General features: G+C 64.4%; 52 protein-coding genes and 3 pseudogenes (2 of these 55 cut by a window edge). 25 read left to right on the top strand and 30 right to left on the bottom strand.

Annotation, left to right across the window (positions count from 1 at the left end; all coding sequences use genetic code 11):
- Nucleotides 1-100: pseudogene (locus ACVIIV_RS02165) on the top strand (GGDEF domain-containing protein); it begins 633 nt to the left of the window's first position.
- 1 nt (nt 101) lies between these two features.
- On the opposite strand, the gene ACVIIV_RS02160 reads toward ACVIIV_RS02165, so the two are convergent.
- The 3 genes from ACVIIV_RS02160 to ACVIIV_RS02150 form a co-directional block, all read right to left on the bottom strand.
- The gene (locus ACVIIV_RS02160) at nt 102-353 is read right to left on the bottom strand and encodes a hypothetical protein (protein ID WP_456742697.1); all 252 of its coding nucleotides are present in this window, start codon (nt 351-353) and stop codon (nt 102-104) included.
- A gap of 21 nt (nt 354-374) precedes the next feature.
- Entirely contained in the window at nt 375-593 is a 219-nt protein-coding gene (locus ACVIIV_RS02155; RefSeq protein ID WP_456742696.1) for a hypothetical protein, read from the bottom strand.
- A gap of 129 nt (nt 594-722) precedes the next feature.
- Nucleotides 723-929, bottom strand: a complete 207-nt coding sequence (locus ACVIIV_RS02150) for a YdcH family protein (protein ID WP_008546179.1) — start codon at nt 927-929, stop codon at nt 723-725.
- A 329-nt stretch (nt 930-1,258) separates the two neighbouring features.
- On the opposite strand from ACVIIV_RS02150, the gene ACVIIV_RS02145 reads away from it, so the two are divergent.
- On the top strand, nt 1,259-1,438 hold the full coding sequence (locus tag ACVIIV_RS02145; RefSeq protein ID WP_025034152.1) for a YdcH family protein: 180 nt from the start codon (nt 1,259-1,261) through the stop codon (nt 1,436-1,438).
- 165 nt (nt 1,439-1,603) lie between these two features.
- Here the strand turns inward: ACVIIV_RS02145 and ACVIIV_RS02140 are convergent, their stop codons facing one another.
- Nucleotides 1,604-2,707: an NAD(P)/FAD-dependent oxidoreductase gene (locus ACVIIV_RS02140; RefSeq protein ID WP_456742695.1), complete on the bottom strand. Its 1,104-nt coding sequence runs from the start codon at nt 2,705-2,707 to the stop codon at nt 1,604-1,606.
- A 202-nt stretch (nt 2,708-2,909) separates the two neighbouring features.
- Here ACVIIV_RS02140 and ACVIIV_RS02135 point away from each other — a divergent pair, with 202 nt between their 5' ends.
- Both ACVIIV_RS02135 and ACVIIV_RS02130 read left to right on the top strand, forming a co-directional pair.
- Nucleotides 2,910-5,597, top strand: a complete 2,688-nt coding sequence (locus tag ACVIIV_RS02135) for a sensor domain-containing protein (protein WP_456742694.1) — start codon at nt 2,910-2,912, stop codon at nt 5,595-5,597.
- Nucleotides 5,598-5,631: 34 nt separating this feature from the next.
- On the top strand, nt 5,632-7,092 hold the full coding sequence (locus tag ACVIIV_RS02130; RefSeq protein WP_456742693.1) for a glycerol-3-phosphate dehydrogenase: 1,461 nt from the start codon (nt 5,632-5,634) through the stop codon (nt 7,090-7,092).
- Here the strand turns inward: ACVIIV_RS02130 and ACVIIV_RS02125 are convergent.
- On the bottom strand, nt 7,073-7,390 hold the full coding sequence (locus tag ACVIIV_RS02125; RefSeq protein ID WP_456742692.1) for a type II toxin-antitoxin system RelE/ParE family toxin: 318 nt from the start codon (nt 7,388-7,390) through the stop codon (nt 7,073-7,075). The two genes, ACVIIV_RS02130 and ACVIIV_RS02125, sit on opposite strands and share 20 nt — an antisense overlap.
- The gene (locus ACVIIV_RS02120; protein WP_456742691.1) at nt 7,387-7,617 is read right to left on the bottom strand and encodes a hypothetical protein; all 231 of its coding nucleotides are present in this window, start codon (nt 7,615-7,617) and stop codon (nt 7,387-7,389) included. Before ACVIIV_RS02120 ends, ACVIIV_RS02125 begins: the two co-directional genes overlap by 4 nt.
- A gap of 122 nt (nt 7,618-7,739) precedes the next feature.
- Between ACVIIV_RS02120 and ACVIIV_RS02115 the strand changes: the two genes are divergently transcribed.
- The 3 genes from ACVIIV_RS02115 to ACVIIV_RS02105 are packed head-to-tail and all read left to right on the top strand — an operon-like array spanning nt 7,740 to nt 10,640.
- Complete coding sequence (locus ACVIIV_RS02115) at nt 7,740-8,912, top strand: ABC transporter ATP-binding protein (RefSeq protein WP_456742690.1); 1,173 nt, start codon at nt 7,740-7,742, stop codon at nt 8,910-8,912.
- Complete coding sequence (locus ACVIIV_RS02110) at nt 8,909-9,823, top strand: ABC transporter permease (protein WP_456742689.1); 915 nt, start codon at nt 8,909-8,911, stop codon at nt 9,821-9,823. The genes ACVIIV_RS02115 and ACVIIV_RS02110 overlap by 4 nt, the downstream gene beginning before the upstream one ends.
- Before the next feature lie 4 nt (nt 9,824-9,827).
- Entirely contained in the window at nt 9,828-10,640 is an 813-nt protein-coding gene (locus tag ACVIIV_RS02105) for an ABC transporter permease (protein WP_456742688.1), read from the top strand.
- A gap of 101 nt (nt 10,641-10,741) precedes the next feature.
- Here the strand turns inward: ACVIIV_RS02105 and ACVIIV_RS02100 are convergent.
- From ACVIIV_RS02100 to ACVIIV_RS02085, 4 genes and pseudogenes are all read right to left on the bottom strand, one after another.
- Nucleotides 10,742-11,609: pseudogene (locus ACVIIV_RS02100) on the bottom strand (carbohydrate ABC transporter permease).
- A complete protein-coding gene (locus ACVIIV_RS02095) occupies nt 11,606-12,478 on the bottom strand; it encodes a carbohydrate ABC transporter permease (protein WP_456742687.1) in 873 nt (290 codons plus the stop codon). Before ACVIIV_RS02095 ends, ACVIIV_RS02100 begins: the two are co-directional and overlap by 4 nt.
- A 93-nt stretch (nt 12,479-12,571) precedes the next feature.
- Nucleotides 12,572-13,957, bottom strand: coding sequence for an ABC transporter substrate-binding protein (locus tag ACVIIV_RS02090; RefSeq protein ID WP_456742686.1), 1,386 nt, complete (start codon nt 13,955-13,957; stop codon nt 12,572-12,574).
- A gap of 197 nt (nt 13,958-14,154) precedes the next feature.
- Nucleotides 14,155-15,135, bottom strand: coding sequence for a LysR family transcriptional regulator (locus ACVIIV_RS02085; RefSeq protein ID WP_456742685.1), 981 nt, complete (start codon nt 15,133-15,135; stop codon nt 14,155-14,157).
- 112 nt (nt 15,136-15,247) lie between these two features.
- Here ACVIIV_RS02085 and ACVIIV_RS02080 point away from each other — a divergent pair, with 112 nt between their 5' ends.
- Together ACVIIV_RS02080 and dctA are read left to right on the top strand one after the other, a co-directional pair.
- Complete coding sequence (locus ACVIIV_RS02080; protein ID WP_456742684.1) at nt 15,248-16,321, top strand: 4-oxalomesaconate tautomerase; 1,074 nt, start codon at nt 15,248-15,250, stop codon at nt 16,319-16,321.
- 50 nt (nt 16,322-16,371) lie between these two features.
- A complete protein-coding gene (gene dctA / locus ACVIIV_RS02075; protein WP_456748649.1) occupies nt 16,372-17,757 on the top strand; it encodes a C4-dicarboxylate transporter DctA in 1,386 nt (461 codons plus the stop codon).
- A 196-nt stretch (nt 17,758-17,953) separates the two neighbouring features.
- Here dctA and ACVIIV_RS02070 read toward each other — a convergent pair whose 3' ends face one another.
- Nucleotides 17,954-19,882, bottom strand: a complete 1,929-nt coding sequence (locus ACVIIV_RS02070; protein WP_456748648.1) for an AsmA family protein — start codon at nt 19,880-19,882, stop codon at nt 17,954-17,956.
- A 273-nt stretch (nt 19,883-20,155) separates the two neighbouring features.
- Here ACVIIV_RS02070 and ACVIIV_RS02065 point away from each other — a divergent pair, with 273 nt between their 5' ends.
- Nucleotides 20,156-20,863: a CoA transferase subunit A gene (locus tag ACVIIV_RS02065; protein WP_027573157.1), complete on the top strand. Its 708-nt coding sequence runs from the start codon at nt 20,156-20,158 to the stop codon at nt 20,861-20,863.
- Between the two features lie 68 nt (nt 20,864-20,931).
- Nucleotides 20,932-21,582: a 3-oxoacid CoA-transferase subunit B gene (locus ACVIIV_RS02060; RefSeq protein WP_100234459.1), complete on the top strand. Its 651-nt coding sequence runs from the start codon at nt 20,932-20,934 to the stop codon at nt 21,580-21,582.
- Nucleotides 21,583-21,673: 91 nt separating this feature from the next.
- Here ACVIIV_RS02060 and ACVIIV_RS02055 read toward each other — a convergent pair whose 3' ends face one another.
- From ACVIIV_RS02055 to ACVIIV_RS02035, 5 genes and pseudogenes are all read right to left on the bottom strand, one after another.
- Nucleotides 21,674-23,281: an ABC transporter permease gene (locus ACVIIV_RS02055; protein WP_456748647.1), complete on the bottom strand. Its 1,608-nt coding sequence runs from the start codon at nt 23,279-23,281 to the stop codon at nt 21,674-21,676.
- Between the two features lie 94 nt (nt 23,282-23,375).
- Nucleotides 23,376-24,401: a Fe(3+) ABC transporter substrate-binding protein gene (locus ACVIIV_RS02050; RefSeq protein WP_260382158.1), complete on the bottom strand. Its 1,026-nt coding sequence runs from the start codon at nt 24,399-24,401 to the stop codon at nt 23,376-23,378.
- Between the two features lie 164 nt (nt 24,402-24,565).
- Nucleotides 24,566-25,445, bottom strand: a pseudogene (locus tag ACVIIV_RS02045) (SUMF1/EgtB/PvdO family nonheme iron enzyme).
- Between the two features lie 51 nt (nt 25,446-25,496).
- Nucleotides 25,497-26,594: a copper-containing nitrite reductase gene (gene nirK, locus ACVIIV_RS02040; protein ID WP_456742683.1), complete on the bottom strand. Its 1,098-nt coding sequence runs from the start codon at nt 26,592-26,594 to the stop codon at nt 25,497-25,499.
- A 302-nt stretch (nt 26,595-26,896) separates the two neighbouring features.
- Nucleotides 26,897-27,097, bottom strand: coding sequence for a hypothetical protein (locus ACVIIV_RS02035; RefSeq protein WP_456742682.1), 201 nt, complete (start codon nt 27,095-27,097; stop codon nt 26,897-26,899).
- A 165-nt stretch (nt 27,098-27,262) separates the two neighbouring features.
- On the opposite strand from ACVIIV_RS02035, the gene hemN reads away from it, so the two are divergent.
- Both hemN and ACVIIV_RS02025 read left to right on the top strand, forming a co-directional pair.
- Nucleotides 27,263-28,615: an oxygen-independent coproporphyrinogen III oxidase gene (gene hemN / locus ACVIIV_RS02030; RefSeq protein WP_456742681.1), complete on the top strand. Its 1,353-nt coding sequence runs from the start codon at nt 27,263-27,265 to the stop codon at nt 28,613-28,615.
- A 193-nt stretch (nt 28,616-28,808) separates the two neighbouring features.
- On the top strand, nt 28,809-29,006 hold the full coding sequence (locus ACVIIV_RS02025; RefSeq protein ID WP_456742680.1) for a DUF1858 domain-containing protein: 198 nt from the start codon (nt 28,809-28,811) through the stop codon (nt 29,004-29,006).
- Nucleotides 29,007-29,118: 112 nt separating this feature from the next.
- Here ACVIIV_RS02025 and ACVIIV_RS02020 read toward each other — a convergent pair whose 3' ends face one another.
- Nucleotides 29,119-29,829: a Crp/Fnr family transcriptional regulator gene (locus ACVIIV_RS02020; protein WP_456742679.1), complete on the bottom strand. Its 711-nt coding sequence runs from the start codon at nt 29,827-29,829 to the stop codon at nt 29,119-29,121.
- 129 nt (nt 29,830-29,958) lie between these two features.
- Between ACVIIV_RS02020 and ACVIIV_RS02015 the strand changes: the two genes are divergently transcribed.
- The gene (locus tag ACVIIV_RS02015; RefSeq protein WP_456742678.1) at nt 29,959-31,170 is read left to right on the top strand and encodes an NnrS family protein; all 1,212 of its coding nucleotides are present in this window, start codon (nt 29,959-29,961) and stop codon (nt 31,168-31,170) included.
- A 2-nt stretch (nt 31,171-31,172) separates the two neighbouring features.
- On the opposite strand, the gene ACVIIV_RS02010 is transcribed toward ACVIIV_RS02015, so the two are convergent.
- Nucleotides 31,173-32,201, bottom strand: coding sequence for an AraC family transcriptional regulator (locus ACVIIV_RS02010; protein ID WP_456742677.1), 1,029 nt, complete (start codon nt 32,199-32,201; stop codon nt 31,173-31,175).
- Between the two features lie 203 nt (nt 32,202-32,404).
- On the opposite strand from ACVIIV_RS02010, the gene ACVIIV_RS02005 reads away from it, so the two are divergent.
- On the top strand, nt 32,405-33,025 hold the full coding sequence (locus ACVIIV_RS02005) for a response regulator transcription factor (protein WP_456742676.1): 621 nt from the start codon (nt 32,405-32,407) through the stop codon (nt 33,023-33,025).
- A gap of 168 nt (nt 33,026-33,193) precedes the next feature.
- The gene (locus ACVIIV_RS02000; RefSeq protein ID WP_456742675.1) at nt 33,194-34,873 is read left to right on the top strand and encodes a mucoidy inhibitor MuiA family protein; all 1,680 of its coding nucleotides are present in this window, start codon (nt 33,194-33,196) and stop codon (nt 34,871-34,873) included.
- Between the two features lie 136 nt (nt 34,874-35,009).
- On the opposite strand, the gene ACVIIV_RS01995 is transcribed toward ACVIIV_RS02000, so the two are convergent.
- From ACVIIV_RS01995 to ACVIIV_RS01980, 4 genes are read right to left on the bottom strand one after another with little or no spacing between them, the layout of a single operon-like run.
- The gene (locus ACVIIV_RS01995; protein WP_456742674.1) at nt 35,010-35,810 is read right to left on the bottom strand and encodes a heme ABC transporter ATP-binding protein; all 801 of its coding nucleotides are present in this window, start codon (nt 35,808-35,810) and stop codon (nt 35,010-35,012) included.
- Complete coding sequence (locus ACVIIV_RS01990; protein WP_456742673.1) at nt 35,807-36,892, bottom strand: FecCD family ABC transporter permease; 1,086 nt, start codon at nt 36,890-36,892, stop codon at nt 35,807-35,809. Before ACVIIV_RS01990 ends, ACVIIV_RS01995 begins: the two co-directional genes overlap by 4 nt.
- A complete protein-coding gene (locus tag ACVIIV_RS01985) occupies nt 36,889-37,842 on the bottom strand; it encodes a heme/hemin ABC transporter substrate-binding protein (RefSeq protein ID WP_456742672.1) in 954 nt (317 codons plus the stop codon). The genes ACVIIV_RS01990 and ACVIIV_RS01985 overlap by 4 nt, the downstream gene beginning before the upstream one ends.
- 6 nt (nt 37,843-37,848) lie before the next feature.
- Nucleotides 37,849-38,055, bottom strand: coding sequence for a hemin uptake protein HemP (locus ACVIIV_RS01980; protein WP_456742671.1), 207 nt, complete (start codon nt 38,053-38,055; stop codon nt 37,849-37,851).
- On the opposite strand from ACVIIV_RS01980, the gene ACVIIV_RS01975 reads away from it, so the two are divergent.
- The 7 genes from ACVIIV_RS01975 (at nt 37,973) to ACVIIV_RS01945 (ending at nt 43,729) form a co-directional block, all read left to right on the top strand.
- Complete coding sequence (locus ACVIIV_RS01975) at nt 37,973-38,194, top strand: hypothetical protein (RefSeq protein WP_456748925.1); 222 nt, start codon at nt 37,973-37,975, stop codon at nt 38,192-38,194. The two genes, ACVIIV_RS01980 and ACVIIV_RS01975, sit on opposite strands and share 83 nt — an antisense overlap.
- A gap of 124 nt (nt 38,195-38,318) precedes the next feature.
- On the top strand, nt 38,319-40,670 hold the full coding sequence (locus ACVIIV_RS01970; RefSeq protein WP_456742670.1) for a TonB-dependent hemoglobin/transferrin/lactoferrin family receptor: 2,352 nt from the start codon (nt 38,319-38,321) through the stop codon (nt 40,668-40,670).
- Nucleotides 40,671-40,769: 99 nt separating this feature from the next.
- A complete protein-coding gene (locus ACVIIV_RS01965) occupies nt 40,770-41,102 on the top strand; it encodes an antibiotic biosynthesis monooxygenase family protein (RefSeq protein WP_027573166.1) in 333 nt (110 codons plus the stop codon).
- A 27-nt stretch (nt 41,103-41,129) separates the two neighbouring features.
- The gene (gene hutX / locus ACVIIV_RS01960) at nt 41,130-41,645 is read left to right on the top strand and encodes a heme utilization cystosolic carrier protein HutX (RefSeq protein WP_456742669.1); all 516 of its coding nucleotides are present in this window, start codon (nt 41,130-41,132) and stop codon (nt 41,643-41,645) included.
- A gap of 27 nt (nt 41,646-41,672) precedes the next feature.
- Entirely contained in the window at nt 41,673-42,449 is a 777-nt protein-coding gene (exbB, locus tag ACVIIV_RS01955) for a tonB-system energizer ExbB (protein ID WP_456742668.1), read from the top strand.
- A 3-nt stretch (nt 42,450-42,452) separates the two neighbouring features.
- Nucleotides 42,453-42,899, top strand: coding sequence for a TonB system transport protein ExbD (gene exbD, locus ACVIIV_RS01950; protein WP_456742667.1), 447 nt, complete (start codon nt 42,453-42,455; stop codon nt 42,897-42,899).
- Nucleotides 42,899-43,729, top strand: coding sequence for a TonB family protein (locus tag ACVIIV_RS01945; RefSeq protein ID WP_456742666.1), 831 nt, complete (start codon nt 42,899-42,901; stop codon nt 43,727-43,729). Before exbD ends, ACVIIV_RS01945 begins: the two co-directional genes overlap by 1 nt.
- A 241-nt stretch (nt 43,730-43,970) precedes the next feature.
- On the opposite strand, the gene ACVIIV_RS01940 is transcribed toward ACVIIV_RS01945, so the two are convergent.
- Together ACVIIV_RS01940 and ACVIIV_RS01935 are read right to left on the bottom strand one after the other, a co-directional pair.
- Nucleotides 43,971-45,326: an esterase-like activity of phytase family protein gene (locus ACVIIV_RS01940; protein ID WP_456742665.1), complete on the bottom strand. Its 1,356-nt coding sequence runs from the start codon at nt 45,324-45,326 to the stop codon at nt 43,971-43,973.
- A 151-nt stretch (nt 45,327-45,477) separates the two neighbouring features.
- On the bottom strand, nt 45,478-46,473 hold the full coding sequence (locus ACVIIV_RS01935; RefSeq protein WP_456742664.1) for an alpha/beta fold hydrolase: 996 nt from the start codon (nt 46,471-46,473) through the stop codon (nt 45,478-45,480).
- 348 nt (nt 46,474-46,821) lie between these two features.
- Here ACVIIV_RS01935 and ACVIIV_RS01930 point away from each other — a divergent pair, with 348 nt between their 5' ends.
- Nucleotides 46,822-47,715: a LysR family transcriptional regulator gene (locus tag ACVIIV_RS01930; RefSeq protein ID WP_456742663.1), complete on the top strand. Its 894-nt coding sequence runs from the start codon at nt 46,822-46,824 to the stop codon at nt 47,713-47,715.
- Nucleotides 47,716-47,720: 5 nt separating this feature from the next.
- On the opposite strand, the gene ACVIIV_RS01925 is transcribed toward ACVIIV_RS01930, so the two are convergent.
- From ACVIIV_RS01925 to ACVIIV_RS01910, 4 genes are all read right to left on the bottom strand, one after another.
- Nucleotides 47,721-48,620 (bottom strand): carbohydrate ABC transporter permease, encoded by a 900-nt coding sequence (locus ACVIIV_RS01925; RefSeq protein ID WP_456742662.1) that lies wholly within the window; start codon nt 48,618-48,620, stop codon nt 47,721-47,723.
- The gene (locus tag ACVIIV_RS01920) at nt 48,613-49,569 is read right to left on the bottom strand and encodes a carbohydrate ABC transporter permease (protein ID WP_456742661.1); all 957 of its coding nucleotides are present in this window, start codon (nt 49,567-49,569) and stop codon (nt 48,613-48,615) included. Before ACVIIV_RS01920 ends, ACVIIV_RS01925 begins: the two co-directional genes overlap by 8 nt.
- A 140-nt stretch (nt 49,570-49,709) precedes the next feature.
- Entirely contained in the window at nt 49,710-51,053 is a 1,344-nt protein-coding gene (locus ACVIIV_RS01915) for an ABC transporter substrate-binding protein (RefSeq protein WP_456742660.1), read from the bottom strand.
- Between the two features lie 86 nt (nt 51,054-51,139).
- Nucleotides 51,140-52,183, bottom strand: coding sequence for a C-terminal binding protein (locus ACVIIV_RS01910; protein ID WP_456742659.1), 1,044 nt, complete (start codon nt 52,181-52,183; stop codon nt 51,140-51,142).
- 255 nt (nt 52,184-52,438) lie between these two features.
- Between ACVIIV_RS01910 and ACVIIV_RS01905 the strand changes: the two genes are divergently transcribed.
- Nucleotides 52,439-54,124 carry a methyl-accepting chemotaxis protein gene (locus tag ACVIIV_RS01905; protein ID WP_456742658.1) on the top strand — a complete coding sequence of 562 codons (1,686 nt, stop codon included), beginning with the start codon at nt 52,439-52,441 and terminating at the stop codon, nt 54,122-54,124.
- A 184-nt stretch (nt 54,125-54,308) separates the two neighbouring features.
- Here ACVIIV_RS01905 and ACVIIV_RS01900 read toward each other — a convergent pair whose 3' ends face one another.
- On the bottom strand, nt 54,309-55,286 hold the full coding sequence (locus tag ACVIIV_RS01900; RefSeq protein WP_456742657.1) for a Bug family tripartite tricarboxylate transporter substrate binding protein: 978 nt from the start codon (nt 55,284-55,286) through the stop codon (nt 54,309-54,311).
- Nucleotides 55,287-55,520: 234 nt separating this feature from the next.
- Nucleotides 55,521-55,653, bottom strand: the 3' end of a protein-coding gene (locus ACVIIV_RS01895; protein ID WP_456742656.1) for a DMT family transporter. The gene runs 803 nt beyond the window's last position; only the last 133 of its 936 coding nucleotides appear in the window; the start codon falls outside the window, past its right edge — the gene reads right to left on this strand; the stop codon is at nt 55,521-55,523.

The following is a 55,653-nucleotide window of genomic DNA, read 5'->3' as shown; positions in this document are numbered from 1 at the left end:
CGCAGGCCGCGCCCTGGAAGAAGCCGATGCCGCCATGTACGTGCGCAAGGCGCAGCGCCGGCACGAGCTGCGGATCAGGCTGGTCAGCAGCGAGCGCTAATTTAGAGGGTCGCGAGATCTTCGGGCACGTTGCCGAATTTGCGCAGCAGCGTCGCGTCCCCGAATTCGCCAGTCATGGGATCGCCCCTGCGGCTGAACGCGACCGCGCCGATGTGGCCGGCCCCGTGAGCCAATATCTCCGCGCGCCGCAACGCGGCGGCCGAGGTCTGGCATTCCTCGGCAGTTCCCGCGACCGGCGAGCCGTCGGCATCGATCAAGAAGGGCATTGCAACGTAGTAGGTCACATCCGACATGGCGTTGCTCCAATGATGAACTCAGGCGGCGCTGCTCTTGCTCCGTATCTTGCTGCGCGAGGTCTCCGGAATGCAGCCGGCGGAAATCGCCGCCTGCAATTCCTCCAGCTCGGCTTCCAGATATTCGTTGGCCATGATCAGCGCCTTGATGGTGCTGCGCAGATTGCCGTCGCACATCGCGATCGCCTGATCGCAGGCCTGTTCATAATGGCTGTTGTCGAGAAGGGGCGTTGCCGACATCTGCGTTGTCCTTCTGCCTTATCTTGGCGTTTCCTGGGTCGCTGGGATCTCTCGAATGTTCCTATTTTGTTCTTTTCGAGTCAAGCGGATTCAGATCCGGCGAGCGGCCGCGAAAGACCGGCTCAGGGCTCAGGCGATGATGTCGGGGGTAATCTGGTCTTCGATGAACGCGATGCGGTCGCGCAACAACAGCTTGCGCTTCTTGAGCCGCTGTAGCCGCAATAGGTCGGGGGCGGGCGATTGATGCAACGCATCGATCGCCGCATCGAGATCTCGGTGTTCCTGCTGCAACCGGGTGAGCTCGGCTTCGAGCTCACGCTCATCTTCATTGGTCATGTCTGCGGTGGCCGAAAACCGAAAGGCGTGAGATCTGGGCTGTGGATGCCCTGTGGAAATTATCGTCCTTGCGCAGCGTGACCGCAAGCGATCTGCGACCCTCGCTCGCCGATCTCCCGCAACATATTTCTGCGAGGAGCTGCGGCGTTGCGCAGGCGCATTGATATCATGGATTTTTCCCGCGTGGTTCCCTTAGTCACGCTTCGTTACATATGAACTTTCGAAAATGACGCTGCGACGACGGATACCCATCGACAGGACGAATCGGTGATGTAGACTTGCTTGTCCGGATCGAATCCTGAGGTTCAACCCTACCGAGGAGGTTTCGAATGACAATTCAGGCACATCTCGTTGAATTGGAACGGAAGCACAAACTTCTCGAAAACGAATTGCACGAAGCTCTCGTGCACCTTTCAACAGACGACCTGCAAATTGTTGAGTTGAAGCGCCGGAAGTTGATGGTCAAGGACCAGATCGAGCGTCTGAAGCAAGGCGACACGCTCCACTAGTAAACCCCGTAACAGTGTAGAGTTGATCACATCCTTCGCAGGGGTGAGAGCCTTCGTGCCCATCCCTGCTGCAAGGTGCACGCCGCGCAAGATCTTTGCGCGGCGCTAGTTTTGTTTGGACGCGTTGTCTTGACGCGAACCGGTATCCACTTCGCTCGTGAACCTCTAGATGTCGGCGAGCTCGGCGACGTGATCGGCGATCGCGAGCGACGACGTCAATCCCGGCGATTCGATGCCGAACAGATTGATCAGCCCTGCCACGCCGTGATCGCGCGGGCCTTGCATCAAAAAGTCCTGTGTGGCCACAGCTGGTGGCACGATCTTCGGGCGGATACCCGAATAGCTCGGCATCAGCGCGCCATCGGGCAGCGTCGGCCAGTATTTGCGGATCGCCGGGTAGAAGCGCTCGGCGCGTGAGGGGTCGACCTCGTAGTTGATCGTCTCGATCCATTCGACGTCGGGCCCGAAACGCGCCTGCCCTGCCATATCCAGGGTCAGATGGACCCCTAACCCGCCGGGTTCGGGCACCGGATAGATCAGGCGCGAGAACGGCGCCTTGGCGTTGCAGCTGAAGTAGTTTCCCTTGGCGAGATAGGCCGGCGGAATCCGGTCCAGCGGCATGCCGTCGATGTTGCGCGCTACATTCGTCGCCGACAGCCCCGCGGCGTTGACGAGAAGGTCGCATTGCAGCGTCATCGGTGCCTCGCCGCCGGCATCGATCTCGATGAAGCCGCCGGCCGCCTTGGCGCGGATCAGCGGAGTGTGAAACGCGAAGGCGGCGCCGGCGTCCTCGGCTTCGCCGCGCAGCGACAGCATGTAGGCGTGGCTGTCGATGATGCCGGTTGACGGTGACAGCAGCGCAGCATCGCAGGCGAGCGCCGGCTCCAGCGCGCGTGCGGCCTCGCCCGAGAGCAGCTGCATGTCGAGCACGCCGTTGGCTTCGGCATGCGCCTTGATCGATTGAAGCTTCTCGGTCTCCTTCGGGCTGGTCGCGACGATCAGCTTGCCGCAATTTCTGTGCGGGATGCCGCGCTCGGCGCAGTAGCGGTACAGCGCGTGCTTGCCGGCAACGCACATGTGCGCCATCCAGCTCCCGGCGCGGTAGTAAATGCCGGCATGGATCACCTCGCTGTTGCGCGAGGAGGTGATGGTTCCAATGGCCTCGGACTCCTCGAGCACGATCACCTCGCGCCCGGCCTGCGCGAGCTTTCGGGCCACCGCGAGACCGACCACGCCGGCTCCGATGACGACGCAGTCGACCCTATCCATGGTTGTTCAGGATGTCCGCTGGAAGCGCCGGTGGCATCAGGCCCGGGAGCGGCGGCGCAGGGGAATTTTCCGTTAAGAAAGCATTTATCATGTCAGGGCAATTGCCGTATTTCGCGTCACATTTTTCTGTTGTGCGTACAGGCGTTTACCCGATCCAAACCCACGAGGCCAGACAATCCGACGTTGAAATCGCGGGTGGCTGATGGCTGAGAAGAACTGGCACGTGGGCAGCACGCTTCCGATTGCTGTGCAGGCCGTCATATGCCTGGCCGGTGCGGTCGCGCCTGCGCATGCCTTTGCGGCATCGGACAGCCTTATCGTTCCGAGCGATCTCGCCAAGCTCGATCCCGGCGTGATCTGGGAAGCCCTGATCGCCGGCATCGTCGTCTGCTCGTTCCTCGCTGCGATGGCGCTGTGGATCCATTCCTCGCTGCGCCAGACCCGGCGTTTGCAGTTGCGGCGCAATGCCTTCATCTCCTCCGCCATGAACAATCTCAACCAGGGCGTGGTGATGACGGATGCGCAGCACCGTGTCATCTTCTGCAACGACCGCTACCTCGATATCTATGGCCTGACGCGGTCGGATGTCCGACCTGGCATGAACGGCCGCGAACTCCTCGAGTTGCGCCGCAGGCGCGGGGTCCTGGACGGCGTTTCCGACGACGAATTTTACGACAAGGCGGCAAGCGCCAATGGCTTGATCACGGAACTGCCCGACGGACGGGCCATCCTGGTGAAGTTCTTCGTGCTGCCGAACGGTGGCTCGGTCGCCACGCATCTCGACGTCAGCGACCAGCGTAGGCTGTCGCGACAGCTGGCCTCGACCAAGCAGTTCCTGGAGACGGTGCTGGACAACGTGCCGGCCTGCGTCGCCGCCAAGAACATCGAGGACGGCCGCTACATCTTCGCCAATACGGCCTATGAGCGCTTCTGGGGCTTTTCGCGGGACCACGTCGTCGGCAAGAATGCGCGCGAGCTGTTTGCGCCGGTCTCGGCGGCCACGATCGAGGCAACCGACAAGGCCGCGCTTAATTCGCCGGACGGCCAATTCCGCAACGAATTTGAGGTCGAGCGCGGCGCGGAGCGGCGCATGGTCGCCTCGATCCGGATCGCGGTGCGCAATGAAAGCAACCGACCCGGATTCCTGCTGCTGGTGTTCGAGGACATCACCGACCGCCGCTCCCTGTCGCAGGAGCTGGAGAGCACCAAGAAGTTCCTCGAGCTCGTGGTCGACAACATCCCGGTGGCGCTGATCGTGGAGGAGGTCAAGGATGGCCGCTACCTGCTCGCCAACCGCAGCGCCGAGACCATCCTCAACCGCAGGCGCGAGGAAGCCACCGGCCTGACTGCGTCCGACATCTTCAACGCCAAGGAAGCAAAGCTGATCATCGCCCGCGACGAGGCCGCGATCAAGAAGCGCGGGATGATCACCGAGGAGCATCCGATCTCCACCAAGGACGGCCTGCGGCTGTTCCTGACCCGCCGCGCCACCGTGCTCAGCGACGCCGGCGAGCCGCAATATCTGATCAAGACCCATGAAGACGTCACCGACCGCCGGCAGACCGAGTCGCGCATGGCGCACATGGCCTATCATGACGGTCTCACCGATCTGCCGAACCGCGCCGCCTTCCTGCAGGCGCTGACCCAGATGATCGAGGCCTGCGAAGGCACCGGCGAAGAATTCGCCGTGCTCTGCGTCGACCTCGACGGGCTCAAGGAGGTCAACGACGTCTTTGGCCACGCGCTCGGCGACAAGCTCCTGATCGAGGTGGCCCAGCGGCTCCAGGACTCCGCGCGGGGCGGCGTGGTGGCGCGCCTGTCCGGCGACGAGTTCGGGCTGATCATCGACGGCAAGCAGCCGGAAGCGGGCCTTGCGCTAGCGCAGCAGATCGGCGAGGCCGTCGCGCAGGAATTCCAGATCGACGGCCGGCCGGTCCGTGCCGGCGCCACCACCGGCATGTCGATCTTCCCGCACAACGGCACGGATGGCGCTTCGCTGCTCGCCAATGCCGGTGCGGCGCTGTTCCGCGCCAAGCAGAAATCGCGCGGCACGATCAGCCTCTACCAACCGGAGATGGACCAGCAGATCCGCAATCGCCGCGTGCTGCACCAGGACCTTTCGATGGCGATGAAGAACGGCGAACTCTCGCTCGCCTTCCAGCCGCAAGGTGTCGCCCGCCACAGCGTCGCCGAGAGCGAGATCATCGGCTTCGAGGCGCTGGCGCGCTGGCAGCATTCGGTGCGCGGGCAGGTCTCGCCGGCCGAATTCATCCCGATCGCCGAGGAAAGCGGCCTGATCGTCGAGATGGGCGAGTGGATCCTGCGCGAGGCCTGCCGCGAGGCGGCGTCCTGGCCGAAGCCGCTGCAGGTCGCGGTCAACTTGTCGCCGGCGCAATTCATGCACGGTGACGTGGTTGGCCTCGTCCATTCGATCCTGATCGAGACCGGCCTTGCACCCGGCCGGCTCGAGCTTGAGATCACCGAAGGCGTGCTGATCGAAGATTTCGACCGGGGCCTCGCGCTGCTGCGCCGCCTGAAGGCGCTCGGCGTGCGTATCTCCATGGACGATTTCGGCAGCGGTTACTCCTCGCTGAGCTACCTCCAGGCGTTCCCGTTCGACAAGATCAAGATCGACCGCGCCTTCATCATCAATCTCGGCCGCAACCCGCAATCGGCGGCGATCGTGCGCGCCGTGATCGATCTCGGCCACGGCCTCGAAATGTCGATCATCGCCGAGGGCGTCGAGACGGTGGACCAGCTCGCCTTCCTCGCCAAGGAGGGCTGTGATGGCGTGCAGGGCTATCTGCTCGGCAAGCCGCTGCCGATCGGGAAATATGCCGGCCTCATCGGCCGCGCCGAAGCCATGGAGCTTGCGCTCAAGACCGGTTAGTGATGAGAGCGTATCGCTCCCATTCGACGGCCTCATGGCGGATTACGACCTCGCGATCATCGGCGGCGGCCTGAACGGCGTCAGCCTCGCCCGCGATGCGGCCGGCCGCGGCCTGCGGGTTATCCTGTTCGAGCAGGGCGATCTCGGCGGCGCGGCATCGTCGGCAACACCGCGGCTGATCCACGGCGATCTTGCGGTGCTCGAGCGCCGCGGTTTTTGGCGGGTGCGCCGGGCTCTGGCCGAGCGCCGGACCTGGCTCCGGATCGCGCCGCATCTGGTCCGGCCGATGCGTTTCGTGATTCCTGCGCATGCGGACGAGCGTCCACCGTGGCTGCTGCGCGCCGGCCTGTTCCTCTATGACAACCTCGCCGGCCGGAACGGCCTGCCCGGATCGACGACCCTCGACATCACCCATCATCCGGTCGGCAACGCGCTGAAGCGCCCATTCGGCACGGCGTTCGAATATTCGGACTGTGTCGTCGACGATTCCCGCCTTGTCGTGCTCACGGCGCTGGACGCGGCCGAACGTGGCGCGGCGATCCGGACCGGGGCACGCTGCGTGCGTGCCGACAGAACCGACATTTGGCGGCTCGCCGTGGTCGATCGCGGTCATCGCCGCACCGTCACGGCCCGGGCGCTGGCCAACACCACCGGTGGCTGGACGTCGATGGTCGCGGAGACCGTCCTGCGCCAGCCGCAGCCCGCCGTGGCAGCCATCCAGATGAGCCAGATCATCGTGCCCAGGCTGTTCGATTCAGACAACGTCTACGTCTTCCAGAACAGCGATGGCCGACTGATTTTCGCAAGCCCGTTCGAGCGGGAGTTCACGCTGATCGGCACGGTCACGCATGAATTCACCGGCGATCCCGCAATCGCGGCGATGTCCGGATTGGACGTCGGCTATCTCTGCGAAGCGGCCAGCCGCTACTTCCGCGAGCGCGTCACTCCGACCGACGTGGTCCGGACGGTCTCCGGCGTCAATTTGAGGCCGGCGTCCGCGCGGCGAGGTGACGGCACGACTGTGTTCCACGCGCGCCGGCGCAAGGCGCCGCTGATCACGATGTTCGGCGGCGACGTCACCGCCTCGCGCCTGCGCGCGGAGCGAGCGGTGACGAAGCTGACGCCGTTCTATCCGATGTCGTCGCCCTGGACTGCCGGCGCTGCGCTGCCGGGTGGAGATTTCGCCTGGGACCGTTTCGACACCGAGGTCGACCTCGCACGCGACCGCTGGCGCTTTCTGTCGGAGCCGCAGGCCCAGCGCCTCGTCGCCGCCTATGGCACGCGATTGCCGGTGGTGCTGAGCGAGGCAAAGACACGCGACGAACTTGGGCCTGCCTTCGGTCCCGAACTGACCGGCGCGGAGGTGCGCTATCTCATGACCCGCGAATGGGCGCGTTTTCCGGATGACGTTCTGTGGCGCCGCTCCAAGCTCGGCCTGACAATGCCTGCGGCGGACCGCGACGCGCTGGCTGGGTTTATGGCGGATGTGAGCTAGTCGGGATCTCGTGCACCCGGCACCCCCCGGGATCGCGAGCACCATGGCGGATAGCGTGGATGATGATCTCCTCGCTTCCGATCTCGTAAAAGACGAGAAACGGGTAGGGCGTTGTGGTCAGCCTCCTGATGTCCGGATCGTCCGTTCGTAGACCGATCTCGGGATGCGCAAGCAGCAGGCCAATCACGTCCCGAATGCGCTTCTGGACGCGCGCCGCTCCCTGAGGAGACGCTTCTGCGATGTAGGTCAGAATGGAATCGAGATCGGCGAGCGCCGGAAGCGTGTAGCGAATATTCACAGGCCGTGTTTGGCCCAAGTCGCTCGGACTTGAGCCTCGGTTGCGAATTCACCCCGTTTAGCCGCCGCCTTGGATACGGCAATCGCCGACCTTTCATCATCCGACAGGATGACAGGAGGCGCTGCGTCGGCACCGGCGAGCTGGAGTACGATTCGGGCAATGTCGTCCTGCGCGTCCGCGGGCAGACTGCGCGCGATCTCCAGGGCCTGATCCAGCAACTTGGTCATATCGCCATCATACGCCGTTTGACGCCTCGCATGAAGGCCAATTTCCGATGATCCGCTCCGAACCGGTTGAGCTGGGGACGATCGGCCGCTAGCGTGCGGCGGAATCGGGGTTGGCAGGGACCATGGCGGAAGAGTTGCCCGGAACGGACGTTGCGGCTGAAGCGGCTGGCGGAGATGCGTTTCCCGCGGCGGAGCAACCGCTGCTGCGCATCGAAGGCGTCGCCAAGACGTTCGGAACGTTCCGCGCCGTCGACGGCGTCTCGCTCGACATCGGGGCCGGCGAGTTCTTCGCGCTGCTCGGCCCGAGCGGCTGCGGCAAGACCACGCTGCTGCGCATGCTCGCCGGCTTCGAGGCGCCGGACGAGGGGCGCATCCTGCTCGGCGGCAAGGACATCGCGCAAGCGCTCCCGCACGAGCGCCCGATCAACATGATGTTCCAGAACTATGCGCTGTTCCCGCATCTGTCGGTGCGCGACAACATCGCCTTCGGCCTGAAGCGCGCCGGCATGGCGCGCGCAGACGTCGCCACCCGCGTTGCGGAAATGGTCGCGCTGGTGAAGCTCGAAGGATTGGAAAAGCGCAAGCCGGACCAGCTGTCCGGCGGCCAGCGCCAGCGCGTGGCGCTCGCCCGCGCCTTGGCGCGCCGGCCGCAATTGCTGCTGCTCGACGAGCCGCTCGCAGCTCTCGACAAGAAGCTGCGCGAGAGCACGCAAGGCGAGCTGATGGAGCTGCAGCGCCGGCTCGGCATGACCTTCATCATCGTCACCCACGACCAGGAGGAGGCGATGACGATGGCGAGCCGGATCGGCGTGATGAAAGCCGGCAAGCTCGCCCAAGTCGCGAGCCCCCGCGAGCTCTACGAGGCGCCACGCTCGCGCTGGATCGCGGAGTTCGTCGGCGACATCAATCTGTTCGACGGCGAGTCCAAATTGCGCGACGGTCATCGTCTGGTCATTGGCACCCGTGACGCGGGTGCGCTGGTCGTGGCCGAGCCGCGCGAACCCGTTGGCGCGGGAAAATTCGTGGTCGCGATCCGCCCCGAGAAGGTCAAGCTGTCGCGTCGCGCTCCGGTGAGCGAGGCCGGTCGCGAGACGGCGATCAACCGGCTCGACGGCATCATCGCCGACATCTGCTATCTCGGCGGCACCACCACCTACAAGGTGAAGCTCGATACCGGCGGGATGCTGCAGGCCTCCGTCGCCAACAGCGCGCGCCTCGACTTCGATGCCTACAGCCTGAACCAGCATGTCGTTGCCTGGTTTACGCCCGACGATTGCGTGGTATTGCCGTCATGAGCTCCCGCCGCATCTTCGCAAGGCCCGCGCGCTTCGCCGCGATCGCACCCTATGTCTGGATGGTGCTGTTCTTCCTGGTGCCGTTCGCCTTCGTGCTGAAGATCAGCCTGTCGCAGACCGCGATCGCACAGCCGCCTTACGAGCCCCTGTTCGACCTGGCGGCGGGATGGCACGCGCTCAAGACAGCCCTTGCTGCGTTGTCGATCGACAATTTCAGGCTGCTCGGCTCCGACGACATTTACGTGTTTGCTTATGTGCGCAGCCTTACCGTCGCGATCACTGCGACCGCGCTGCTGCTCCTCATCGGCTATCCCATTGCCTATGGCATGGCGCGGCTGCCGAAACGCTGGCAGGCGGTGGCGATGGTGCTGGTGATCGTGCCGTTCTGGACCTCGTTCCTGATCCGCATCTATGCCTGGATCAACATCCTCCAGCATGACGGTCTGCTCAACCAGATCCTGCAGGCGCTGCATCTGGTCAGCCAGCCCGTGGTGTGGCTCTCCACCGACACCGCGATGTATATCGGCATCGTCTATTCCTATTTGCCGTTCATGATCCTGCCGCTCTACGCCACGCTCGCCAAGATGGAGCCGGCGCTGGAGGAGGCGGCCTCCGATCTCGGCGCGCCGCCGTGGCAGGTGTTCTGGCTCGTCACGTTCCCGTTGTCGCTGCCCGGCGTCGGCGCCGGCGTGCTCTTGTGCTTCATACCGATCGTCGGCGAGTTCGTGATCCCGGATCTTCTGGCCGGCTCCAATTCGCTGATGATCGGCCAGACCCTGTGGCTCGAATTCTTCACCAACAAGGACTGGCCGGTCGCCTCCGCCGCGGCCATCGTGCTGCTCGTCGTGCTGCTGGGGCCTCTGCTCTTGTACGAACGGCTGCAGAAGCGGCAGCTGGAACAGGGAAGGTAGGGCGATGCGCAAGACCTCCCGCTTGTCCCGATTCAACATCGCCTCGCTCGCGCTGGGGCTGGCCTTCCTCTATTTGCCGATCCTCATCCTCGTTCTCTATTCCTTCAACGCCTCGCGGCTGGTGACGGTGTGGGGCGGCTGGTCGCTGCGCTGGTATCGTGAGTTCTTCAACGACCGCGCCATGATCGAGGCGGCCTGGATGAGCCTGCGGGTCGCGGTCTCCTCCGCGACCATCGCGACGCTGCTTGGCACGCTCGCAGCCGTCGCATTGTCGCGCGGCGAGCGGTTCCGCGGTCGCACGCTGTTCTCCGGCATGCTCTATGCGCCGCTGGTGATGCCGGAGGTGATCACCGGATTGTCGCTGCTGCTGCTGTTCGTCGCGCTGAATGCCGAGCGCGGCTTCTGGACCGTGACGATCGCCCATACCACGCTGACGATGTGCTTCGTCGCGGTGGTCGTGCAATCCCGCCTCGGCTCACTCGATCGCTCGCTGGAGGAGGCGGCGATGGATCTCGGCTGCAACCCCGTCCGTGCGTTCGTCGCCGTGACGCTGCCGCTGATCGCGCCGGCGATCGTGGCGGGCTGGATGCTGGCTTTCACGCTGTCGCTGGACGACCTCGTGATCGCGAGCTTCGCGACCGGTCCCGGCTCGGCGACCTTGCCGATCCGGATCTATTCCGAGGTGCGGCTCGGGGTGAAGCCCGAGATCAACGCGATCTGCACGCTGGTGATCGCCCTGATCGCGGTCGTCATTGTCATCGCCTCGCTCGCTTCGAAGCTGTCGAGCTCGCAAGGCGAGAGCGCGGCGCCGCTGTGAGTGACTCGTCATTGCGAGAAGCGTAGCGACGAAGCAATCCAGAGTGCTCCCGCGGGGGCATTTCTGGATTGCTTCGCTTCGCTCGCAATGACGAGGGATATTTACGACTTCACCGCACCCGCCGTGAGCCCGCCCACCATGTAGCGGCGGAAGGCGTAATAGACTGCGGCCGGCGGCAGTGCGTAGATGAAGCCGGTCGTCATCAACAGCTCCCACGGCGAATCGTCGGCGGCCAGGAAGTTGCCGAGGGCGACGGGGAGCGTGATCTCGCGGTCGTTCGAGAGCAGCAGGAACGCGTAGAGATATTCGTTCCAGGCCAGCAGCACGGCATAGGTGCCGATCGCGACCAGCGAGGGCATCATCAGCGGCAGGTAGACCAGGCGGAAGATCTGCAGCGTCGTGGCGCCGTCCATCACGGCGGCCTCGTCCAGCTCCACCGGCAGCTTGTCGGAGGCCTGCTTCAGCACCCAGATCGCGTAGGGGCTGGCGATCGTCACCATGGCCAGGATCAGCGACCAGTGATTGTTGAGCAGGCCGTAATTGCCCATGGTGCGGTACATCGGCACGGCGAGGAACGCCGCCGGAATGAAGTAGGTGAAGAGCGCGAGGTTCAACACAATGCGCCCGCCCGGCACCTTCAGCCGCGAGATCGAGAACGCAGCCGCGGTCGCGATGAACAGCGTCAGCGCGCCGACGGCCCGCCGCGATCAGCGTCGAATTCCAGAACTGGACGTAGAAGTCGCGCAGGAAATAATGCTGCTGCTTGAACACGATCTCGAAATTGTGGAGCGTCGGATGGTCCGGCCACAGCTTGCCCGAGAACGCGTCCTCCTTCGGGGAGATCGCGAACAGGAACATGTGATAGATCGGGATCATCGTCCACAGGAAGACGGGAATGCCGATCAGCAGGAGCCGCGCTTCGGTCGCGACTTCGCGCCAAGAAAACTCTCTTACGCCGGGGAGCTTCATCGCGACAACCGTTTCATCATGAAATACACGAGCGGCAGGACGAACGGCATCGCGCAGACGATGGATGCCATCGCCAGCGAGAGCTGGTCGAGCCGGAGATAGCGGATGCCGAGCGTCGACAGCACGTGCGTGAGGTCGGCCGGGCCACCGCCGGTGAGCAGGTAGACGCTGTTGAAATCGCCGAGCGTCCAGATCATCGAGAGCAGCGTGCAGGTCACGTAGAGCGTCTGCATCGACGGCCAGGTGATGTAGCGGAACTTCTGCCACCAGCTCGCGCCGTCCACCTCGGCGGCCTCGAACAGGTCGTGCGAGATCGCGAGGCGGCCGGTGATCAGGATCAGCGTCCAGAACGGCAGCGACTTCCAGATGTGCACGCCGATCGCCATGCTGAGCGCCACGGTCGGGTCGTTCAGCCAGTTCGGGCCGTCATCGCCGGTGAAGGAGAAGATGAGGTGGTTGATGACGCCCCATTCGGGATTGAGCATGAAGCGCACCGACAGGATGGTCGGGATCGACGGCACCGCCCAGGGCAGGATGAAGATCACCGACAGCCATTTGATCCAGGTGCGCTGCTGGGCGAAGAAGCCGGACAGGAACAGCGCGATCAACATCTTGATGTTGATCCCGATGACCAGGAAGATCAGCGTGTTGATCGCGGCGCGCGCGAAGATCGGGTCGTTGTAGAGCGCGACGTAGTTTTCCGGCGCGCGCGCCAGCCACAGCCCATAGCACACCGGATAGACGACGAAAGCGAGGAAAACGAGCAAATAGGGCGCGAGCAGGATGATGCCCCAGACTTGCGCCGGGGTCAGCCGCGACGACAGGGGCGGGCCGGGAATTGCCTGATCGCCAGAGAGCGTGATCGCCATTCTTTTCGGACTCTTCAAAGAGAAGCCGGCCGCGAAACGCGGCCGGTGTTGTTGTTACACCTCTCGCCGCAATGCGGGGAGAGGGGCGGATGACTAACCCGCGACCTGCTTGATGCGGGCAATCAGTTCGTCGACGGCCTTGTCGACCGGAACCTTCTCGCTGACGACGCGGTTCATCGCCTTCGCCCACACGTTCTCGTTGTTGAGGATCGTGAACTTCCAGTTCTTGGTGAAGTCGAACGCGGCGGTGCCGCCCTTGAACTGGGTGTAGACGGCCTTGCGGTGCTTGTCAGCCTGCCAGAATGGGCTCTCCTGGCTTTCCTTCGTCACCGGGAACCAGCGGCCGAGCGCGCCCTCGATGTAGGGACGGACGTTCTCTTCCTGGAGCAGGAAGCTGATGAACTGCTTGGCCTCGGCCTTGTTCTTGGCCGCGGTGAAGACCAGTCCGGTCTTGACGTCGGAGCGGTAACGGATCGTCGAGCCATCAGGGGCCTTTGGAAAGGAGGCCGTGACGATGTCCTGCTCATAGGCCTTCTTGCCAGCGTCGCGCTGCTCCTGGGTGAGGGCCTGGTTCTGCGAATCCTCGAACCACTTCGCCGCGATCGAGATCGTGAAGTTGTGGGTCATCACGATCGTCTTGTTGTGGAACGCGACGTTGTTGTCCGGGTCCTTCCACGTGGTGGAGGACGGCGGCGTGCAGCCCTTGATGTAGGTGTCGGTGTAGTCCTTCATCGCCTTGATCAGATTCTCGCGAACCTTGGGATCGTCGACCGTGAGCTTGCCGTCGTCGTCGACCAGCTTGACGTGGTAGGCGTCCATGAAGGTGTAGAACGACTGGAAGGAGTCGGTGGATTCCACGCCCATCGGCTGGCCGACGGCGTAGAGGCGCTGGCCGGTCGCCTTGCGGATCGCCGGCTGCACCTTGTCGCACCAGAACGTCCAATAGCCCGTCCAGTCGTTCGGGATGTCGCTCAGCTTGAAGCCGGCCTTCTCAAGCATGTCGTTCCAGATCTGGACGTGCATGCTCTGCTGCTTCAGCGGGAAGCCGTAATAGGCCTTCTTCTTGGCGACGTCGTTGTAGAGGATCGACGCATCGAGCGTGTTCTGCACGAACCGGCCCTTGATCGGCTCCATGACATCCGTGAGGTCCTCGAGCTTGCCCTCATAGGCCCACTTGCCCTGCGCCTGCACGTCATAGGAGTCGGAATAGGCGACATCGGGAACGGTGCCGGCATCGAGCGCTGCGACCGTCTTCGGAATCATGTCCTGGATCGCGTATTGCGACAATTCGACCTTGATGCCGGTCTTGGCTTCGAATTTCTTGATCGTCTCGATCAGCGCGTCGTCTTCGGACCGATAGAAGCCCTTGCCCCACCAGACTGTGATCGTCTTCTGCTGTGCAAAGGCGGGTGCAGTGGCGGCAAACAGCCCAACCGCAGCGACCGCCAATGAAACTGCGCCAATAACCTTGGATTTCACGTTTTTCTCCCTCAAACGGCCGGTGTTTTAACCGGTCGTATAAAACACTAGCGCATGGTCGTCATCCGATCTAGCGGCTTCTTGTCAGACCTATGTCGCGGTTGGAGAGAGGCTGTGGAGATGCGAATTTCGCGCATTGATCCAAAGGCCGCATCAATACATGCCAATCAATTCGCCTCGTGGTGTGTCTGGCTTTGTCAACGTTTCCCTTTGAGGCTGGACGAAGGCGGGCTCGTCTCAGCGGATCTGGACCGCGGCTTGCCTTGCCCGCTCGTCGGAGAAGGGGAACGCCATGCCTCGAGGAGCATCTTGAGAAATTGGCTGGCATGAGGCGATAGCATCGCCCCGCGCCTGCGCACGATGCCGATCGTCCGCGACACTTCCGGCTCGGTCAACCGAATGGTGTGAATGATCGGATGGCCGGCCGCTGGCGTCGCGAGCCTCGGTAGCACCGCGATGCCGAGTCCAGCTTCGACCAGGCCAAGCGAGCCGGAGAGGTGAGCGACCTCATAGGACCAGTTCAGCTGCAAGCCGTGCCGCGCCAGCGCATTGTCGATCAGCGCGCGATTGCCGCTGTTGCGGCCGACGGTGATGACCCGGTGCGACACGATTTCCGACCAGCTGACCTGCTTGCGCGATGCCAGCGGATGGTCATGACGGCAGGCCAGGACGAAAGGGTCCTCCACCAGCTTCTCGAATTCGATTTCCGCATGCGAAGCGCCGATGAAATTGATGCCGAAGTCGGCTTCTCCACGCGCGACCGCTTCCAGTCCCTCATTGGCACCGATGTCGAGTATCCGGATGCGAATGCGCGGATACGCTTCGGCAAACCGGCCGATCGCACGCGGCAGGAAATAGAACACCGCTGTCGGCACCGCGGCTACCGAGACGAGGCCTGAACTTCGCGCGCCGATATCGTGGATGGCGAGCACCGAGGTCTCGAACTCGTCGATGAGGCGGCGCACCTTCGGCAGGAAGTCGCGGCCGGTCATGGTGAGATTGACGTGGCGCGTCGAGCGTTCGAGCAACGGCGCACCGAGGCCTTCTTCCAGTTTCTGAATGCGTCGGCTGAGCGCCGGCTGCGACAGGTTCAGTGCCCTGGCGGTCCGGACGAAGCTTCCCGTCTCCGCCACGGTGATGAACGCCTTGAGGTCGAGCAGTTCTGCGTTCATGGGCATGCTCCATTATACCGATATACGAAATAATACCTCAGATATTTGCATTTCACAAAAGAGTTCTGCCGGAGGATGCTCTGGCTCGCGCGAAGATGTCGCCGAACGGAAGAGCTCCATGAACGATCAGATTGCCATTCCCTGTGTGGTCATGCGCGGGGGCACCTCGCGCGGGCCGTTTTTCCTGGCCCGCGATCTTCCGGCCGACCCCAACCTGCGCGATGCGGTCCTGTTGTCGGTTATGGGCGGGGGGCACGACCTTGGAATCGACGGGATCGGCGGCGGCAATGCCGTCATCAACAAGGTTGCGATCGTCGGGCCGGCAACGGTGCCCGGCGCCGATGTTGATTACCTGTTTGCCCAGGTGCGGGTTCGTGAGGGGATCGTCGATACCTCGCCGAATTGCGGAAACATGCTGGCGGCCGTGGGGCCGTTCGCAATTGAAGCCGGCCTGGTCGCCGCTGCCGCAGATCGCACCCATGTGCGCATCCACAATGTCAACACCGGCAAGTTGATTGACGCGACCGTTCCGACACCCGCAGGACGCGTGACTTACGACGGCGAGGCGCGGATCGACGGTGTTCCGGGAACGGCCGCGCCGATCGAACTGTCGTTCCCCAACGCGGCCGGTGCGCGCACCGGTCGCCTCCTACCGACGGGACATCCGGCCGACCGCATCGAAGGGATCGATGTGACCTGCCTCGACGCGGCGATGCCGGTCATGCTGGTCCGCGCGGCGGATCTGGGATGGAGCGGCCGTGAGGCTCCCTCGGATTTCGCCGACAAAGGCTTCCGAGCGCGTCTCGAAGACTTGCGCATCGAGGCTGGACGCCGGATGGGCTTTCGAGATCCCGCGACGATGGTGATCCCGAAACCGGTTCTGATTGCGCCCGCGAGAGAGGCGACGTTGAACGTCAGGTACTTCATGCCACACGACTGCCATAGCGCGCTGGCGGTCACCGGCGCGGTCGCGATCGCGACGGCATGCGTCACGCCCGGGACGATCGCCGCAGAGATGGTCGGACCGCTGGCGACGCCGGTGCCGATCACGCTCGCCCATCCCTCGGGCCAGCTCGTGGTTCGGCTGGAGCCCGGCCCGGTTGCCCGGGTGCTGCGGACGGCCCGGCGAATCTTCGAGGGCCACGTCTTCGCCCGTCGATCGCACGTGCCTCATTCGGTGCTGGCGGCCTGAAGCCCGCCGCCTCCAAAGCCAGCACAAAAACAGCATGGGAGAAACGAGAAATGCATAAGGAAGCGCTGGTTGGGCACCCGAGCACCGAGGCGGGAAAGCCATTCTACCGGATTCTCTATATCCAGGTGCTGATTGGCCTCATGCTGGGCGTCCTCACGGGCCATTTCTGGCCCGAATTCGGCGCCGCGCTGAAGCCCTTTGGCGACGGCTTCGTCAAGCTGGTCAAGATGATGATCGCGCCGATCGTGTTCTGCACCATCGTGAGCGGCATCAACAGCGTCAGCGATTCCCGCGAGGTCGGCCGCACGCTGGTGAAGTCCATGGCGCTGTTCTACCTGCTGACGGTGCTCGCTTTGCTGGCCGGGCTGATCGCCGTGTCGCTGATCCAGCCGGGCGCGGGCATGCATGTTGCGGTCAATACGCTGGATCCGTCGGTGGCCGCGAAATTCACCAAGCAGGCGGGGGTATCCGGCTTCGCGGAATTCATGCTGCACATTATCCCGCATTCGTTCTTTGGAGCGTTCGCCGATGGCGAAGTGCTGCCGGTGTTGCTGGTCTCAATCCTGATCGCCTTCGGCCTGAGCCGTGCCGGTGATGGGGGTGTCGTGGTGACAAAGGCAGTCGCCTCGTTCTCCCAGGTGCTGTTTGTGTGTTTTGGCTTCATCATGAAACTCGCTCCGCTCGGCGCCTTTGGGGCCATGGCGTTCACGGTAGGCCGCTATGGCATCCGATCGATCGGCTCGCTCGGACTGCTGATCCTGACATTCTATCTCGCCTGCTCCGTCTTCGTGGTGGTCGTGCTTGGTACGCTGGCGCGGCTGAACGGCTTCAGCCTGTGGAAGACGATCCGCTACTTCAAGGAAGAATTGCTGATCGTGCTCGGCACGTCGTCGTCGGAGCCGGCGCTGCCTGGCGCGCTGCGCAAGCTGGAGCAGCTCGGATGCCGGAAAGGCGTGTCAGGGCTCGTGTTGCCGATGGGCTATTCCTTCAATCTGGATGGCAGCGCCATTTATCTCACCTTGGCTTCCATCTTCATCGCGCAAGCCTGCGACATTCACCTGTCATGGGGGCAGATTGCAGCGATGCTCGGATTGATGCTGCTGACGTCCAAAGGGGCGGCCGGTGTCACCGGCAGCGGCTTCGTCGCGCTTGTCGCGACCCTCTCGGTCATGCCGGATTTGCCCGTGACCGGCGTGGCGCTGCTTGTCGGCATCGACCGCTTCATGTCGGAGGCACGGGCGCTGACCAGCATGATCAGCAACTGTGTCGCATCCATCACCATTTCGCTGTGGGAGGACGCCTGTGATCGCGAGGTGCTGGCCCGCGAACTGGGACAGGGGGGCACTCTCACGGTCGCGACCGGGACGAAGATGGGGGCGGCACCGGTGGTGCGGGAGGACAAGAGCTGGATTTCGACGACGCAATCGGCCGCGTAACGCCGCATTTGCATGAAATCGGCGCAGTATTCAGCCTGGCAAGTCGAGCTCGTGGCGTGCAGGCTGCCAACCCAAAGGAAGTGACGTTGGTACCTCTAGAGCATGATCCGGAAAAGTGTGCAGCGGTTTTCTGAAGAGATCATGCTCAAACAAGAATCTAAAGCGCGATGACGATCCATCCTAATCTCGTCGCGCTTTAGTTGGACTTGGCGCTGTCCTTCGCGTTCTCCGCCGTCGGCGATTCCGCCGGCGCGGTGCGCTTTCCGCTGCCGGTGATGCGCTCGATTGCGGAGCGCACGGCGTCACCCCCTTTGCGGTCCTTCAGCATGTCGAGCAGCGGCGCGGAGGCCGGCGAGCGGCGGATCAGGCTTTCGGGATCGGGGAAGATCAGCGGATCGTCCCAGGGGCCCTGCACCACGAAGGGCAGTTCGAACCCCGACGCGCTGTTGAGGCTCGCCACGCCCTTCATGTCGTATTCGCGCGTCGGCACCGAGGCGGTGCCGGTGAGCGTGATCTTCGCCGCCGGCCCCTCGACGCGGATGTCCTCGGCGGTGGCGATCCCGTCGGAGAATTTCACGGCGATGGTAAGATTGTTGTAGGGCGTCGAGCCGTTGCGGAAATTGCCGCCGCCCGACAGCGGCCGCCGCTCCAGCCGCTTCAGGAGCTGCTCGGCGTTGAAGCCCGAGATCGCACCGTCGTGCCCGGTCACGGTAGCGCTTCCGTCGAGCGACTGTACGAGGCCGAACGGGCTCGATCCGGAGGCGAGGAGCGAGACGTTGATGTTGCCGCGGCCTGACAGCTTGTTGAGACCGAACAGCTCGGTGGCGCAGGCCTGGAGATCGACGTCGGTGAACTGGAATTGCGCCTTGATGTCGGCGACGGTGTCGGACCGCGCGATGCCGAACGAGCCCTTCGCGATCCCGCCATAGACCTGCGCCTCGCCGACCGAGAGCGCCAGCGTGCCATTGCGTAAATTGGCGCCGATCGCGGTGCGGCCGAGCTTCGTCGGCCCGACCGTCAGCCTTGCAGCCGACAGGCGCATGTCGAGGTCGGTGGTCGACAATCCGTTGAGATCGAACAGCTGCCTGTTCCAGTCGCGCGCGCCGCTCGCGAGCAGGCGGAACGTCGAGATATAGGGTGTAAAGTCGAGCGCGTCGGCGGCGAGCGTCGCCTGCAGCGTCTGCCGGCCGTTATTGGCGTAGGTCATGACGCCCTCGGCGGCATTGCCGTCGAGCTCGACATTGACATTGGTGAGCGCGATCGAGGCGCCGACGACGTTGGCGCGCGCCTTCAGCGCGAAGCGGCCGAAGCCGCCGCTGCCGGGCTGCGGCTGCCCGGTCCAGCGCAGAGCGTTGCGCAAGGACGGGCTGTCGACGGTGAGCGTGCCTTCCATCATCGGGCTGGTGCGATTGGCGACGCTGCCGTCGAAGGCAAGCTTGAGCGGCGAGCTGGCGATTCGCGCCTTCAGGCCGGACCGGTCGCCGGAGAGGGCGGCGACGAAATCGGAAAAGCTGATCGAGCCGTCGACGCGCTCGCCGCGCCAGTCGAACTGTCCGGTCGCGGCAAAGGAGCGCGAGATCGAAGGCCAGGCCAGCGACAGGTCGATGTCCTCGAGCTTCTCGGTGGCATGCGTGGCGGCGTCCTCGTAATCGAGCACGCCGTCCTGGATCCGGATTTCGGAGAACGAGACCTGGTTCTCGGCCCCGGGCTTCATGGTGCGCGCGATGGTCTGGATGAAGGGCGTCCAGTTGCTCTCGCCGTCCGGCTTGAGGCTGACATGGATGCGCGGGCGCAGCAGCGTCAGGTCGGCGATCTCGAATCGTTGCAGCAGCAGCGGCAGCAGCCGCAGATTTGCGGTGAGCACGTCGACCTGGAGCGCTGGCGTGCTGGTGCCGCCGCCCTTGAGGCCGACGTCGCGGAAGGAGATGTAGCTCGCCGGCAGCACCGAGATGTCGATGCTGCCCGCGACATTGAGCTCGAGCCCGGTGACGTCGCGGATCTGCGCTTCGACCGCCTTGCGCAGCGCGTCGCGGTTGATGAGCCAGGAGGTCGCGATCAGGGCGATCAGCGCGACGCCGAGCAGCGCCGCGATCGGCGTCCCGAGGCGCTTCATTCCTTGGGCCATGGTCAATGGCATGTCCTGATCGGGTTGGTCGCTGGAGCCAGAAGGGCGGGCCGGGAAACCTGTGCGCCCACACCCAACCCCCACAACTTGATGGGTTTTCTTGACGCTTTCAAGGCCGCGGCACGGTTATGCCCACGGCATGAGCAGCTTCTATCACCCAGGGGCGGAGCGGAGAACCCCCGTATCATTGACGGCTTCGGACGATTTCGCCTAATAATCGCCGCCAATAAGGCGCGACGCCTGCAAGCCGAAGGTTCAGTCGAGGTTTTTTGCATGAACAAGGTCTATCCCGACGCCAAGTCGGCGCTCGACGGCATTCTAAAAGACAACATGATGATCATGTCGGGCGGCTTCGGCCTCTGCGGCATTGCCGAGGAACTGTCGGACGCGATCCGGGAGTCCGGCGTCAAGGGCCTGACGGTGGTCTCCAACAATGCCGGCGTCGACGGCATCGGGCTCAGCCGTCTTCTCGAAACCCGCCAGATCAAGAAGATGATCTCGTCCTATGTCGGCGAGAACAAGCTGTTTGCCCAGCAATTCCTCGCCGGCGAGCTGGAACTCGAATTCAACCCGCAGGGCACGCTGGCCGAGCGCATTCGCGCTGGCGGCGCCGGCATCCCGGCCTTCTACACCAAGACCGGCGTCGGCACTCTGATCGCCGAAGGCAAGGAAGTGAAGGAGTTCGACGGCGAGAAGTACCTGATGGAGCGCGGCCTGTTCGCCGACCTCGCCATCGTGCACGCCTGGAAGGGCGACACCGCCGGCAACCTCATCTACCGCAAGACCGCGCGCAATTTTAACCCGATGATGGCGACTGCCGCCAAGATCACGGTGGCCGAGGTCGAGCATCTGGTTCCGGCCGGTGAACTCAATCCCGACCACATTCATACGCCCGGCATCTTCGTGAAGCGCATCGTCGAGGTCGGCACGGCCAAGAAGCGCATCGAATTCCGCAACACCCGCCCGCGCACCAGCGCATGATCCGGAAACGTGGAAGCCGGTTTTCCGATCAGATCATGCGCCACTAAAGAATCGACAGGAGCACAACGATGGCCTGGACCCGTGAACAGATGGCCGCGCGCGCCGCGAAGGAGCTGCGTGACGGCTATTACGTCAATCTCGGCATCGGCATCCCGACGCTGGTCTCGAATTACATCCCAGACGGCATGGACGTCAGCCTGCAGAGCGAGAACGGCATGCTCGGCATGGGCCCGTTCCCCTACGAAGACGAGGTGGACGCGGACCTGATCAACGCCGGCAAGCAGACCGTGAGCGAGCTGCCCTCGACCTCGTATTTCTCGAGCGCGGATTCCTTCGGCATGATCCGCGGCGGCCACATGGATCTTTCGATCCTCGGCGCCATGCAGGTGGCCCAGAATGGCGATCTCGCCAACTGGATGATCCCGGGCAAGATGGTCAAGGGCATGGGCGGCGCGATGGATCTCGTCGCCGGCGTCAAGCGCGTCGTCGTGGTGATGGAGCATTCGGCCAAGGACGGCCCGAAGCTGCTGAAGAAGTGCAATTTGCCGCTGACGGGCGAGCGGGTGGTCGACATGGTCGTCACGGATCTCGCCGTCTTCACCATCGACAAGCACGGCGACGGCGGCATGGCGCTGATCGAGCTCGCCGACGGCGTCTCGCTCGACGAGGTCAAGTCCAAGACCGAAGCCGAATTCCGCGTCGCGCTGAAGAACACGTAAGCGAGAAACGGGCGCGCATCACTGTGGTCCGTGCGTCCCATCTCCCGTGAATGCGGGCGATGGCGTGAATGCGCGGACGATGGGCATCCCGTCAAGCGGGGCCGCTCGGCACTTCGGAGAACCGGGTCAGCCAGGCAACCGGGCCGATGCTCGCGGCGATGATCAGGAGGGCCGCGAGCGCGCCGTCCTCGAAATTGCCGCGGCTTGCGTACTGGTAGATCGACGTGGACAGTGTTTCGACGTTGAGGGGCCGCAAGAGCAGCGTTGCCGGGAGCTCCTTGAGACAGTCGACGAACATGATGATGACGGCGCCGAGCATCGCGGGCCGGAGCAACGGCAGATAGATCTGCCTCAACATGACTGCCTGGCCTGCGCCGACCGCGCGCGCGCTCTCGTCATAGTCGCTCGGAATGCTGTCGAACCCGGCCTTGATCATGCCGACCGGCACAGCCAGAAAACGAATCGTGTAGGCGATCACGACGGCCATCCCGGAGCCGACCAGGACCAGCCCGGGAAGGGAACGTCCGGTCCAGGCCGCGACCGCGCTCAGCGCATTGTCGACCGCCAGGACCGGGGTGAGCAGGCCGAGAGCGATGACGAGACCCGGCAGCGCGTATCCGGCCTGCGCGGTGCTCAGCGCCACATATCGCAGAGGATCCGGCCGCAAGCGGTGCGCGATCGTCGTGGCGAGCGCAAGCATCAGCGCCATGAGCGTCGCGAGCGCCGCAAAGGCAAACGAATGGAAGGTGTGGCGCCACAGCAGCGGGTCGAAATTTGCAAGCAGTCCGCGACCGAGAGCCTGATGCGCCAGATAGAGCAGCGGTACCACGAAGCCGATCAGCACCGGCAGCACGCAGACCGCGAACGCGATCGACGCTCTTGCGCCCGACAGCGGGGTTCGCTGCCTCACATGCGGGCTTTCGGCCGAGAACTCGGTGCTGGCGTTGCGACGGCCGTAACGCTCCATCGCGATCAGGCCGGCGACGATCGCAAGCATCAGGCATGCCAGTTGTGCTGCACCGGCAAGGCTGCCGCGGTTGAGCCAGGTGGTGAAGATCGAGACCGTCAGCGTGCGGATGCCGAGATATTCGCTGGCTCCGATGTCGTTGAGCGTTTCCAGCGCGACCAGCGCCACGCCGACCGCGAGCGCCGGCCGCGCCATCGGCAGTGAAACGCGCCAGAAGATGGTCCACCGGCCGGCGCCCAGTGTCCTGGCCGCTTCCGCGAATTCGGCTGACTGAACCTGGAACGTCGCGCGCGCCGAGAGATAGACGTAAGGGTAGAGCACGAGCCCGATCACGAAGATGGCGCCCGGCAGCGAGCGGAGGTTGGGCAGAAGGCTGAGGGCATCGCCCAGCGGCAGCCAGATCGCCAGGCTGCGATGCACCAGGCCGAGCGGTTCGAACAGATCGGCATAGACGTACGCCGCAAGATAGGTCGGAATCGCCAGCGGCAGCGGCATCAGCCACAGGAGCATGCCCCGGCCGGCAAAATCGTGGCGCGATATCACCCATGCAGTGCTGGCGCCGATCAGTAGTGTGACCGCGCCGACCCCGACGAGCAGAAGCGCGGTATCCAGCAGGGCGGCCGGCAGCACATAGTTGATGAGGCCGTGCCACACATCGGGCGCCGGCTGCAGAGCCAGCGAAACGATCGAGATCACGGGCGCCGCGACCAGGATCGCGGTTGCGATCGCGATTGCGGTTGCGGCGCGCCCGGCGTGGGCACGGCCTCTCGAGCGAGGCCGTGCGTCCGAAGTTTCTCCCAGCTTAAGAGACGTGGGCCGCCAGAGATCAGTTGTCAAAGCCGACCTTGTCCACCAGCGAGGCCGCAGCCTTGCGGTTGGCGGCGATCTTTGCGATCGGCAACGGATCCGGGCCGAGCTTGCCATAGCCCGCGATGGTCGCGTTGACGGCGACACCGCTCCGAACCGGATATTCGTAGTTCTGGTCGGCATACATCTGCTGCGCCTGCTCGCTCACGAGCCACTCGATCAGCTTGATACCGTTTGCCTTGTTGGGCGCGTTCTTGGCGAGCAGCACGCCGGAGAGGTTGACGTGGGTGCCGCCGCCCTCGAAGGTCGGCAGGATGACGCGGGTCGCCTCCGCCCACGGCTTCTTCTCGGGATCGTTGTTCATCATCAGCGCCCAGTAATAGGTGTTGCCGATGCCGATGTCGCATTTGCCAGCGGCGACGTCACGCGCGGCTTCGCGATCGCCGCCCGACGGCTTCTGCGCGAGATTGGCCTTCACGCCGCGCAGCCATTCCTCGGCCTTGGCCTCGCCATACTTGGCCGTGTAGGCCGCGAACAGCGCGTTGTTATAGATGTGCTGGCCCGAGCGAATGCAGATCTTGCCCTTCCACTTGGGATCGGCGAGCTCCTCATAGGTGATCTTGTCCTGCTTGACACGATCCTTCGAGGCATAGATCACGCGCGCGCGCATGGAGATGCCGGCCCAGTGTCCGTCCGGATCGCGATACTGCGCCGGCACGACCTTGTCGACTGCCTCCGACTTGATCGGCTGGGTGACACCGGCCTGCACGGCCTCGTCGATGCGGCCGATGTCCACCGTCAGCAGCACGTCGGCCGGACTGTTGGCCCCTTCCGCCTTCATGCGCTGCTCCAGACCGGAGCTTGCGGAGACGACGTTGACCTTGATGCCCGTGTCCTTGGTGAACGCATCGAACAGCGGCTGGATCAGCTTGGTCTCGCGGTAGGTATAGACGTTGACCTCGCCATTGGCGGCTGCCTCCGACACGAAAGACGTGGTCAGGCTCAACACCGCCGCAGACGCGGCGAGGACGCGAAGATAGATCATAAGGGCTGCTCCCAGGCGCGCGATTGAACGCCGATTGAGTAGCGCAGGCGCTGGGACAACGTCAGCGACGCGATGTCGCGAGGGCATGAGCTTAGAGTAATTCCAAAGTATCTTTTAGACTCATTCTAATGCTTGAGCGAAGGTCATGGGAAACGATTGGCGCCCTATGATCTTGCCGGCCTCGTCTTGCTCAGGCGCTGCGAGACGCTGGCCAGCCACGACGTCTCCTCGCGCACCAGGCGGAAGCCGAGATTGGCGGGCGGCACGCCCTGGGCGCAGCCGCCGGCACGGGCGTCGCGGATGAAGTCGGTGACATAGGCGCGGTGCGCACCCTCGGCGACGCGCACGCCGCAATTCACGGTCGCGCGGCCGGGATTGCCGGCGTCATCGGCACGCGAGCGCACGAAGCACGTCGCGGTCCACTCCCAGACGTTGCCGGCGAGGTCTTCGACGCCATGCTCGTTCGGGCCGAACTTGCCGAAGCGATGGGCCGTAGTGTCGGAGAGGTCGCGTTCGGATTCGCGCTCGTAGCGGCTGATCCAGCGCGTCGAGGGGTCGCTTGCATCGACCGGTGCAGCATCATCCCTAAATCGTGAGCCGGCTGCAAAGGCCCATTCCTCGTCGCTCGGCAGGCGGTAATGGTGACCGGTCTTGCGCGACAGCCAGCCTGCATAGGCCTCGGCATCGTGCCAGCTCACCTGCACTGCGGGGCGATCGGGGGCGATCGCCACGTCGCGATCGAGCGCGCGGCAGGCGCCATCCTGCACGCAAAGCTGATAGTCGGATGAGGCGACCTGATTTCGCATGATGTGCAGCGGCCGGTTCATCCGCACGGAGCGCAGCGGCGCTTCCGCCTGCCGCCCGGCCGCGGGTGAAGTCGCCGGCTTCGCGATATGTGAAGCTGCCGGCGGCGACCTCGATCATCGCCGGCTCGCCTCCCGCGTGGCGCGTCGTCATCTCGGAAACCAGAGGCGCAACGGCCAGCGGCCCCGCAAGCCCGGCCGCGCAGGCGAGTGCTAGTTTGAGCTTGAATGCGATCAGCATGGTCATTCCCGAAAGAAGGAGGGGCCGGCGATGACCGGCCCCTTGTCGCGTCTAGTTGGTGCGGGCAGGCGGTATTTCAACAGGCGCCTTCACCTGGGTCATCAGATCGTCGTTCCACTTGCCTTCGACCTTGAAGTGCGCGGTGGCGCCGAGATCGGCGGCCTCGATCAGATTGTGCGTGACATAGGCGTAGATGCCGGGCTGCTGGAATTTGTACAGCGCAGCTCCCGCCGAACCGCCGCGGATGAACCAGGTCTCGAGCCCGACCTCAGGTGCATTGCCGAACTTTCCGGTCTCCCAGACATAATCGCCGTGGCCGCCGATCAGATGCGGACGGCTGTCGCGATTGGCCTGCGAATGCACGATCAGCACGTTCTCGCCGACCTTGGCGGTGAGCGCATTCTTGCCGGTGAGCGCGCCGACCTTGCCGTTGAACACGACATGGGAGGGGATCAGCTTCTTCATCACCTCTTCCGTGTCGGTAAAGGCCTCGCCCGGCGATCCGTAGGACTTGAAGTTGCCCTTCTCGTCACGCGGTACGTACATGTCCTGCTCGCCGATGTAGTAGACCTTGTCGTATTTCAGCGCGCGGCCCTTGCCGTCGTTCAGCCCGTCGCGCGGCAGCACCATCACTGCGCCGTTCATGCCGGAGACGACGTGCCAGGGGATCATCGGGCCGCCCGGTGCGCAGTGATAGACGAACACGCCGGTCTTGGTCGCCTTCCAGCGCAGCACGACCTGCTCGCCGGGATTGATGAGCGTGAGCTCGCCGCCGCCGAGCGCGCCGGTCGCGGAATGGAAGTCGATGTTGTGCGGCATGGTGTTGGTCGCGGGGTTGACCAGCGTCAGCTCGACATAGTCACCCTCGTGCACAACCATGAGAGGTCCCGGCATCGAGCCATTGAACGTCATCGCCTGGAAGGTGGTGCCCTTGTCGTCGATGACGACCTTCTTCTCCTCGACCGTCATCGTGAACTCGATGATCTTGGGCGCCTGCGTCGTGGCTTGCTCGTGCGCATGCACGAAAGGCGGAGCGACCAGCTCTACCTTCTGACGCGGCAGCTTGAGATCGCTGGCGGCAAAAGCCGGGGCCGCCAACATCAGGGCGGTCGCGGCGGCGCTGATCAATGCGGCTCTGCGGGTGAACATCGGAAGCATCCTTCATGTGAAAAGGTTTTGATGACGGATGCAGTGTGCGCCGATCGCGGCAAGCGTGTTTGTGCTGCGACAAGCTTCCGCCGGATTCACCCTCCGCAACAGGACCTAGGTTTCTCGAAAGAGCGGGATCGGCGATACCAACTCACCGTGTCCGCAGGCGCGATGCCGATCGATGCCGAGCGTCAACTCAGCGGCAACTCGTTTGCATGTTCAAGTTGGATGGCGATCTCGATCGCCCCCGCTCATGTGCGTGGATGAGATCGCAAGGCAAGCCTTGGCGAAGGCGCGGCCGGTCAGAGCAGATTCACGGCAAGCCAGACCAATCCCCAGATCGCCAGCGACAGCACGACGAAGACGGCGATTGCTGCGGCCAGGGCGCGCACCACGCCGGCGGCGGCTGGCGTGGCCGGGGCCGGCCGGAAGTCGTCGAAACGCGGGATATGGCCGCGGACGTCGAGCAGGGAGAGAATGAGTTCGAGTGCGAGAAGCCTCATGGCAAACGCTCCGGATGGCCGCGAATTATTTCCGATCATGGCCAGGAACCCGCCGCCGCGCTTTGCGCGAGCGCAAAGTCGCTTCCGCGCATCCGGGTTAATTGAACTCATTCCGTGATTTGCCGTGGCGTCTGTGCGCGGCGGAAATTTACGAATGGGTAAGATATGAGAGCTGATCTTGCGGCGATCTACGGCGAGGAACGTCTCCCACGCTACACCAGCTATCCGACCGCACCGCACTTTACGCCTGCGATCGGTCCGGACACGTATGCCCGGTGGCTGACGGAGCTGCCGCCGGGCGCCAGCGCGTCGCTTTATCTGCACGTGCCGTTCTGCCGCGAGATGTGCTGGTACTGCGGCTGCCATACCCAGATCGTCCGTCGCGACGAGCTCATCGCCGGTTACCAGCGGACGCTGCGCAGCGAGATCGCGCTGGCCGCCGAAACCATCGGCCGCCGCATCAAGGTCGAGCACATCCATTTCGGCGGCGGTACGCCGACGATCATGGCGCCGGAGGCTTTTGCCGAACTGGTGGCGACGATGCGCCAAAAGTTCTTCGTGCTGCCTTCGGCCGAAATCGCGGTCGAGATCGATCCCCGCACATTGACCGTGGACATGGTCGAGGCGATGCGGCTCTCCGGCGTCAACCGCGCGAGCCTCGGCGTGCAGAGCTTCGATCCCGTGGTGCAGCGGGCGATCAACCGCGTGCAGAGTTTCGAGCAGACGGCTTCCGTGGTCGACATGCTCCGCCACGTCGGGATCGAGGGCATCAATTTCGACCTGATCTACGGCTTGCCGCACCAGACTGTCGCGTCGTGCCTGGACACGGTGCGGCGCAGCCTCGCGCTCGCGCCCAATCGCTTCTCGGTGTTCGGCTATGCCCACGTGCCTGATTTCAAGAAGCACCAGCGCATGATCAACGAGGCCGTGCTGCCCGACGGCCCTGCGCGCCACGACCAGGCCAGCGCGATCGCGAATGCGCTGAAGGAGGCCGGCTACGTGCAGATCGGGCTCGATCATTTCGCGCGTCCCGGCGATTCCATGGCCGTGGCGTTCGAGCAGGGCACGCTGCGGCGCAATTTCCAGGGCTACACCACCGATCGGAGTGAAATCCTGCTGGGTTTCGGCGCGAGCGCGATCGGACATCTGCCGCAGGGCTACGTCCAGAACGAGGTGCAGATAGGCGCCTATGCGCAGAGCATCGCCGCCGGCCGCCTCGCCACCGCGAAGGGCTATGGGCTCACTGACGACGATCGGCTGCGTGCCGACATCATCGAACGCATCATGTGCGAGTTCAGCGCCGATCTCGGCGACATCTGCGCGCGCCATGGCGCAGAGGCAGGGGCGATGTTGAAATCGGCGGCGCGTCTGAAGCCGCTGATCTCTGACGGGGTCGTGAGGCTGGACGGCGATCGGCTCGCGGTCGCAAGGGACTCGCGCTTCCTGGTGCGCAGCGTCGCCGCCGCGTTCGACGCGCATCTGGATCCGGGCAAGCAACTGCATAGCAGGGCGGTGTAGCCCCTCGTCATTCCGGGGCGCGCCTCTTGGCGCGAACCCGGAATCCATTTCACTGCACTGGTTGCTGCCCAATGGATTCCGGGTTCGCGCTGCGCGCGCCCGGAATGACGAGTTGAGGAACCGGCAACAGCTTGCGCTCCAACAAAGACTCTCGGTCCCGCGCCGCTATCGTCAGTTCGGAACGGAGTTGTCCATGCCCTTCCGATCCGATGATCTGGTCGATGACATCATGCGCACGGCGCCGCACACGATCCGCGTGTTTCTCGCCTTCAGGATGGCTTGTGTCGGCTGTCCGATCGCGACCTTCCACACCGTGGATGACGCCTGCCGCGAGCATGGGATCGACCGCCAAAAATTCCTCGCTGCATTGAGCGATTGCGTGCCGGCGTGATGAGGTTTGGAATTCGCGCGAGTGCGTGCGAATTCCCGGGTGAGGGCGCTTTCGCCGTAAGCGGAAGCGCCCCTCACCCCTATCTTGTGGAGAGACGTATCGCCGTCGGCTCTCACGTCGCGCCGCTGTCGGCGCTCCGCTCCGCCAATACGACGATCTTGTGCGGCTCGCGCAGGATGATGCGCTGGCGGCCGCTCTCGACGAGACCTTGGCTCTCCCAGCCGCTCAGGATGCGGCTGACGGTGTGCAGGGTGGTGCCGGTCATCTGCGCGATGTCCTGGCGGCTGATCGGGAAGTCGATCTCGATGCCGTGGTCGAGTTTCTTGCCGGACTGCTTGGCGAGACGCAGCAGCGCATGCGCGACGCGTTGCTCGACCTGCTGGGTCGACATTTCCAGGATGCGGGTGTGACTCTCCTGGAGCCGCGTGCCGACGGTCTGGAGCGTGTTGGCGGCAAGCGCCGGAAACCGCTCGACCAACCGCGGCCAGGCCGAGGTCGGCCAGATCAGCACGACGCTGTCATCGACCGCCATCGCCGTCGCCGGATACCGCGCAGCTCCGATCGCCATCGCGAGCCCGAATGTTTCGCCGGGCGCGACATAGCGCACCACAATCTGCTCGCCGGTCGGCGTGGTCTTGGCCGCGCGGACATGGCCGTGCAGCAGCAGGAAGAAGGACTGCGCGTCCGCCCCCTGCTCGAAGATTGCACTGTTCTTGGGATAGCGCGCCGAGCGGGCCTCACGCAGGATCTCGTCCAGAGCTTCCGGCGTCACCCCCGCAAACAACGGCAGATGCGCAACCAGCGATGTGTCGACCTTGGCCATTCTGCCTCCTTGACATCAGGGAGTGTGATGGCACCTGCAATCGTCGGGTAGTTTGCGATAGCGCAAAACGGGCCGGCCGGGTGGCAGTATTTTTCCAAATAACGACCTGAATTCATTGGAGTTGACCCCATGGCTGGCGCCCGATCCCGCAACTTTGCGGGCTGGCCGCTGTTTGCGAACAGCTTTCGTCCCTTCTTTCTGCTTGCCGCGATTCAGGCGGCGCTGTCGATCCTGGCCTGGTTGCCGATGTTCTATGGCGAATTGTCCGTGAGCTCTGCATTCGCGCCGCGCGACTGGCACATCCACGAGATGCTCTATGGCTTCCTGTCGGCGGTGATTACCGGGTTCCTGTTCACGGCAATCCCGAACTGGACGGGGCGGCTGCCGATCCGGGGCACGCCGTTAGGAGCGCTGCTGGCGGTCTGGCTTGCCGGACGTATCGTGGTGACGGTGTCGGCCAATATCGGCTGGGCGTTTGCGCTGGTCGTCGATGCCGCCTTCCTGACGTTGGTCGTCGCCGCCGCGACGCGCGAGATCATCGCAGGCGGCAACTGGCGCAATCTGCCCGTGGTGGGGCTGGTGCTCGTTCTGCTCGCCGGCAACGTCGCCTTTCATGTCGAAACGCATTACGAGGGCGCGGCCGACGTCAGCATCCGCGTCGGCATCGGCGTGGTCATTCTGCTGATCTCGTTGATCGGCGGCCGCATCATTCCGAGCTTCACCCGAAACTGGCTGGTCAAGTTCAATCCCGGCCGTCTGCCCGTGCCGTTCGGACGTTTCGACGGCGCGGTGATCGGATGCAGCGCGCTCGCGCTCGTCTCATGGATCGTGGCGCCGCTCAACATGATCACCGGCATCGTGATGGCGGCGGTTGGCGTGCTGCATCTGGTTCGGCTTGCACGCTGGGCCGGCGATCGCACCACGCGCGAGCGGCTGCTGCTGATCCTGCATGTCGGTTATGTCTTCGTGCCGTTCGGTTTCATTCTGAACGCTCTGGCCGCCTTCGGCGTGCTGCCGCCAAGCGCCGGCATCCACGCCTGGATGGCGGGGGCGGCGGGAACCATGACGCTCGCAGTGATGACCCGCGCGAGTCTCGGCCATACCGGACAGGCGTTGACGGCTTCGCCGGCGATCCAGGGAATCTATGCTGCAATCATTATCACGGCTTTGGCCCGGGTCGCTGCCGTTCTATTGCCAGCCCATGACAATGTGTTGTTGCACATCGCCGCCTGCGGCTGGATCGTCGCCTTCCTCGGATTTGCCGTCGCGTTCGGCCCGCTGCTCGCCGGCAGCCGGTGGCGTGCCCTCGCCACGATGGGCGTTCCCGCTGCGGCACGCTGAGCTCAAGCTGCACTCGCCGAGGGCGGCGCTGTCAGAGGCCGCACGCCCTTGCGCCAATCGGTGATGGTGCAGCCGAACCGGCCGCGGAACCAGCGCGCCATGGCGCTCTGCGCGGAGAAGCCAAGCTGCATCGCGATGTCGGCCAGCGGCCGGCCGGGATCTTCGATCAGCCGGGTCACGAGATCGGCGCGTCGCGCGTCCAAGATGGCCGAGAAGCTGGTGCCCGATGCAGCGAGGCGGCGGTGGATGGTCCGGCGGGTGCAGGCAAGATGCTCGGCGACGCGCTCGACCGTGCAGTCGCCGCCGGCGAGCAGAAGGCGTACGACCTCGTCGACCTTCTGCTCCCAGCTTGCGGGCCGTGTTTCGATCGCCTCGATCCGCTTGCGCAGATAGCTCGCGATCAGTGGATGCGCGCTCGGGATCCGACGTTCCATTTCGTGCGCCGACAACAGGATCGCGTCATCCTTCGCGCTGAAGATCACGCGGCAGCCGAAGAATTCGCGGTAGCGCTTGCGGTCGTACGGCGGTGGATAATGCAGGTGCACTTCCTGCGGCCGCCAGTCGTGACCGAACAGCGACTGGATGATGCGGTGGACGCTGCCGAGCGCCATGTCGATCGACTGCCGCGACGCGCTCGGGTGCCGGCCGCGCAGATGCATCGTGATGGTCACGGTCCGCTTGCTGCGCGCAACGTCCAGCCGCATGCCATCGTGATGGATATGGATGAAGCGCGAGAACGCATCGATGGCCTCACCGACGGTTGCTTGTTCGCGCACGATCAGGCCGACCGCGCCGAAATTGGTCAGGCCGCCGCGCTCGGCGAGACGCAAGCCGAAATCTTCGGCGCCGGACGCCTCCGCCGACAATTCGAGCAGACGGCGCAGGCCTGCGACGGCAATGGGCGTGTCGGGCTTGTCGACGCAGGCTGGCGGCAATCTTGCCTTGCGCATCATCTGCCTGGGGTCGAGCCCGACCGACCGGGCGACCTCCGGATAATAACTCAGGCTTGAGCTGCGAACGAGGTCGGTCATGCGAACCGTTCCTGCCAGCCATCCCTGCAGATGTCTCGAAATGTAAAATTTCTGTCCCGCTCAGTCAAACCCAGGAACCGGACGGAACATACATAGGAGAAACCGAAGCACGGGCGTGAATGCCGTGTTTACGACGGCGTGGCAAGGCGATGGAGCCGGCTACCGTCTCGGAGCATTTGACCAAGACATTGCTGGATCGGGATATGCCGGGAAACATGCTTTCCAAGGGTGAGATATTCGTCATCGACACCGACGCTGCCTCGCGCGAACAACTTTCGACCGCGCTCCAACAGAACGCCTACGAGGTGATCTGTTTCGCTGACGGTGCCTCTCTCTTGTCCGCAGCAAAGGCGCGGATGCCGGCCTGCGTGCTGCTGGAGCTACCGTCCGACCAATCCGGCTTCGAGGTGCTCAAGCGGCTGCGCGGCGAGAACTGCATGGCGCCGGTGCTGGTGACCTCGGCGAACGGCAGCATTGCCATGGCGGTCGACGCCATCAAGAGCGGCGCGGCCGACTTCATCGAAAAGCCGTTCCGCACCCACGACATCGTTGGCCGGATCGATGCCGCCATCGACGAGTTCGCCCGGCCCGCCGAGATCCGGCAACGCTGGCTGCCCGGCTGCGAGCCCCTGACCGAGCGCGAAGGCGACGTGCTCGAGCATCTCGCCGCCGGTCTCACCAACAAGGAGATCGCCCGGCGCATGCATCTGAGCGCGCGGACGGTCGAGGGTTACCGCGCCAGCGTCCTGAAGAAGGCCGGCGCCCGCAACGTGACCGATCTGCTCCGCCGTATCTTCGGCCAGGCTTCGCCGTCCCAGGTTTAAAGGCTGCCGGGACGACAAAGCGTTCCGCGGCCATGGTGCGGCCGTGGCGGCGCCGCACAGAAACCTCAATCGAACCAGTTCCTTCCCTGCCGCGTCCAACCACGATGGCGAGGCATTTCATCGCGCGCGTCCGGCTGGCGGCGCAGCGATACCGGCAGGAGGGACTTTATGCGCATCACCGCAAAATATTTGGCAACCACGAGCCTGGTCCTGGTGACCACGGCCATCGCATCGCCGGCATGGGCCGCCAACGTGGACGCCACGTCGGCGATCGACACGGTCACCGTCTATCCCGACGGCGCCACCGTCACCCGCGTCATCTCGTTGGATCTCGCCTCCGGTGACTCGACGCTGGTCGCCAGGGATTTTCCGCTCTCGCTCGATCCGTCTTCCCTCCGCGTCGAAGGCGAGGCAGGCGCCAAGCTCACCATCGGCACGATCGATGCGCGGCCGCCGAAGGCCGCGCCGCCCGCGAACCTCTCCGAGCTGGACAAGCGCATCGAGGCACTGAGGGATCAACGGGCCGATCTGCAGGGTGCGATCGACTCGGCCAACGCCCGGCGCAAGTTTGCGCAGCATTTTGCTGAAGCCTCGCCGGCCGGCCTCGGCGAAAAGGGCGAGGCGCGCCCCATCGCCGAATGGCGCGCGGCCTTTGCCGCGGTTGCCGAGGAGATAGCGACCGCTGACACCGCAATTCGCGATGCCACGCGAAAACAGCGCGAGTTGGACCGCCAGATCGCGGAATTGGAAGCCGAGCGCTCGGCCAAGCCGCCGAACAAACTGGAAGTGCGGATCGACGTCGCCTCAGCCGCGGCGACCAAGGCGACGCTGCGCGTGACCTATGCCGTGCGCAACGCGCGCTGGGTTCCGCTCTACGACGCCCGGCTCGATACCGGCGCCAAGGATCGCAAGCCGCAGCTCGAACTCGTTCGTCGCGCCGAGGTCACGCAGTCGACCGGCGAGGACTGGTCGAACGTGACGCTCGGCGTCTCCACGGTCCGCATCAGCCGCGGCGGCAGTGCCCCGGAGCTAAGCTCGCTGGTTGCGCAATATCCGCAAGTGCCGAAGCCGCTGGCGCTCGGCACGGCCTCCGATCTGGCGCGCCCGGCCCCGATGACGCGCCAGGCGCAATCGCCGGCCATGGCCAAGATCGCAGAGGCGGCCGAGCCGCGCGAGCGCGCCGACGAGCAACAGGCGGTTGCCGAGATCGGCGACTTCCAGGCCACCTTCAAAATTCCCGGCCGCGTCAGCCTCGGCGCCGCCGAGGGCGCCAAGAGCCTCCGTATCGCTGCGGCGATTGTGCCCGCCGATCTCGCGGTGCGCGCCGCTCCGGTCATGAATCCCACCGCGTTCCTCGAAGCCAGCTTCAAACAGGCGGACGACACGGCCCTGCTGCCCGGCAAGGTCGCGATCTACCGCGACGGCACCTTCGTCGGCCGGGGCAAGATCACGGCGTCCGCCAAGGACGACATCGTGCGGCTCGGCTTCGGCGCCGACGACAAGGTTCGAATCGAGCGCGCGGTGCTCAAGCGCAACGAGGGCTCGGCCGGCCTGCTCGTGACGACGTCGAAGACCGACGAGCGTTCGTTCAAGACCACGATCCGCAACGGCCATGATTTCCCGATTCGCGTCGCGATCGAGGATCAGCTGCCGGTCAGCGAGAACGAGGACATCGTCGTCGAGATGCTGCCCTCGAGCACTCCGCCGACCGCGAACAACATCCGCGACAAGCGCGGCGTGCTGGAATGGTCGTTCGACGCCAAGCCCGGCGAGGCCCGCGACATCAACTTCGCCTGGCGCGTCCGCTGGCCGAAGGACAAGAGCATGGTGATCGCCCCGGCGGGGTAGCCAGCCACGAAGGAAGTGCGCTCCCTCTCCCGCTTGCGGGAGAGGGCTGGGGTGAGGGCTCTCTCCTCTGGGCATGTCCCGTCGTGGAGACACTCTCTCCCCAACCCTCCCCGCAAGCGGGGGAGGGAGTGCACCTTCACCGTGGCGGCATCGCCGCCCGCATCGACTGCGGCAGCACGTACGGCACGCCGTCGGCCTGGTGGACGACGGCATCGATCTCGAAGATGCCGCGAATCCTCTCGCGCGTGACGACCTCCGTGCGCGGGCCGTCCGCGGCGAGCCTGCCGCCGTTCAGCACGACGAGCCGGTCGGCGAAGCGGATCGCGAGATTGAGATCGTGCAGGATCGCGATGACAGCGGTGCCGGCAGCCGCGCGGCGGCGCGCCGCTTCGACGAGGTCGATCTGGTGGCGCAGATCGAGGCTTGAGGTCGGCTCGTCCAGCAGCAAAAGCCCGGGACCGTGCTCGGCCTCGCCGCAGGCGAGCTGCACCAGCACCCGGGCGAAATGGGCGCGCTGCTGCTCGCCGCCTGACAGCGTCGGCAATCGCCGCTCGCGGAAATGTGCAAGGCCGACCTCGTCGAGGGCGGCATCGACGAGCGGTCCAGCCTCGCGCAAGCTGCGCTCGCCGGCTCCCATCAGCACGATCTCCTCGACCGTGAACGGGAAGGTGACGTTGATGTGCTGGGACAGCATCGCGCGGCGCGCGGCGAGCTCGCGCGGCGTGAAGCTGCCGATGTCGCGCTGCTTGAGCCGCACCTCGCCTGCGCTGGGGCGAAGATCGCCGGAGAGCAGCCGCAGCAGCGTTGACTTGCCGGCGCCGTTCGGGCCGATGATGGCGACCATCTCGCCGGCCGCAACCGTCAGGCCGACGCCATCGAGCAGCGTCGTGCGGCCGATGCGCTTGCTTAAATGCCGTGCCTCGATCACCGCCGTCATAGCGCGGCAAGCCCGCGCTGCCGCAGCAGGATGACGAGAAAGACGGGTGCGCCGACGGCCGCCGTCAGGATGCCGATCGGCATCTCCGCCGGGGCCACGATGGTGCGCGCCAGCGTGTCGCCGCCGACCATCAGGATCGCGCCTGATAGCACCGAGGCCGGCAGCAGCAGGCGATGCGCCGGCCCGATCACGAGACGGAGCAGATGCGGCACGACGATGCCGACGAAGCCGATGACGCCGCTGATCGACACCGCGACACCGGTCATGGCGGAGACCATGACGATCGAGATCCGCTTCAGACGCTCGACATCGACGCCGCCGTGAAAGGCATCAGCCTCGCCGAGCACCAGCAGATCGAGACCGCGGGAGATGAAGGCGCAAGCGGCAAGCCCGAGGACGAGGACCGGCGCGAGCACGGCCGCCTTGGTCCAGGTCGCGCCGCTCATCGAGCCGAGCATCCAGAACGTGATGTCGCGGAGCTGGCGGTCGTCGGCGATGAACACTAGCAGCCCGATGCCGGCATTGGCGATGGCAGTGATGGCGACGCCGGCGAGCAGGAAGATCGCAATCGAGGTCCGTCCCGAGCGGCTGGAGATGCCGTAGAGGATTGCGGTGGTCGCCAGCGAGCCCGCAAAAGCTGCCAGCGGCAACAGCTCGGTCTGGAGAAAGCGCAGCGCTTCGCCGAAGCGGGAATCGGTGAAGACGATCGCGCTTGCGGCTGCGAGCGCGCCGCCGCTGGAGACGCCGACGAGGGCGGGATCGGCGAGCGGGTTGCGAAACAGCCCCTGCATGATCGCGCCGGCCGCGGCAAGCAGGCCGCCGACCATCGCGGCCGCCGCGATCCGTGGGATGCGGATCGACCACAGCACGAGCTGGTCGCGGGCCGTCATGGCCGTGCTTTCGCCGGCCAAGCCCAGCGCGACAGGCAGCCGCGAGAGCGGGATGCCGGCCGCGCCAACCGTCAGAGCGACGACGATGGTGATCAATAGCACCACGAGCAGAAGGGGGATCGCGAACGAGGCAGACCGCCGTCCCGCGCTTCGTCGCGGGCTCCGTGCTTCGATCCCGACGGCCACGCTCATTGCCGGCAATTCGCCGCCGACAGGGCCGACGTGAACGCGCCGCCCTGGTCGGCCAACGCCGGGTAGAGCTTGACCGAGAGATCGCGCGCCGCCGCCGCGGTGCGCGGCCCGAAGCCGAGCAGATAGAGCCCATCCATGGCGATGAAGCTCTTGTTGGCCGCGACCGGCGTCAGCGCAAAACCGGGATGGGCATAGATCGCATCGGCCTGCAGCGATTCCTTGCCGCGCTCGATCGACAGCACGAATTCGGGCTTGGCGGCCACGATCGCCTCGTCGCCGATGATCTTGTAGCCGTCGTAATCGTCGACGGCGTTGGCCGCGCCGGCGAGCTGGATGATCTCGTCGGCCGCGGTCTTGCGGCCGGCCACCATCGCCCGCCCGTTCTGGAGCGACATCACGAACATCACGCGCACCGGCTTCGTCACCTTGGCGCGCAGTGCGCGGAGCTGCGCAAGATCGGTGCCGACAGCGGCGCTCAGGCATTCGGCACGCGCATCGACGCCCATGGCGTGGCCGACCAGTCTTATCTTCTCGATCAGGCCCTCCTCGGAGAAGGTCTCGGGCACCAGCACCAGCGGCACCTTCGCCGTCTCGAGGATGTCCATGGTCTCGCGCGGGCCCGAGCCCTGGATCGCCAGGATCAGGGTGGGGTTGAGGCCGAGCACGCCCTCGGCCGAGATCTGGCGCATGTAGCCGACATTGGGTTTGTCGTGCAGCGCCGCCGCCGGATAAAGGCTCGTGGTGTCGACGCCGACCAGCCGGCTTTCCAGCCCGAGCGCATAGAGGATCTCGGTGATGGCGCCGCCGATCGAGACCGTGCGCGCAAAATCGGCAACAGTGACCTCGCGATTGCGCGCGTCATGCACGGTGATGCCAGCCGCGTGCGCGGCAGATGCGAGCGCGATTCCGCCGGAGAGCAGGAGATAGGCGAGGGTGCGGCAAAATGTCATTGCGGGTTACTTCGTCAGGATCAGCTTGTTCTGCGAGGTCAAGCGGAGACGATAGCTGTCCTCGCCATGCGCAATGATGATCTCGCGCTCGGCCGCAAACAGCTCGCGGCTGTCGATCCGACTCCCGCGCATGGTCAAAGTTCGCGTTGCTGGAGAAGGGCTTTGTGCCGGCCCTGCCGCGCTGCCGTTGCTGTCTCCTGATGTTGCTGACATTGTCGGTGTGATGCACTTTCGAAAACTTGGAGTACAGCTTGTTTGTATAGGCGGCGCGAAGCGCATTCCAACGGTCGCAATTTACAATCGATATAAAGTGCAACCTGATGTCATTGACCGTCAGAGTGTTGCCACGTAACCATTTCTTCCGGTGGGGAACATGCCCGCCTCTTGAGACAATCAAGCCAGCCAGTCGCTCGCGTTGCGAGCGCACGCCAGCCAACAGACTGAAAAAGCTAAGTGAAGTGCAGGCTGGGGCTGATATGGCTGACGGGGCTAGGTATTCGCGCGCCCTGATTTTGGGCGCGTCGGTGGTTTCCATTGCGGCAATGATGGCGGAGAGCAGTCTCGCGCAGACCGCATCGCCGCAGGCTGAAAACGCGTCCTCGGAACGACCGAAGCAGGCCGAGCGCAAGCCGGGGAAGCCGCAAGTCGCGCAGCAGGCAACGCCTGAGCTCCTGAACGCCCGCGCCCAGGCCGGCGGCACGGCGCCCGTTCAGGTGCTCGACACCATTACCGTCGCCGCAACCAAGACCAAGGAGCGCGCGATCGACGCGCTCGCGCCGGTCAGTTCGATTACGCTCGACCAGATCCAGGGAATCCAGCCGAACCGGCTGTCGGACATTTTCTATGCGGTGCCCGGCGTGTCGTTCCAGGAGCGCGGTGACGACCCCGCGACGGTCATCAACATCCGCGGCTTGCAGGACTTCGGCCGCGTCGCTGTCGTCGTCGACGGCGCGCGGCAGAACTATCAGCGCACCGGCCACAACGCCAACGGCTCCTTCTTCCTCGACCCTGAATTGATCGGCGGCGTCGACGTCGTGCGCGGACCGACCGCCAACATCTACGGCTCCGGCGCGATCGGCGGCCTGGTCTCGTTCCGCACCAAGGACATCGACGACGTGCTGCGTCCCGGCGAGCGCTGGGGCGTCGATCTCTCGGGCTCCTACGGGTCCAACAACAATCGCGGCCTGGGTTCGGTGTTCGGCGGCGTGCGCGCCACGCCCGATGTCGACATCTTCGGCGGCGCGGTCTACCGCACGCAAGGCAACTACAAGGACGGCAACGGCACCGAGATCGGCAATACCGGCAATCAAGTCGAGGCCGGGCTGATGAAGCTCACAGTGCGACCCGCCCTCGGTCACGAGGTCAAGTTCGGCGCCGTCTTCCAAGACTACCAATACCACATCGGCCAATTCAACCGCGGTCCGGTGGCAACGGCGGCACAGCGGGCGCTCTATCAGGGCTCGTCGGTCTATGCTTCCGATGCCAAGAACTACACCGGTACGATCACCTGGAACTATTCGCTGCCGAGCGACAATCTGTTCGACTGGCATATGTCGGTCTACGGCAACCGCGTCGACAACGATCAGACCAAGACCTATCACAACTCGACCGGCGGCTCGGCCTATTGCGGCACCGGCAATTTCGGTAACAACATCTCGGGCTGCGTCGGCGACAAGCGCGGCTATGTTCTCAACACCTACGGCATTGACGTCAACAACACCACGCGCTTCAACGTGGGCGACTGGCGCAATGCCGTCACCTGGGGCGTCGATGCCTTCCAGGACGACGTGATCACGACCGAGAGCCGCGGCAACTCCAACATCACGACGCCGAGCGGCATCCGCACCGTCTCGGGCGGCTTCATCCAGTTGAAGCAGAATTACAGCACCTGGTTCGAGGCGGTCAGCGCGATCCGCTATGACCGCTACGACCTTGATTCCGGCAGGACCAGCGCCGGCGGCGACCGCTTCTCGCCGAAGATCACTCTCGGCGTCACGCCCGTCCCGGGCTTCCAGCCCTATGTCAGCTATGCCGAAGGCTATCGTGCGCCCTCGATCACCGAGACCGTGATTTCGGGCGCGCATGCGACCGGTGGCGGACCGGCTCTCTTCCCCTGTCCAGACGGCACCGTCGGCCTGTTCTGCTTCCTGCCCAACCCGAACCTTCGTCCCGAGGTCGGCAAGAACAAGGAAGTCGGCATCAACCTGAAATACGACAACATCTTCACAGCATCCGACTCGTTCCGCGGCAAGATCAACCTGTTCCGCAACGACGTCAGCGACTACATCGACCTCGTCCCGTTCGGATTCGTGACGTTCCCGGGGGTTGGCTCGTTCGCTCAGTACTACCAGTATCAGAACATCGCGCAGGCCCGCATCCAGGGCTTCGAGGCGGAGACGATGTACGATGCCGGCACCTGGTTCATCGGTGTCGCCGGTCACTACATCCAGGGCAAGAACGTCGCCACCAATATCGGGCTCGCGACCATCACCCCGCGCAAGGTCGTCACGACCGGCGGTGTCCGCCTGCTCGATCGCACGCTGATCCTGACGGCGCAGTGGGCGTCGTTCGGTGCCAACAACGACGTGCCCGCCAACTATCTTCCTTCGACCGGCTACGAGCTGGTCAACCTCTACCTGACCTACAACGCCACCAGGGACATCGTGTTCTCGGCCTCGATCGACAATCTCTTGAACCAGTACTACCGGCCTTACGCCATTCCCGGCAGCTCGACCGATGGCACGTCGCAGAACGACGTGCTGTGGTCGAGCCCGGGTCCGGGAAGAGTCTACAAGGCCGGCATGAAGATCCACTTTGGAGGTGCGTAGGCCTGAAGGCGCCGCAACACCACAACCTCCGCCGGGCCGCGCTGATGCTCCAGCGCGGCTTCGGCGCGTTTTCGTCTTGATAACAAGGAGAGACTTTTCATGTTCATCGCTATGAATCGTTTTCAGGTGAAGAAGGGCGCGGAGACCGCGTTCGAGACCGTCTGGGCGACCCGCGAATCCTATCTCGGCAGCATGCCGGGCTTCGTCGAGTTTCATCTGTTGAAGGGCCCGGAGGCCGAGGACCACACGCTGTATTCGTCGCACACCAGTTGGGTCGACAAGGCGGCGTTCGAGGCCTGGACGCGCTCGGAGGAATTCCGTCGCGCCCACGCCCGTGCCGACAACAGGACTGGCGAGAGCCTGTATCTCGGCCATCCCAAGTTCGAGGGCTTTGAGGTGATCCAGAGCGAGCGCAAGGCCGCGGCCGCCTGAGTCAATGACGCACGAGAGGAGCCGGATATGCTGAGCACCGATCTCGCCGATCTCAAGGCGTACATGGCCGACAATCCCGGCGCGGTGATCGAGGACGTCGCGCGCGAGCGCAAGGTCACCCCGCGCGCGGTGATCGAGGCGTTGCCGTCGTCCATGATGCGCATCGGGGGCGGCGAGCACTTTGCTGCCGCCATGCAGGACATTGCGGAATGGGGCGAGGTCACGCTGATCGTGCACACGGATGATGCGATCTTCGAGTTCACGGGCCCAATTCCCGCTGGCGAGATCGGCCGCGGCTATTTCAACCTGATGCAGCCGAAGGGCCTGCATGGTCATTTCCGCCACGAGCGCTGCGCGGGTGTCGCCTTCGTCGAGCGGCCCTTCATGGGCAAGATTTCGGCCTTCGTCGCGTTCGTGAACGCCGACGGCGGCATCATGTTCAAGGTCTTCGTCGGTCGCGACGAGACGAGGGCGCTGCGGGCGGATCAGCTGGCACGGTTCCGCCGGCTTGCCGATCGTATCGCGGCGCAGCCTGCTGCGTAGCTTCCTTCCATCTGTCGGGAGATCAGGATGCAGGGCATTTTCAGGCTTCGGCACGTGATCGCAACCATCGCACTGGCCTTCGCGCCGACACCGGCCTTCGCGATCGACGAAGCCCTGCTGCCGCGCAATCTGTCGCCCTGGGGAATGTTCGTCGGTGCCGATATCATCGTGAAGACGGTGATGATCGGGCTCGCCATCGCCTCGCTGGTGACATGGACGGTGTGGCTCGCCAAGACCATCGAGCTGCGTCGCAAGGGTTCGCTCGCCTTGCAGCGGACGCGCGCCCTCGAGGGCAACGTGACGCTGGCCGAGGCATCCGCACGGGTCGGCGACGCGCGCGACGCGGTCGCCCAGCTCATCCAGTCCTGCGCCAGGGAGGCCGAGCTCTCCGGCGGCGTTCTCGACGACGGCCTGCAGGAGCGGGTCGCGTTGCGGCTGGAGCGGGTCGAGGCGGCGATGTCGCGGCAGATCGCGCGCGGCACCGGCGTGCTCGCGACCATCGGCGCCATCGCGCCCTTCGTCGGCCTGTTCGGCACCGTCTGGGGCATCATGAATTCGTTCATCGGCATCTCCGAGAGCCACACCACCAGTCTTGCGGTCGTCGCGCCCGGCATTGCGGAAGCGTTGCTCGCTACGGCGCTCGGTCTCGTCGCCGCGATTCCGGCGGTGGTGATCTACAATCATCTCGTCCGCGGCATCGCCAATTACCGCGCACTGCTCGGCGACGCCTCGGCGCAACTGATGCTGCTGGTCAGCCGGCAGCGCGACCACGGCCATTTCCGTCTGGCCCGGGCGGCGGAGTAGGCCATGGCCGCGAAGCTCGGCGCACGTTCGGCATCGCCGCTCAAGCGCGGCGCCAGTGACGATCTCGACGTCACCCACGAGATCAATGTCACACCGTTCATCGATGTGATGCTGGTGCTCCTGATCATCTTCATGGTGGCGGCTCCACTTGCCACCGTCGACATCGGCGTCGATCTGCCGGCTACCGCGGCCGAACCGGCGCCACGGCCGGACAAACCGGTGTTCGTCACCGTCAAGCCGGATCTTTCGATCGCGGTGGGTGAGGATATCGTGGGCCGCGATGCGCTCAGCACCTCGCTCGACGCCGCCACCAAGGGCCGCAAGGACGAGCGCATTTATCTGCGCGCCGACAAGGCCGTCTCCTATGGCGACCTGATGGAGGTGATGAATACCTTGCGCAATGCCGGCTATCTCAAGGTCGCCCTCGTCGGCCTCGACGGACGCAGCTGATGGCCGCGAGCGCCTTCGTCTTGCACGAGCCGCTCGGCGAGCGCGAGGGCGCGCGCTGGGGTGCCTCGGCGGCCGCGATCGTGGTGTTGCACGTGGCTGCCGCGCTGCTTGCGATGAGCTGGCTCAGGACGCAGCCCGAGCAGGGCGTTAGCCTGCCCGCGATCATGATCGACATGTCGCCGGTGACCTCGGCGCCGCAGCCGACGCTGGACAACGTCGCGCCGGGGCCGCTGATGCAGGAGGCAGATGCCTCGCCGCCGGAGCCGGTGCAGCAGCAGGCCGTCGAGGAGACCATCGCGCCGACGCCGCCGCAGGAAAAGCCGGATGTGGTCGCGCCGCCGGAGCAGAAGCTGGAGCCGTTACCTGCCAAGCCCGAGCCGGCGAAGATCGTGCCGGTCGAAAAGCCAGCGCCGACGAAGCCGAAGGTGGTTCGGCGCGAGGCAAAGAAGCCGTCGGAGGTGACGCCCGCGCCGCGCACCAGCGCGCCGCCGCGTGCCGAGCGCGAGGCGCCGATGGCATCCGCCATGAGTGCGGGTGCGACAGCGTCCGCGATCGCATCCTACAATCAACGCGTCCGCGCGCATCTAATGCGCTTCCATCAATATCCATCCGGAGGCGGCGGCCAGCGCGGTGTCGCGAGGCTGAGCTTTACGATTACTCGTAGCGGGCAAGTGATGTCCAGCCGCCTCGGCGGCTCTTCGGGCGTCGCGGCCTTCGACGCTCAGGCGATGTCCATGGTCCGCCAGGCCTCGCCGTTTCCGCCGATCCCGGACGAGATCAAGAACGGCTCGATGAGCTTTACGATTCCGGTGGAGTTCACGGTGAGGTAGCGAGCTTCCTCAGACAATCCCGCCGTTCTAACGGGTGGAGGGTCGTCTCCGCCACCTCATCGAGAGTGTGGGATGGAGCTCTATCCTCGTCATTGCGAGCGTAGCGAAGCAATCCAACTGTCTCCGCGGAAAGATTCTGGATTGCTTCGCTGCGCTCGCAACGACAGAGCATGAGGCGCCGCTGTCGTTCCAATCCCTCTCCCCGTAAGAACGGGGGAGAGGGAGAGGAGCGACCGTCACCTCACTTCGCCTTCAGGAAATCCGCGACCTCGAGCAGCACGAATTCGTTGTCGTCGGCCTTGTTGGGATCGCGGCTGGAGGAGAACGGCAGGTTGTTGTCGTTGCCGACGATGATGCGGGTGTCGTCGACGCGATCGACGTTCTCGATGGTGAAGAACGGGAAGGTGTAGACGCCGTCGTTGAGCGGCTTCCGCGCCTTTTTGTCGGGATCCCTGATCTTCAGCAGGTCGATATAGCCGATCTTGCGCACGGGCTTGCCGACATTGGTGTCGGTCAGCTCGATCTTGTAGACGCGCTTGAACTTGGCGAGATCGGGGAAGCAGTTCTCGCCGCGCTGGCCTTGCGGGCAGGCCTTGTCGGCCGTGCCTTCGCCGTTGTCGCGCTCGATGACGAGGCCGGAGGCCTGGTCGATCATGTTGAAGTCGCCGATGGCGTTGCCGTTCTGCTCGAACACATATTGCCAGTAGCGGCCGGTGAATTTCTCCGCAGCAACGTCGAATTCGAGGATGCGGGCGGCTTCCTTGCCGTCTGCCTTCTCCCAGTCCTTCTTCTCGGCATCCCACAGCGGTCCTTCGAGCAGGCCATAGAGGAACTTGCCGTCCTTCGACGCGGCGAAGCCCTCATAGCCCTTGGAGCGGCGGAGATTGACGTTGGTGTAGGTCGCGCCGGGTGCGCCGGGCGTGGCGACGGTCCAATTGTCCGGCGAGCGCACCGGCTTGCCGCCGGCTACCGTGTCGAACACGCCGAGGATTTTTCCTGTCTTGTCCGCCTTCAGGATATAGGGGCCGAACTCGTCGCCGATCCAGAAGGTGTCGCCGATGATCTGGAAGCCCTCGGTGTCGAAGTCGGAGCCGGTGAGATAGCGCTTCTGCGTGTCCTCATGGACGATGCGGAACGGCACATTCTTGTCGGGGTCGTGCAGGAAGATGGTCTCCTGCCGCTCGATCTTGCCGCTCGCCCAGTCCATCTTGTAGCGGTTCAGGTACAGCATCGAGTCCGGCGAGTTGGCACGCGCGCCCATGCCGTTGTCGGTGATGACCCAGAAGCTGCCGTCGGGCATGGTCTTGATGCCGGAATGGCCCTGCAGCGGCTGGCCCTTGAACGGCAGCGACACGCCGGTCGGCCGCTCATAGGACTTGCCCATGACAGTGCCAAGCGCGTCGACCCGCTTGCCGGTGGTATATTTGCCCGCCGTCTTGAGATCGGCGGGTGCGTCAGCCGGCGCGTCGATGAACGTAGCGGCCGGCATCACCACGTGGCCGGCGAGCTTGGCCGGAAATTCGCCCTCGCTCTGCGCCAGCGCAGAACTCGCGGTGAGAATGATCGTTGCGACGGTGCTGAGAAAAGTCGCGCGCATGTGCGTCTCCTGTTGGCGGACGCAACGCTTATGCGGATCGCATGTTGCAGTATTGTGAAGCCGGGCCAAAGGCTGCAGCATTCTTCCGCTTCTTGATCGATTCTGACGAGGTGGCCGCGTGCGCGGCGACCTCGCCGAATCCGATCGACTGCTAGGCAATCTTGCGGGCGAGGAAATCGCGGATCAGGCGGGTGACCTCGTCGAACCTGTCCTCGAGCAGGAAATGGCCGGAGTTGATCAGATGAAATTCCACCTGGGGCAGGTCGCGCTTGTAGGGATGGGCGCCGTCGGCGGGAAAGATGAAATCGTTCTTGCCCCAGACGATCAGCGTCGGCGGCTTGTGCTTGCGGAAGTAGGCCTGCACCGCGGGATACAGCGGCAGATTGGTCCGGTAATCGTAGAACAGGTCCATCTGGATCTCGTTGTTGCCGGGACGGTCCAGCAGCGCCTGATCGTGCACCCAATTGTCGGGTGAAATCCGGCTCACGTCGGACATGCCGTCGGTGTACTGGAATTTCGTCGTCTCCAGCGTGACGAGCTTCATCAACGCCTGCCGGCTCGCATCGGACCCGTCGGCCCAGTATTGCTTGATCGGATTCCAGAATTCCTTCAGCCCTTCGTCATAGGCGTTGCCGTTTTGCACAATCAGGCCGCTGATGCGCTCGGGGTGCTTGAGCGCCAGCCGCCAGCCGACGGGAGCACCGTAATCCATGACATACATCGCATAGCGGGTGACGCCGAGCTGGCCGAGCAGGCCGTCGACGAGCTCGCCGAAGCGGTCAAACGTGTACTTGAATGTCGAGCGCGCAGGCATGTCGCTCTGGCCGTAGCCGGGGTAGTCAGGCGCGATCACGCGGTATCGATCCGCCAGAGCCGGGATCAAATTGCGGAACATGTGCGAGGAGGTGGGAAAGCCGTGCAGCAGCAATACCACCGGCGCATCCTTCGGCCCGGCTTCACGGTAGAAGATCTTGATCCCGTCGACGGTCTTGGTCCGATGGTACGTAATCGGATAGCCGCCGGCTTCGCGTTGCGGCTTCGCCGCGGCAGCCGGCGCGGCCGCGGCAACGGCAACTCCGGACAAGCCAAGAACGAGGTGTCGGCGATCGAGGCCGGCTGATGGGCGTGTGATGTTCTCGGTGCTCATGTCGATCTCCTAGTCAAAATCGGTGATGGTTGTATTCGCCGGTCGACGCTGGATTTTTCGATGGTGCCGTCAATGCAGCCGGCGGCGTGTGATCGGCGGGCTTATGGTTGGTGCGCCAGAGGATGCCGAAGGCAGATCCGACTTCATGCTGTCTTCGCGCGTCGGGCCGAAGTGCCGGAATTGTGCAGCCGAATGGCGTCCGGCATTCGTCGATTGATCGTTTTCTAGGCAAGCTTCCAGCCGTCCTATTCCAAAGTCCGTAGCAAGCTTCGGGTAACCGATTGCGACCGGCGGGATCAGTCCATATGATCGAGAAGCTACTTCTCGGGTTACGGAAAGACGCGTCTGATGGACCGGCTGGAGGCGATGTCGGTGATCATCGCGGTCAATGAAACAGGAAGCTTTTCGGCAGCCTCCCGGCGCCTCAGGATGCCGGTCGCAACGGTCAGCCGAGCGGTAGCCGAGCTGGAGGCACGGCTGAATGCCCAGCTGTTTCAGAGGTCGTCGCGCCAGATGACACTGACCGATGCGGGACGATCCTATATCGAGGCCTGCAAGCGGATCATCGAGCAGGTGGACGATGCCGAGAGGGAGGTCTCCGGCGAGTACAGAAGTCCGAGGGGCGATCTTGCGATCACGTCGCCGTGGGGACTGGGCCACATGCACCTGCTGCCGATCGCGCTCGAGTTCATGGAGGCTTATCCTGAGATCGCGCTGCGGCTCGTCCTTACCGATCGCATCGTCAACACCGTCGACGAGAACATCGATGTGTCGGTTCGAATCGGCAGTCTGCCGGACAGCAACCTGATCGCAACTCGGGTCGGCTCGGTCCGGTTCGTGCTCTGCGCCAGTCCCGGATACCTCGCGAAACGGGGACACCCGAGCGAGCCCGCCGATCTTGCGTCGCACGATTGTATCGGCGTCGACAGCCATGCTGCGCAGAAGAGCTGGAAGTTCGTCAAGGACGGCAGCGAAGTCATGGTGCCGATACGCTCGAGATTGACGGTGAGCGATTCGGAGGCGGCGGTCGAAGCTGCCGTCGCAGGTGCCGGCATCACGCGCGTGATGTCCTACAAGATGGAGGCTGCGCGGCGTTCCGGCAAGCTCGTCCTCATGCTGGAGGAATTCGAGCAGGAGCCCTGGCCCGTGTATGTCGTCTATGCGGAGCGAAAGCCTGCGCCGGTCAAGCTCCGCGCTTTTCTCGACTGGGCCACGCCGCGCCTCAAGGCGCGGCTGGCCTAGTTTTGCTACTCCTTCACCGCGCCGGTGAGCGAGGACACGTAGTAATCCACGAACAGCGAATAGAAGATCGCGACCGGCAGCGAGCCGAGCAGCGAGCCCGCCATCAGCGCGCCCCACTGGTAGACGTCGCCGGTGACGAGCTCGGTCAGGATCGCGACCGGCACGGTCTTGTTGGCGCCGCTCTGGATGAAGGCGAGCGCGTAGATGAACTCGTTCCAGGACAGCGTGAACGAGAAGATGCCGGCCGAGATCAGCCCGGGCACCGCCAGCGGCAGCGTGATCCGCCGCAGGATCTGCAGCCGGGTGGCGCCGTCGACCAGCGCGCATTCCTCGAGCTCGTAGGGGATCGACTTGAAATAGCCGATCAGGAGCCAGGTGCAGAACGGCACCAGGAACGTCGGGTAGACCAGGATCAGGGCAAGCGGCGAGTCGAACAGGCCGAATTGCACCACCACGGTGGCGAGCGGAATGAACAGGATCGACGGTGGCACGAGATAGGCGAGATAGATGCCGAGGCCGACATAAGGACTGCCGCGGAAGCGCAGACGCTCGATGGCGTAGGCCGCGAGCGTGCTCGCGATCAAGGACAGCGTGGTCGAGCCGATCGCGACGAACATCGTCGTCTTCAGCCATTGTGGATAGGCGGTGTTGAACAACAGATGCTTGATGTGGGCGAGCGTCGGCGAGGAGATCCAGAACGGGTTGTTGTCCCGGTAGTTCATCAGCTCCGCGTTTGGTTTGAACGAGGTGATCGCCATCCAGTAGAACGGGAACAGCAGGATCAGAACGAAGCAGCCGAGCGGCAGGTAGATCATCATCAGCCGCCGCAACCCGGAATCCCAGGCCATGGTGTCGGGAGCGGCCTTCGCATCGGCGGCGGTCGGTTGGACAGCAGTGTCAGTCATTGGCCTCTCCCTGCTGCCATTTGCGGCGCGCCAGGCCGAAATAGGAGAACAGTGTCGCGAACACCAGGAACGGGATCATCGACACCGCGATCGCGGCGCCTTCACCGAGCTCGCCGCCGGCGATGCCGCGCTGGAACGCCAGCGTTGCCAGCAGGTGGGTCGAGTTGACCGGACCGCCGCGGGTGATGGCGTAGACGAGCTGGAAGTCGGTGAAGGTGAAGATGATCGAGAAGGTCATGACGATGGCGAGGATCGGCATCATCATCGGGAAGGTGATGTAGCGGAAGCGCTGCCAGGCGCTGGCGCCGTCCAGCATCGCGGCCTCGTAGAGCGAGGGCGAGATGGTTTGCAGGCCCGCCAGCAGCGAGATCGCGACGAAAGGAATGCCGCGCCAGATGTTGGCGGCGATCAGCGAGAAGCGCGCGGGCCAGGGCGAGCCGAGGAAGTCGATATTGCTCGATCGCCAGTGCAGCACGTCGACCAGGAGGTAGGAGATGATCGAGAATTGCGGATCGTAGATCCACCAGAAGGCCAGCGCCGAGAGCACGGTCGGCACGATCCAGGGCAAAAGGATGATCGCACGCAAGAGGCTCTTGAACGGAAAATGGTTGTTGAGCAGGAGCGCGAGCCAGAACCCGAGCGCGAACTTGCCGAAGGTCGCGATTCCCGTGTAGAGCACGCTGTAGAACACCGCGTTCCACCACAAGGGATCGGTGAGCAGATACTGGAAGTTCTCCAGCCCGATGTAGATGCCGCGCCGGCCGATCGTGGTGTCGGTGAAGGCCAGCCAGACGCCGAGGCCGAGCGGGTAAGTCAGGAAGACCGCAAGCAAGCCGATCGCGGGCGCAAGGCACATCACGATCAGGAATGGCTTGTAGTCGAACAGGCGCACGATCCAATTCGGCTGTCGTTGCGCCAGTGCGTGAGAGGAAAGCGTCGTCACGGACATTGGGTAGTTGTCCTGTCTCTGAAAGTCACCACACCCCTCATTGCGAGCGAAGCGAAGCAATCCAGTCTGGTTCTGCGGTGGCAGTCTGGATTGCTTCGTCGCAAGAGCTCCTCGCAATGACGGCTGCTTTGTCGTTGCCGTTACCGGCCCTGCCGCCGGAAGTACCGCTTGCAGCGCTGCTCGGCTTCGGCGGCCGCGGCCTCCGGCGTGGCGGCGCCGGTCGCGACGGACGCGAACATCTGGATCAGCACATAGTCGGCGCTGACGGCACCCGTCGCCGTCGAGATCGGGCCCTTGTAGCCGTCGTAATAGGTGCTGTTCATCGTGTTCTTGAACAGCTTCACCTTGGGATCCTGCGACCACACGGCGGCCTCGGCATAGGCGGCCAGCGGCTGGGACCAATAGCCGGAATTGGCATTGAGCCACGGCTCGTACTGGTCCTTCTCCAGCATGTATTGCAGGAAGGCCTTTGCTGCGTTGGGGTACTGGCTGTGCTTGAACACCATGGCGTTCAGCGTCAGGCCGGCCATGGGCGAAATCTTCGCAACGCCCTTGGGCAGCAGCTGATGCTCGCTGTCTTCTGCGATCGCCTTGGTCGCCGGGTCGTTCTTCAGCGAGAAGTACAGCGAGACGCCGTTGGCGGTCAGCGAGATCTCCTGCGAGGCGTAGGCACGGTTGTTGCTGACGTCGTTCCAGGACGGCGTGCCCGCGATGAAGGTCGGATAGAGCTGCTTGACCCAGTTCAGCGCCGCGATCGTCTCCTTGCTGTTGATGACGACGTTGCCCTCTTCGTCGAGCAGGGACCCGTTGTGCGACCACAGCGCCCAGTTGGCGAAGCCGTTGCCGTCGCCCTTGGCGTTGCCGAGCGCGAAGCCGGCCGGCTTGCCGGCCTTGTGCAGCTTCTGGCACAGGTCGACGATTCCGGCATGGTCTTCGGGCACCTTGTCGAAGCCGACCGATTGCAGGATCGACTTGCGGTAGATCAGGGGCCCCGCGGTGGCGCCGAACGGCAGTCCGATCCAGGCGTCGCTCTTGTTCTTCTTGCCGTAGCGCTGCGCCAGCGGCAGCCAGCCGCCATACCGCTTGCCGACATAGTCCGCGACGTCGGTCAGCTCGATCAGCTTGTCGATATAGATGTGCGGCGCATCCGAGAAGCCGATGATGATGTCGGGGCCGGCGCCGGAATTGGCGGTCACCGCAGTCTGCTGGTTGATGTCCTCCCAGCCGACGAAGTCGACCTTGACTTCGACTCCGGTCTCCTTGGTGAATTTTGCCGCATTGGCGCGGAATACATCCTCGTCGGCCTGGACGAAGCGCACCGGGCGCAGCATGCGCAAGGACGCGCCCTTCTCGATCGCGAGCTTGGGTGCCGGAACGTCGGCAGCCTTGATATTGGATGTTTGCGCTGCAGCACCGGTGGCCGCGAGCGTTGCAGCGGACAGGCCCAGCGCCAAGGCATCACGACGTGTGATGTCGTTCCTCATCAGTACCTCCCTATGATGTTCCCTTCCCGGCGTTGATCGCCGGTGAAGGGCCGTTTCGGTCGTCGGCGCGTTTTACGCCGGCCCGCCTAGCTGTTCGGTCCGCGGTCCATGCTGACGGGCTGCCAGCGGCGGAGCGCGGTGTTCTGCAGCACCGACGGATTGACGCAGCTTACCGGCCACATGCCCTGAAGCACCAGTGACAATTCGTAGCCCACGCGGCGCTTGCGCGCCTCGTCAAACCGTGCCGAGGCCGAGGCGACGTGGGCGGTCAGGGTCACGTTCTCCATGCCGAGCAGGGGATTGTTGTGCGAGGGCGGTTCCTGCTCCAGCACGTCGAGGGCGGCATGCGCGATCCAGCCCTCTTGCAGCGCCTTGATCAGGCTCTCCTCGTCCACGGTGGCACCGCGTCCGGTGTTGATGAAGATCGAGCCCTTCTTCATCTGCCGGAAGTGCTTCTCGGTCAGCATGTGGTGCACCTCCGGCCTCGCGGGGGCGTGCATCGAGACGAAGTCGGATTGCGACAGCACCTCGTTCAGCGTCGCCGGGATCACGCCTTGGTCGTACATCAGCGTTTCCTGGATGAAGGGATCGTAGGCCATCATGCGCAGGCCGAACGGCGCGGCGCGCTTCGCAACCGCGCGCGCGACGCGGCCGAACGAGATGAAGCCGAGCGTCTGGCCCATCAGCCTCGGGATCTTGAGCAGTGCCGGCCGACCCTCGGCCCAGCGGCCGTCACGTGCCATGCGGTCTTGCTCGACCAGGCGGCGAAAGCCCGCGAGCAGCAGCATCATGGCGTGGTCGGCGACCTCCTCGATGAAGGTGTCGGGGATGTTGGTCACCGGAATTCCACGGGCGGTGGCGGCCTTGACGTCGACACTGTCGACGCCGACCGAGCCGAGCGTGATGACCTTGCAGCTCTCGAGCGCGTCGATGATCGGTTTGGTGATCGGGATGCCCTTGGCGTAGATGGCGTCGGCATTTTTCGCGGCGGCGATGAACCCGGCCTCGTCGGCGGGCGCCTCGACGATCTCGGCATCGATCGGATCGAGCGCCTCGCGCTCGTAGGAATAATCGCTGCCCGCGACGGTGAAGCTCGCACCCTTCGGCGTCACCACCCTGTATTTCGGCATGTCTTGCTCCCGATTTGGTTTCTTGTTGTGACCCGCCTTCGTGGCGGGCCTTTGCGTCTTTTACGCGAAATCGGGGCGGGTGCGTACAATTCCCAGTTGTCGTGAACGCGGTATATTTCCGTTTTTCCGTGCGCGGTCCGGGCTTCTACGGAGGCACGTAAGTAACTTGCTAAGGGCTCCCCCACTAAAAATTGATTCGATTTTGATCGATCTGGTGGTCGCGTGCCCGTGTCCCATCATTGCCGGAGCTAACCTGTGAAGTTGAGCAATCTGAAGATCGCGCCCAAGCTGGGCATTCTTGTCGGCGTCACTTTGTTAGGCTTGTGCGTCTCCGGTGTTCTCGCCGGCTATCTGATGAAGCGCGAGATGGTGAATGCGCGCATCGACCAGACCAAGGCAATCGTCGAGCTGGCCCGCAACTACGCCGCCACGTTGGTGAAGCGGGTCAATGCCGGCGAGATGACAAAGGATGCCGCGCTCGCCGAGCTGCGCCGCTACGGCAATGCGATGACCTACGACAAGGGCTCCGGCTATCTGTTCGGCACCACCTACGACGGCATCACGCAGCTTGCGCCCGATCCGAAGGTGATCGGCGCCAACCGCATGGACGTGGAGACGAACGGCCGGAAGCTGTCCCGCGAGATCATGGACGGTGTGAAGGCGAACGGCGAGATCCTGCTGTTCTACGAATATATGAAGCCCGGCCAGGCCAAGCCGATCCGTAAGCTCGGCTACGCCGTCGCGGTGCCCGGCTTCGAGATGTATCTCGGCACCGGCGCCTATCTCGAGGACATCGACGAGAAGATGGGCCCGGTCTACTGGCTACTTGGCCTTGCCATGCTCGGCATCTTCATTGTCGCCGGCGGCGTTGCCTGGCTGATCGGCCGCGGCATCAGCCGCCCGCTGGCGCTGCTCGGCGGCCGCATGAAGGACCTCGCCGACGGCAAGCTCGAAGGCGACATTCCGGGCGTCGGCCGCGGCGACGAGGTCGGCGCAATGGCCGCTACGGTGCAGATCTTCAAGGACAACGCGGTCCGTATCCGCGACCTCGAGAAGACCGAAGCCGATGCCCAGGGACGCGCCGCGGCGGAACGTCGCAGTGCGATGGTCGAGATCGCCAACGACTTCGAACGCAGCGTCAACGGCATCGTCCGCTCGGTCTCCTCGGCCGCGGCCGGCATGCAAACGACGGCGCAGTCGATGACCGCAACCGCCAGTGACGCCTCGTCGCGCGCGGCGACGGTCGGCGCTGCCTCGCAAAAGGCTTCCGGCAATGTCGGCACGGTCGCGGCGGCGGCCGAAGAGCTGTCGAGCTCGGTCGCGGAAATCTCCCGCCAGGTCACGCGCTCGACCGAAGTGGCGAGCCGCGCCGTCAACGATGCCGAGCGTACCAACGCCACCGTCCAGGTGCTCTCCTCCGGCGCCGAGAAGATCGGCGAGGTCGTCAAGCTGATCCACTCGATCGCGGCGCAGACCAACCTGCTCGCGCTCAACGCCACCATCGAAGCGGCCCGCGCCGGCGAGTCCGGTCGCGGCTTCGCCGTGGTCGCCTCCGAGGTCAAGGCGCTCGCCAACCAGACCGCCAAGGCGACTGAGGAGATCTCGGCCCAGGTCGCGGCAATGCAGACCTCGACCAGCGACGCGGTCGCCGCCATCTCCGGCATCACCCAGACGATCGCCGAGATGAGCGAGATCACCGCGGGCATTTCCGCGTCGATCGAGCAGCAGGGCGAGGCGACGCGCGAGATCGCGCGCAACATCCAGTCGGTCGCGGCCGGCTCGAGCGAAATCAACGCCCATATCGGCAGCGTCACCTCGGCCGCGGAAGCGACCGGCAGTGCAGCCACCGACGTGCTCTCCAACGCCCGCGAGCTGGACAACCAGTCCGGCGCGTTGCGCAGCGCAGTGGATGGCTTCCTCGCCAAGGTCCGCGCGGCGTAGCGGCTTGCGATAGAACAGCAGGTCCCGTGCCCCGGACGCAGCGCAGCGCTTTCCTGGCGATGCGAAGCATCGTCCAGTCAGCGATGCGCTGCTGAGCCGGGGCCCATGCTTGTGGCAGTCTGGGTCCCGGCTCTACGATGCATCGCTGGCGCGCTGCATCTTGTCCGGGACACGGGGGCCCGCCCTACTGCTTCTCGATCTTCGCGTTGGTGATCAGCTTCTCCCACAGCACCAGCTGCTCGTTCACGAAAGTGCCGAGCTGCTCCGGCGTGCCGGAGAAGGCGTCCATGCCGAGTGTGGCGAGCTTGGCCTTGATCTCTGGATTCTCGACGATCTTCCTGATCTCGGCGTTGAGCCGCGTCACGATCTCCTTCGGCATGCCGGCGGGGCCGAAATAGCCCTGCCACGACGAGATGTCGAAATCCGGCACGCCCGCCTCCTGCATCGAGGGCAGGTGCGGCACCAGCGGCGAGCGGTCCTTGGTGGTGACGGCAAGCGCGCGCAGGGCGTTGCCGTTGACGTGCGGCAGGCCGGTCAGGATATCGACGAACATCATCGAGACGCGGCCGCCCATGACGTCGTTGAGCGCCGGCGGCGAGCTCTTGTAGGGCACGTGCAAGAGGTCGAGCCCGGCATTGTGCGCGAAGGTCGCACCCGACACGATCGCCGAGGACGAGCCCGAGGCGTAGCTCAGCTTGCCCGGATTGGCCTTGCCGTAAGCGACGAGCTCGGCGACGGACTTGGCCGGCACTTCCGGATTGATGACCAGCATGAAGGGCAGATCGCCGGTGCGGGCGATCGGAGTGAAATCCTTGACCGGATCGTAGGTGAGGCTCTTGAGCAGATAGGGATTGGCCGAATGCGTGGTGTTGGTCGTCACCAGCAGCGTGTAGCCATCGGGGGCGGCCTTCGCGACATAGCTCGCGGCGAGCATGCCGTTGGCGCCCGCCTTGTTCTCGATGACGATACCGACGCCGAGCGCCTGCGACAGATGCTGCGAGATCAGCCGGGTCGTGGTGTCGGTGCCGCTGCCGGCCGCGAACGGCAGCACCAGCGTGATGTTGCGGCTGGGATAGTTGTCGGCCTGAGCGGTGGATGCCGCAGTGAGGCAAAGTGCGGCCGCGCCGACGGTCCGCAGGTTTCGAATCAACGCTGAAATCATGTCTGGTCGTTCCCTCTTTTTCGTTGGCGGGGAACCTAGCTTCTCTTCGTCAAAATCGGAAGACGTGAGTTTGTCGCCCACTCTCGTGCCCCGGGCGCAGCGCAGCACGCAGTGATGCGCTGCCGAACCGGGGCCCACCTTTCCGGCACACTGGGTCCCGGCTCTGCGATGCACCGCTTGCGCGCTGCATCTTGTCCGGGACACGACATCCGCCGCTTGATCCGCGCTACGGAATTACTTCACCGCCGAGCCCTGGCGCGATGCAAGCACGACGCCGGCGAGCACCAGCGCGTAGCCGATCAGGTGGAACGGCTGGAGCTTTTCACCCAGCAGCAGGATCGCCATCGCCGAGCCGAACACCGGCACC

This window comes from Bradyrhizobium sp. USDA 4354, from assembly GCF_054060315.1.
The sequence above is the reverse complement of the archived record's forward strand: the minus strand, read 5'-3'. Positions and strand labels throughout refer to the sequence as shown.

Coding starts and splice junctions, on each gene's coding strand:
- ACVIIV_RS02160 (WP_456742697.1), bottom strand. CDS start 353: ATGTCGGATGTGACCTACTACGTTGCAATGCCCTTCTTGATCGATGCC.
- ACVIIV_RS02155 (WP_456742696.1), bottom strand. CDS start 593: ATGTCGGCAACGCCCCTTCTCGACAACAGCCATTATGAACAGGCCTGC.
- ACVIIV_RS02150 (WP_008546179.1), bottom strand. CDS start 929: ATGACCAATGAAGATGAGCGTGAGCTCGAAGCCGAGCTCACCCGGTTG.
- ACVIIV_RS02145 (WP_025034152.1), top strand. CDS start 1,259: ATGACAATTCAGGCACATCTCGTTGAATTGGAACGGAAGCACAAACTT.
- ACVIIV_RS02140 (WP_456742695.1), bottom strand. CDS start 2,707: ATGGATAGGGTCGACTGCGTCGTCATCGGAGCCGGCGTGGTCGGTCTC.
- ACVIIV_RS02135 (WP_456742694.1), top strand. CDS start 2,910: ATGGCTGAGAAGAACTGGCACGTGGGCAGCACGCTTCCGATTGCTGTG.
- ACVIIV_RS02130 (WP_456742693.1), top strand. CDS start 5,632: ATGGCGGATTACGACCTCGCGATCATCGGCGGCGGCCTGAACGGCGTC.
- ACVIIV_RS02120 (WP_456742691.1), bottom strand. CDS start 7,617: ATGACCAAGTTGCTGGATCAGGCCCTGGAGATCGCGCGCAGTCTGCCC.
- ACVIIV_RS02115 (WP_456742690.1), top strand. CDS start 7,740: ATGGCGGAAGAGTTGCCCGGAACGGACGTTGCGGCTGAAGCGGCTGGC.
- ACVIIV_RS02110 (WP_456742689.1), top strand. CDS start 8,909: ATGAGCTCCCGCCGCATCTTCGCAAGGCCCGCGCGCTTCGCCGCGATC.
- ACVIIV_RS02105 (WP_456742688.1), top strand. CDS start 9,828: ATGCGCAAGACCTCCCGCTTGTCCCGATTCAACATCGCCTCGCTCGCG.
- ACVIIV_RS02095 (WP_456742687.1), bottom strand. CDS start 12,478: ATGGCGATCACGCTCTCTGGCGATCAGGCAATTCCCGGCCCGCCCCTG.
- ACVIIV_RS02085 (WP_456742685.1), bottom strand. CDS start 15,135: ATGCCCATGAACGCAGAACTGCTCGACCTCAAGGCGTTCATCACCGTG.
- ACVIIV_RS02080 (WP_456742684.1), top strand. CDS start 15,248: ATGAACGATCAGATTGCCATTCCCTGTGTGGTCATGCGCGGGGGCACC.
- dctA (WP_456748649.1), top strand. CDS start 16,372: ATGCATAAGGAAGCGCTGGTTGGGCACCCGAGCACCGAGGCGGGAAAG.
- ACVIIV_RS02070 (WP_456748648.1), bottom strand. CDS start 19,882: ATGGCCCAAGGAATGAAGCGCCTCGGGACGCCGATCGCGGCGCTGCTC.
- ACVIIV_RS02065 (WP_027573157.1), top strand. CDS start 20,156: ATGAACAAGGTCTATCCCGACGCCAAGTCGGCGCTCGACGGCATTCTA.
- ACVIIV_RS02060 (WP_100234459.1), top strand. CDS start 20,932: ATGGCCTGGACCCGTGAACAGATGGCCGCGCGCGCCGCGAAGGAGCTG.
- ACVIIV_RS02050 (WP_260382158.1), bottom strand. CDS start 24,401: ATGATCTATCTTCGCGTCCTCGCCGCGTCTGCGGCGGTGTTGAGCCTG.
- nirK (WP_456742683.1), bottom strand. CDS start 26,594: ATGTTCACCCGCAGAGCCGCATTGATCAGCGCCGCCGCGACCGCCCTG.
- ACVIIV_RS02035 (WP_456742682.1), bottom strand. CDS start 27,097: ATGAGGCTTCTCGCACTCGAACTCATTCTCTCCCTGCTCGACGTCCGC.
- hemN (WP_456742681.1), top strand. CDS start 27,263: ATGAGAGCTGATCTTGCGGCGATCTACGGCGAGGAACGTCTCCCACGC.
- ACVIIV_RS02025 (WP_456742680.1), top strand. CDS start 28,809: ATGCCCTTCCGATCCGATGATCTGGTCGATGACATCATGCGCACGGCG.
- ACVIIV_RS02020 (WP_456742679.1), bottom strand. CDS start 29,829: ATGGCCAAGGTCGACACATCGCTGGTTGCGCATCTGCCGTTGTTTGCG.
- ACVIIV_RS02015 (WP_456742678.1), top strand. CDS start 29,959: ATGGCTGGCGCCCGATCCCGCAACTTTGCGGGCTGGCCGCTGTTTGCG.
- ACVIIV_RS02010 (WP_456742677.1), bottom strand. CDS start 32,201: ATGACCGACCTCGTTCGCAGCTCAAGCCTGAGTTATTATCCGGAGGTC.
- ACVIIV_RS02005 (WP_456742676.1), top strand. CDS start 32,405: ATGCCGGGAAACATGCTTTCCAAGGGTGAGATATTCGTCATCGACACC.
- ACVIIV_RS02000 (WP_456742675.1), top strand. CDS start 33,194: ATGCGCATCACCGCAAAATATTTGGCAACCACGAGCCTGGTCCTGGTG.
- ACVIIV_RS01995 (WP_456742674.1), bottom strand. CDS start 35,810: ATGACGGCGGTGATCGAGGCACGGCATTTAAGCAAGCGCATCGGCCGC.
- ACVIIV_RS01990 (WP_456742673.1), bottom strand. CDS start 36,892: ATGAGCGTGGCCGTCGGGATCGAAGCACGGAGCCCGCGACGAAGCGCG.
- ACVIIV_RS01985 (WP_456742672.1), bottom strand. CDS start 37,842: ATGACATTTTGCCGCACCCTCGCCTATCTCCTGCTCTCCGGCGGAATC.
- ACVIIV_RS01975 (WP_456748925.1), top strand. CDS start 37,973: ATGGTCAAAGTTCGCGTTGCTGGAGAAGGGCTTTGTGCCGGCCCTGCC.
- ACVIIV_RS01980 (WP_456742671.1), bottom strand. CDS start 38,055: ATGTCAGCAACATCAGGAGACAGCAACGGCAGCGCGGCAGGGCCGGCA.
- ACVIIV_RS01970 (WP_456742670.1), top strand. CDS start 38,319: ATGGCTGACGGGGCTAGGTATTCGCGCGCCCTGATTTTGGGCGCGTCG.
- ACVIIV_RS01965 (WP_027573166.1), top strand. CDS start 40,770: ATGTTCATCGCTATGAATCGTTTTCAGGTGAAGAAGGGCGCGGAGACC.
- hutX (WP_456742669.1), top strand. CDS start 41,130: ATGCTGAGCACCGATCTCGCCGATCTCAAGGCGTACATGGCCGACAAT.
- exbB (WP_456742668.1), top strand. CDS start 41,673: ATGCAGGGCATTTTCAGGCTTCGGCACGTGATCGCAACCATCGCACTG.
- exbD (WP_456742667.1), top strand. CDS start 42,453: ATGGCCGCGAAGCTCGGCGCACGTTCGGCATCGCCGCTCAAGCGCGGC.
- ACVIIV_RS01945 (WP_456742666.1), top strand. CDS start 42,899: ATGGCCGCGAGCGCCTTCGTCTTGCACGAGCCGCTCGGCGAGCGCGAG.
- ACVIIV_RS01940 (WP_456742665.1), bottom strand. CDS start 45,326: ATGCGCGCGACTTTTCTCAGCACCGTCGCAACGATCATTCTCACCGCG.
- ACVIIV_RS01935 (WP_456742664.1), bottom strand. CDS start 46,473: ATGAGCACCGAGAACATCACACGCCCATCAGCCGGCCTCGATCGCCGA.
- ACVIIV_RS01930 (WP_456742663.1), top strand. CDS start 46,822: ATGGACCGGCTGGAGGCGATGTCGGTGATCATCGCGGTCAATGAAACA.
- ACVIIV_RS01925 (WP_456742662.1), bottom strand. CDS start 48,620: ATGACTGACACTGCTGTCCAACCGACCGCCGCCGATGCGAAGGCCGCT.
- ACVIIV_RS01920 (WP_456742661.1), bottom strand. CDS start 49,569: ATGTCCGTGACGACGCTTTCCTCTCACGCACTGGCGCAACGACAGCCG.
- ACVIIV_RS01915 (WP_456742660.1), bottom strand. CDS start 51,053: ATGAGGAACGACATCACACGTCGTGATGCCTTGGCGCTGGGCCTGTCC.
- ACVIIV_RS01910 (WP_456742659.1), bottom strand. CDS start 52,183: ATGCCGAAATACAGGGTGGTGACGCCGAAGGGTGCGAGCTTCACCGTC.
- ACVIIV_RS01900 (WP_456742657.1), bottom strand. CDS start 55,286: ATGATTTCAGCGTTGATTCGAAACCTGCGGACCGTCGGCGCGGCCGCA.